The organism is Micromonospora sp. DSM 43699, assembly GCF_055517075.1.
Window position 1 is genome coordinate 1 of record NZ_JBTMMT010000014.1, and the last position, 56,339, is coordinate 56,339.

General features: G+C 71.8%; 55 protein-coding genes and 1 pseudogene (1 of these 56 running past the window's edge). 38 read left to right on the forward strand and 18 right to left on the reverse strand.

All coding sequences use genetic code 11. The annotated features are described in order from the left end of the window. Window positions 1-14: 14 nt before the first annotated feature. Window positions 15-974 (reverse strand): terpene synthase family protein, encoded by a 960-nt coding sequence (locus AC0AIB_RS09970; RefSeq protein WP_465096470.1) that lies wholly within the window; start codon window positions 972-974, stop codon window positions 15-17. 156 nt (window positions 975-1,130) lie between these two features. Between AC0AIB_RS09970 and AC0AIB_RS09975 the strand changes: the two genes are divergently transcribed. Next, on the forward strand, window positions 1,131-1,757 hold the full coding sequence (locus tag AC0AIB_RS09975) for a UbiX family flavin prenyltransferase (RefSeq protein WP_328340946.1): 627 nt from the start codon (window positions 1,131-1,133) through the stop codon (window positions 1,755-1,757). Window positions 1,758-1,920: 163 nt separating this feature from the next. Here the strand turns inward: AC0AIB_RS09975 and AC0AIB_RS09980 are convergent, their stop codons facing one another. Then, window positions 1,921-2,187 (reverse strand): BldC family transcriptional regulator, encoded by a 267-nt coding sequence (locus tag AC0AIB_RS09980; RefSeq protein WP_328340944.1) that lies wholly within the window; start codon window positions 2,185-2,187, stop codon window positions 1,921-1,923. Window positions 2,188-2,455: 268 nt separating this feature from the next. On the opposite strand from AC0AIB_RS09980, the gene AC0AIB_RS09985 reads away from it, so the two are divergent. From AC0AIB_RS09985 to cds1, 3 genes are all read left to right on the forward strand, one after another. Further along, window positions 2,456-2,914 (forward strand): Lrp/AsnC family transcriptional regulator, encoded by a 459-nt coding sequence (locus AC0AIB_RS09985; RefSeq protein ID WP_328340942.1) that lies wholly within the window; start codon window positions 2,456-2,458, stop codon window positions 2,912-2,914. Between the two features lie 118 nt (window positions 2,915-3,032). Next, entirely contained in the window at window positions 3,033-3,860 is an 828-nt protein-coding gene (locus AC0AIB_RS09990; protein ID WP_465096471.1) for an SDR family NAD(P)-dependent oxidoreductase, read from the forward strand. Between the two features lie 22 nt (window positions 3,861-3,882). Continuing rightward, window positions 3,883-4,974 (forward strand): L-cysteine desulfhydrase Cds1, encoded by a 1,092-nt coding sequence (gene cds1, locus AC0AIB_RS09995; protein WP_328340938.1) that lies wholly within the window; start codon window positions 3,883-3,885, stop codon window positions 4,972-4,974. Window positions 4,975-4,983: 9 nt separating this feature from the next. On the opposite strand, the gene AC0AIB_RS10000 is transcribed toward cds1, so the two are convergent. The 6 genes from AC0AIB_RS10000 to AC0AIB_RS10025 all read right to left on the reverse strand — a co-directional run bounded on the left by AC0AIB_RS10000 (window position 4,984) and on the right by AC0AIB_RS10025 (window position 12,150). After that, entirely contained in the window at window positions 4,984-5,280 is a 297-nt protein-coding gene (locus tag AC0AIB_RS10000) for a hypothetical protein (protein WP_328340936.1), read from the reverse strand. Beyond that, window positions 5,273-5,818, reverse strand: a complete 546-nt coding sequence (locus tag AC0AIB_RS10005; protein ID WP_328340934.1) for a DUF6232 family protein — start codon at window positions 5,816-5,818, stop codon at window positions 5,273-5,275. Before AC0AIB_RS10005 ends, AC0AIB_RS10000 begins: the two co-directional genes overlap by 8 nt. A gap of 304 nt (window positions 5,819-6,122) precedes the next feature. Then, window positions 6,123-6,740: a putative glycolipid-binding domain-containing protein gene (locus AC0AIB_RS10010; protein ID WP_465096472.1), complete on the reverse strand. Its 618-nt coding sequence runs from the start codon at window positions 6,738-6,740 to the stop codon at window positions 6,123-6,125. 97 nt (window positions 6,741-6,837) lie between these two features. After that, window positions 6,838-8,724, reverse strand: coding sequence for a DEAD/DEAH box helicase (locus AC0AIB_RS10015; protein ID WP_465096473.1), 1,887 nt, complete (start codon window positions 8,722-8,724; stop codon window positions 6,838-6,840). A 256-nt stretch (window positions 8,725-8,980) separates the two neighbouring features. Continuing rightward, window positions 8,981-10,414: a hypothetical protein gene (locus AC0AIB_RS10020; RefSeq protein ID WP_465096474.1), complete on the reverse strand. Its 1,434-nt coding sequence runs from the start codon at window positions 10,412-10,414 to the stop codon at window positions 8,981-8,983. Between the two features lie 140 nt (window positions 10,415-10,554). Continuing rightward, window positions 10,555-12,150, reverse strand: coding sequence for a C40 family peptidase (locus tag AC0AIB_RS10025; protein ID WP_465096475.1), 1,596 nt, complete (start codon window positions 12,148-12,150; stop codon window positions 10,555-10,557). Window positions 12,151-12,394: 244 nt separating this feature from the next. Between AC0AIB_RS10025 and mqnE the strand changes: the two genes are divergently transcribed. The 3 genes from mqnE to AC0AIB_RS10040 all read left to right on the forward strand — a co-directional run bounded on the left by mqnE (window position 12,395) and on the right by AC0AIB_RS10040 (window position 14,464). After that, window positions 12,395-13,564: an aminofutalosine synthase MqnE gene (gene mqnE / locus AC0AIB_RS10030; protein WP_328340927.1), complete on the forward strand. Its 1,170-nt coding sequence runs from the start codon at window positions 12,395-12,397 to the stop codon at window positions 13,562-13,564. Between the two features lie 23 nt (window positions 13,565-13,587). After that, window positions 13,588-14,028: a hypothetical protein gene (locus AC0AIB_RS10035; protein ID WP_465096476.1), complete on the forward strand. Its 441-nt coding sequence runs from the start codon at window positions 13,588-13,590 to the stop codon at window positions 14,026-14,028. Between the two features lie 163 nt (window positions 14,029-14,191). Continuing rightward, entirely contained in the window at window positions 14,192-14,464 is a 273-nt protein-coding gene (locus tag AC0AIB_RS10040) for a DUF4229 domain-containing protein (RefSeq protein ID WP_328340923.1), read from the forward strand. Between the two features lie 16 nt (window positions 14,465-14,480). Here AC0AIB_RS10040 and AC0AIB_RS10045 read toward each other — a convergent pair whose 3' ends face one another. Beyond that, entirely contained in the window at window positions 14,481-15,839 is a 1,359-nt protein-coding gene (locus AC0AIB_RS10045) for a C39 family peptidase (protein ID WP_328340921.1), read from the reverse strand. Between the two features lie 203 nt (window positions 15,840-16,042). Between AC0AIB_RS10045 and AC0AIB_RS10050 the strand changes: the two are divergent. The 4 genes and pseudogenes from AC0AIB_RS10050 to AC0AIB_RS10065 form a co-directional block, all read left to right on the forward strand. Next, a pseudogene (locus tag AC0AIB_RS10050) lies at window positions 16,043-17,350 on the forward strand (M14 family metallopeptidase); the annotation flags it as partial. Between the two features lie 357 nt (window positions 17,351-17,707). Further along, window positions 17,708-18,643 carry an ABC transporter substrate-binding protein gene (locus AC0AIB_RS10055; RefSeq protein WP_465096477.1) on the forward strand — a complete coding sequence of 312 codons (936 nt, stop codon included), beginning with the start codon at window positions 17,708-17,710 and terminating at the stop codon, window positions 18,641-18,643. A gap of 232 nt (window positions 18,644-18,875) precedes the next feature. Next, window positions 18,876-19,910: a FecCD family ABC transporter permease gene (locus tag AC0AIB_RS10060; protein WP_328348957.1), complete on the forward strand. Its 1,035-nt coding sequence runs from the start codon at window positions 18,876-18,878 to the stop codon at window positions 19,908-19,910. Between the two features lie 55 nt (window positions 19,911-19,965). Continuing rightward, window positions 19,966-20,775 (forward strand): ABC transporter ATP-binding protein, encoded by an 810-nt coding sequence (locus tag AC0AIB_RS10065; RefSeq protein ID WP_465096478.1) that lies wholly within the window; start codon window positions 19,966-19,968, stop codon window positions 20,773-20,775. Here AC0AIB_RS10065 and AC0AIB_RS10070 read toward each other — a convergent pair. The 6 genes from AC0AIB_RS10070 to AC0AIB_RS10095 form a co-directional block, all read right to left on the reverse strand. Then, window positions 20,770-21,552 (reverse strand): VOC family protein, encoded by a 783-nt coding sequence (locus AC0AIB_RS10070; RefSeq protein WP_465096479.1) that lies wholly within the window; start codon window positions 21,550-21,552, stop codon window positions 20,770-20,772. The genes AC0AIB_RS10065 and AC0AIB_RS10070 overlap by 6 nt on opposite strands. Window positions 21,553-21,645: 93 nt before the next feature. Beyond that, window positions 21,646-22,383 (reverse strand): ABC transporter permease, encoded by a 738-nt coding sequence (locus AC0AIB_RS10075; protein ID WP_328340914.1) that lies wholly within the window; start codon window positions 22,381-22,383, stop codon window positions 21,646-21,648. Window positions 22,384-22,395: 12 nt separating this feature from the next. Further along, window positions 22,396-23,289, reverse strand: coding sequence for an ABC transporter ATP-binding protein (locus tag AC0AIB_RS10080; protein WP_328340912.1), 894 nt, complete (start codon window positions 23,287-23,289; stop codon window positions 22,396-22,398). Beyond that, window positions 23,286-23,597: a transcriptional regulator gene (locus AC0AIB_RS10085; RefSeq protein ID WP_328340911.1), complete on the reverse strand. Its 312-nt coding sequence runs from the start codon at window positions 23,595-23,597 to the stop codon at window positions 23,286-23,288. Before AC0AIB_RS10085 ends, AC0AIB_RS10080 begins: the two co-directional genes overlap by 4 nt. Then, a complete protein-coding gene (locus AC0AIB_RS10090; RefSeq protein ID WP_328340909.1) occupies window positions 23,594-24,223 on the reverse strand; it encodes a transporter in 630 nt (209 codons plus the stop codon). The genes AC0AIB_RS10085 and AC0AIB_RS10090 overlap by 4 nt, the downstream gene beginning before the upstream one ends. 133 nt (window positions 24,224-24,356) lie before the next feature. Continuing rightward, on the reverse strand, window positions 24,357-26,318 hold the full coding sequence (locus AC0AIB_RS10095; RefSeq protein WP_328340907.1) for a HelD family protein: 1,962 nt from the start codon (window positions 26,316-26,318) through the stop codon (window positions 24,357-24,359). Between the two features lie 379 nt (window positions 26,319-26,697). On the opposite strand from AC0AIB_RS10095, the gene AC0AIB_RS10100 reads away from it, so the two are divergent. After that, entirely contained in the window at window positions 26,698-27,549 is an 852-nt protein-coding gene (locus AC0AIB_RS10100) for a menaquinone biosynthetic enzyme MqnA/MqnD family protein (protein ID WP_328340906.1), read from the forward strand. Window positions 27,550-27,590: 41 nt separating this feature from the next. On the opposite strand, the gene AC0AIB_RS10105 is transcribed toward AC0AIB_RS10100, so the two are convergent. Both AC0AIB_RS10105 and AC0AIB_RS10110 read right to left on the reverse strand, forming a co-directional pair. Then, the gene (locus AC0AIB_RS10105) at window positions 27,591-28,541 is read right to left on the reverse strand and encodes a serine hydrolase (protein ID WP_328340905.1); all 951 of its coding nucleotides are present in this window, start codon (window positions 28,539-28,541) and stop codon (window positions 27,591-27,593) included. Continuing rightward, window positions 28,541-29,527: a hypothetical protein gene (locus AC0AIB_RS10110; protein WP_328340903.1), complete on the reverse strand. Its 987-nt coding sequence runs from the start codon at window positions 29,525-29,527 to the stop codon at window positions 28,541-28,543. Before AC0AIB_RS10110 ends, AC0AIB_RS10105 begins: the two co-directional genes overlap by 1 nt. 372 nt (window positions 29,528-29,899) lie before the next feature. Between AC0AIB_RS10110 and paaA the strand changes: the two genes are divergently transcribed. The 6 genes from paaA (at window position 29,900) to AC0AIB_RS10140 (ending at window position 34,500) form a co-directional block, all read left to right on the forward strand. Further along, entirely contained in the window at window positions 29,900-30,970 is a 1,071-nt protein-coding gene (gene paaA / locus AC0AIB_RS10115; protein ID WP_328340902.1) for a 1,2-phenylacetyl-CoA epoxidase subunit PaaA, read from the forward strand. After that, window positions 30,967-31,278, forward strand: a complete 312-nt coding sequence (gene paaB / locus AC0AIB_RS10120) for a 1,2-phenylacetyl-CoA epoxidase subunit PaaB (protein ID WP_328340901.1) — start codon at window positions 30,967-30,969, stop codon at window positions 31,276-31,278. Before paaA ends, paaB begins: the two co-directional genes overlap by 4 nt. Then, the gene (paaC, locus tag AC0AIB_RS10125; protein WP_328340899.1) at window positions 31,275-32,000 is read left to right on the forward strand and encodes a 1,2-phenylacetyl-CoA epoxidase subunit PaaC; all 726 of its coding nucleotides are present in this window, start codon (window positions 31,275-31,277) and stop codon (window positions 31,998-32,000) included. Before paaB ends, paaC begins: the two co-directional genes overlap by 4 nt. Before the next feature lie 13 nt (window positions 32,001-32,013). Next, window positions 32,014-32,541, forward strand: a complete 528-nt coding sequence (gene paaD, locus AC0AIB_RS10130) for a 1,2-phenylacetyl-CoA epoxidase subunit PaaD (RefSeq protein WP_328340897.1) — start codon at window positions 32,014-32,016, stop codon at window positions 32,539-32,541. Then, a complete protein-coding gene (locus AC0AIB_RS10135) occupies window positions 32,538-33,737 on the forward strand; it encodes a 2Fe-2S iron-sulfur cluster-binding protein (protein WP_465096480.1) in 1,200 nt (399 codons plus the stop codon). Before paaD ends, AC0AIB_RS10135 begins: the two co-directional genes overlap by 4 nt. Window positions 33,738-33,870: 133 nt before the next feature. Beyond that, the gene (locus AC0AIB_RS10140; protein WP_328340894.1) at window positions 33,871-34,500 is read left to right on the forward strand and encodes a hypothetical protein; all 630 of its coding nucleotides are present in this window, start codon (window positions 33,871-33,873) and stop codon (window positions 34,498-34,500) included. Window positions 34,501-34,687: 187 nt separating this feature from the next. Here AC0AIB_RS10140 and AC0AIB_RS10145 read toward each other — a convergent pair whose 3' ends face one another. Further along, window positions 34,688-35,053, reverse strand: a complete 366-nt coding sequence (locus tag AC0AIB_RS10145; RefSeq protein WP_328340892.1) for a hypothetical protein — start codon at window positions 35,051-35,053, stop codon at window positions 34,688-34,690. Window positions 35,054-35,240: 187 nt separating this feature from the next. Here AC0AIB_RS10145 and AC0AIB_RS10150 point away from each other — a divergent pair, with 187 nt between their 5' ends. The 20 genes from AC0AIB_RS10150 to AC0AIB_RS10245 all read left to right on the forward strand — a co-directional run. Then, complete coding sequence (locus AC0AIB_RS10150; protein WP_465096481.1) at window positions 35,241-36,089, forward strand: helix-turn-helix domain-containing protein; 849 nt, start codon at window positions 35,241-35,243, stop codon at window positions 36,087-36,089. A gap of 7 nt (window positions 36,090-36,096) precedes the next feature. Further along, window positions 36,097-36,297, forward strand: a complete 201-nt coding sequence (locus AC0AIB_RS10155) for a DUF397 domain-containing protein (RefSeq protein WP_465096482.1) — start codon at window positions 36,097-36,099, stop codon at window positions 36,295-36,297. A gap of 501 nt (window positions 36,298-36,798) precedes the next feature. Continuing rightward, window positions 36,799-37,989, forward strand: coding sequence for a cyclic dehypoxanthinyl futalosine synthase (mqnC, locus tag AC0AIB_RS10160; RefSeq protein ID WP_328340886.1), 1,191 nt, complete (start codon window positions 36,799-36,801; stop codon window positions 37,987-37,989). A 557-nt stretch (window positions 37,990-38,546) separates the two neighbouring features. After that, window positions 38,547-39,806 carry an LPXTG cell wall anchor domain-containing protein gene (locus tag AC0AIB_RS10165; RefSeq protein WP_465096483.1) on the forward strand — a complete coding sequence of 420 codons (1,260 nt, stop codon included), beginning with the start codon at window positions 38,547-38,549 and terminating at the stop codon, window positions 39,804-39,806. A 130-nt stretch (window positions 39,807-39,936) separates the two neighbouring features. Next, a complete protein-coding gene (locus tag AC0AIB_RS10170; RefSeq protein WP_465096484.1) occupies window positions 39,937-40,647 on the forward strand; it encodes a demethylmenaquinone methyltransferase in 711 nt (236 codons plus the stop codon). Between the two features lie 68 nt (window positions 40,648-40,715). Then, a complete protein-coding gene (locus AC0AIB_RS10175; protein ID WP_328340880.1) occupies window positions 40,716-40,937 on the forward strand; it encodes a DUF2267 domain-containing protein in 222 nt (73 codons plus the stop codon). 134 nt (window positions 40,938-41,071) lie between these two features. Continuing rightward, a complete protein-coding gene (locus AC0AIB_RS10180; protein WP_328340878.1) occupies window positions 41,072-42,346 on the forward strand; it encodes a geranylgeranyl reductase family protein in 1,275 nt (424 codons plus the stop codon). Between the two features lie 135 nt (window positions 42,347-42,481). Further along, a complete protein-coding gene (locus AC0AIB_RS10185; RefSeq protein ID WP_067300536.1) occupies window positions 42,482-42,847 on the forward strand; it encodes an NADH-quinone oxidoreductase subunit A in 366 nt (121 codons plus the stop codon). Window positions 42,848-42,861: 14 nt separating this feature from the next. Then, on the forward strand, window positions 42,862-43,539 hold the full coding sequence (locus tag AC0AIB_RS10190; protein ID WP_302740008.1) for a NuoB/complex I 20 kDa subunit family protein: 678 nt from the start codon (window positions 42,862-42,864) through the stop codon (window positions 43,537-43,539). After that, window positions 43,536-44,267, forward strand: a complete 732-nt coding sequence (locus tag AC0AIB_RS10195) for an NADH-quinone oxidoreductase subunit C (protein WP_328340874.1) — start codon at window positions 43,536-43,538, stop codon at window positions 44,265-44,267. Before AC0AIB_RS10190 ends, AC0AIB_RS10195 begins: the two co-directional genes overlap by 4 nt. Further along, window positions 44,264-45,589: an NADH-quinone oxidoreductase subunit D gene (locus AC0AIB_RS10200; RefSeq protein ID WP_328340872.1), complete on the forward strand. Its 1,326-nt coding sequence runs from the start codon at window positions 44,264-44,266 to the stop codon at window positions 45,587-45,589. The genes AC0AIB_RS10195 and AC0AIB_RS10200 overlap by 4 nt, the downstream gene beginning before the upstream one ends. Then, entirely contained in the window at window positions 45,586-46,551 is a 966-nt protein-coding gene (gene nuoE, locus AC0AIB_RS10205; RefSeq protein ID WP_328340871.1) for an NADH-quinone oxidoreductase subunit NuoE, read from the forward strand. The genes AC0AIB_RS10200 and nuoE overlap by 4 nt, the downstream gene beginning before the upstream one ends. Continuing rightward, a complete protein-coding gene (gene nuoF / locus AC0AIB_RS10210) occupies window positions 46,548-47,864 on the forward strand; it encodes an NADH-quinone oxidoreductase subunit NuoF (protein ID WP_328340869.1) in 1,317 nt (438 codons plus the stop codon). The genes nuoE and nuoF overlap by 4 nt, the downstream gene beginning before the upstream one ends. A 55-nt stretch (window positions 47,865-47,919) precedes the next feature. Then, on the forward strand, window positions 47,920-50,346 hold the full coding sequence (locus AC0AIB_RS10215; protein ID WP_328340868.1) for an NADH-quinone oxidoreductase subunit G: 2,427 nt from the start codon (window positions 47,920-47,922) through the stop codon (window positions 50,344-50,346). Next, window positions 50,343-51,695, forward strand: a complete 1,353-nt coding sequence (gene nuoH, locus AC0AIB_RS10220) for an NADH-quinone oxidoreductase subunit NuoH (RefSeq protein WP_328340866.1) — start codon at window positions 50,343-50,345, stop codon at window positions 51,693-51,695. The genes AC0AIB_RS10215 and nuoH overlap by 4 nt, the downstream gene beginning before the upstream one ends. Window position 51,696: 1 nt before the next feature. Then, window positions 51,697-52,356, forward strand: a complete 660-nt coding sequence (nuoI, locus tag AC0AIB_RS10225) for an NADH-quinone oxidoreductase subunit NuoI (protein WP_328340864.1) — start codon at window positions 51,697-51,699, stop codon at window positions 52,354-52,356. Beyond that, window positions 52,353-53,123, forward strand: a complete 771-nt coding sequence (locus AC0AIB_RS10230; protein WP_328340862.1) for an NADH-quinone oxidoreductase subunit J — start codon at window positions 52,353-52,355, stop codon at window positions 53,121-53,123. Before nuoI ends, AC0AIB_RS10230 begins: the two co-directional genes overlap by 4 nt. 169 nt (window positions 53,124-53,292) lie before the next feature. Then, window positions 53,293-53,592, forward strand: a complete 300-nt coding sequence (gene nuoK / locus AC0AIB_RS10235) for an NADH-quinone oxidoreductase subunit NuoK (protein WP_091244416.1) — start codon at window positions 53,293-53,295, stop codon at window positions 53,590-53,592. A gap of 12 nt (window positions 53,593-53,604) precedes the next feature. Next, window positions 53,605-55,563 carry an NADH-quinone oxidoreductase subunit L gene (gene nuoL / locus AC0AIB_RS10240; RefSeq protein WP_328340860.1) on the forward strand — a complete coding sequence of 653 codons (1,959 nt, stop codon included), beginning with the start codon at window positions 53,605-53,607 and terminating at the stop codon, window positions 55,561-55,563. Between the two features lie 64 nt (window positions 55,564-55,627). After that, on the forward strand, window positions 55,628-56,339 hold the beginning of the coding sequence (locus AC0AIB_RS10245; protein ID WP_204925776.1) for an NADH-quinone oxidoreductase subunit M. It continues 821 nt past the right edge of the window; only the first 712 of its 1,533 coding nucleotides appear in the window; it begins with the start codon at window positions 55,628-55,630; its stop codon lies beyond the right edge, outside the window.

Consider the following 56,339-nt stretch of genomic DNA (forward strand, 5'->3'; position numbering starts at 1 on the left):
GGTTGGGGAGGGCGTCAGGGGTGGGTGGGGTAGCGGGCGCTTTCGAGGGTCCAGTCGATGGTGCCGCGGACGGCGTTCGCGATGCCGGCGAGGTGGGCGGCGACGGCATCGTCCAGGGCGGGGCCGAACGACGGGACCGTCGCGCGTCGCCTCTCGAAGGCGGCCATGGTGTCCTGCCACCGCTCGGCGACCAGCTCCACCGCCTGCGCCACCGGCACGTTCCGTTCGGCGGCCAGCGCCAGCACCAGGTTGTGCCCGCCGGCGGTGGCCCGGTCCCGCTCCACCGAGGCGAGGTCGTTGTACCAGGAGAGCAGGTCGTTGCCGAGTGCGCCGATCTGACGCAGCAGCGGATGGTGGTAGACCGCCTCGGGCAGCGTCCGCCCCCCGACGAACTCGATAAGCGGGTACGACACGTACGCCGCCGAGGTGGCCCGGCGCAGTTCGACGTACTCGGTCACCCCGGGTGCCCGTCCGTTCTCCTTCGCCACCGCCTCCCGCCAGGTGCCGTCCAGGTGGTCGGCGACCGCGTCGGTGAACCGTAGCCGCCAGCGTGCCGGCATCCGGCGTCGGGGCGCCCGCCACGCCTCCACCAGTAGCCGTCGCAGCGGCCCGCCGAACCCCGGGTGCCGTCGTCGAGGGCCGTCGTGCAGCAGGGTCAGCGTCCCCGTCCGCAAGGCCCGGATCTGCTCCGGGGGGAGCCGGTCCGGCCCGTCACAGGCGTCGTCCACCAGGAAGAACCAGGTGAACAGGGCGGTCACGGTACGCAGGTCCGGCTCGTCGGCGTCCGGGTAGAGGCGGCCGGCATACCTGGCGAAGCCGGCCCGGTCGAGCCGGCCCAGTGCCTCGGCGTCCAACGGGAACCCCCACCGGGGCAGCCGGTCCAGCAACCACTCCTGCACCCCGTCGGCGTACGGCGAGAGCCGGGGTGGGATCGGGCACGTCGACCGTAACGCCCAGAGGACCTCGCCGACCATACCGATGCCTCCCCCCGTACGGTGTGGATCAGTAGACCGCAGCATCCCAGGTCGCCCACGGACGCGTCGCCCGGGTCCGGTCGGTGCAGCCGGGCGGGGGCGGGGATTCCCGGGGGTGGGCGTCGACAGTCGGGGCAGACCAGGCAGGCTGGTTGTATGCGTGAACCATGGGTGGTCGGGGTCTCCGGGGCGTCCGGCACCCCGTACGCGGCGGCCGTCGTCCGGGGGTTGCTCGACGCCGGGCAGCCGGTGGACCTGATCGTGTCCCGGGCCGCCCGGCTGACCGTCCTCGACGAGACCGGTCGGCCGTTCCGGGACGGCCACTGGGCCGAGGACCTCGCCGGTTGGCTGGGCCGGGATCTCACCGACGACGACGTACGGCACTGGCCCGCCGGGGACATCGCCGCCGGTCCGAGCAGCGGCTCCTACCGGGTACGAGGAATGGCGGTGGTGCCGGCCAGCACTGCGGCCTGCGCCGGCATCGCCATCGGCCTGTCGAAGGACCTGCTGCAACGCGCCGCCGAGGTCAACCTCAAGGAACGACGCCCGGTGGTGCTGGTGCCCCGGGAGACCCCGGTGACCCGTAGCCACCTGGAACACCTGATCGCGCTGCACGACGCCGGCGCGGTGGTGCTGCCGGCCAGCCCCGGCTTCTACGGCGCGGGTGCGTCCGCCACCGCAGCGCAACTTGTCGACTTCGTCGCCGGCAAGGTGCTGGACGCCCTGGGCGTGCCGCACACGCTGTTCCGCCGCTGGTCGGGCCAGTTGGCCGCCGACCGCTGACCCGTCGTCGATCTGGGTGCCGCACACAACAAGCCGCCTACCGGCACCTGACGCGGGTGGCCGCCCGGTGGCGGGGCCGGACGATCCCCGCCGGAACCCGTCAACCGCCCAGTCGGAGGCGGGCCGGACCTTTCGGCCGGCCCGCGCGCCCGTATCGCACCATTCAGTACATCCCGGCATTGGCCGGACCCGGCCCGGTCGAGGCGGTAGGGCCCGCATTGCGCGGTTTGCCCATGTCATCCGCCTCGTCCAACATGCCCTCCCCTTCCAGCAGGGCCCGCACCTCGGATTCCCGAAACCGGCGATGCCCGCCTGGAGTCCGGATGCTGCCTATCCGGCCGGCCGCCGCCCACCGCGTCACAGTCTTCGGGTCCACCCGAAACAGTGCGGCGACCTCACCCGGTGTCAGCAGGCGATCTCCAGTGTCCACAGCCCCCTCCTCGCGTCGACGAAGCCCTCGGCTGAACACACTGCCCCCGGCCGGTGCGAGCCCAGAGCCGTCATGAGGGACGTATGGCAATTACAGCACCAGCGACCTGGCCTGTCCGCCAAACGCGAAAAACGCACGGAGTGAGAAGTTAGTAAATGGTACCGGCGCGGCACTCCCTTGACCGTCGGTCTGCGAACTGTCACCTGCTGTCATGTTCAACGGATGCCCGGCGCGGGACGTTACGCCCCAACGGATAGGCTCACCCTCCGTGGACACGATCGACCGGAGCCTCGTCGAACTGCTGCGCGGTAACGCCCGCCTGTCGTACGCCGAGCTGGCCCGGCAGGTCGGTCTCTCCGCGCCGGCCGTGCACGAACGGGTCGGCAAGCTGGAGTCCAGCGGCGTCATCCGGGCATACCGCGCCGAGGTCGAGCCAGAGGCGATCGGGCTCGGGGTGACCGCGCTGATCGGCATCGTCGAGGACTCCGGCGGGGACACCGACGACGTGCTGGAGACGTTCCGGCAGATGCCCGAGATCGAATCCTGCTACTTCATGGCCGGCGTCGAGTCCTTCCTGCTCAAGGCGCGGGTGGGCACCATCGCCGAGCTGGAGCAGCTGATCGTCCGGCTGAGCCGTACCCCCGGGGTGGCCTCCACCCGCACCGGCATCGCGCTGTCGACCAAGTGGGAGAACCGGCCCCAGCCGATCGAGCCGCCGACCTCCTGACCGGCCGCCGTGCCGCACCGCGGACCGACCGGCCGCCGTGCCGCCCCATGGACGGGCCCCGACGCCGTCGGGCGGGCCGGGGCTGGTGCGGAAGGGACGACGGCGATACCTTGCGCCGATGACGACGCCTGCGCCCACCACCGCCGTGGTGACCGGGGCGGCGGGCGGGCTCGGCCGGGCCGTCGCCGCCGCGTTGCACGCCGACGGCTGGACCGTACTCCTGACCGACCTGGATGCCGACGCGGTCGCGCTCGCCGCCGGACCGCTCGGCGGATGGTCCCGGGCGCTCGACGTCCGCGACGGGGCGGCCTGCGCCGAGGTGGCCGCCGAAGCGGCCGGTCGGGGCGGGCTCGGACTCTGGGTGAACAACGCCGGCATCCTGGTCACCGGGCCGTCCTGGACGCAGGATCCGGCCACCCGACGGCGGGTGCTGGAGGTGAACACGCTCGGCGCGATGACTGGCACCCTCGCCGCCCTCGACGTGATGCGCGCCCAGGGGCACGGGCACGTGCTCAACGTCGTCTCCCTGGCCGGGCTGGTCGCCGCCCCCGGCGAGACCGTCTACGCGGCCAGCAAGCACGCGCTGCTCGCGTTCAGCATCGGCACCCTCGCCGACCTGCGGACGGCCGGGCTGCGCGACGTACACATCTCCTGTCTCTGCCCGGACGGCATCTGGACGCCGATGCTGCACGACCGGCTGGACGACCCGGACGCGGCGGCCTCTTTCACCGGCACCCTGCTGCGCCCGGAACGGGTCGCGGCGCGGGTCGCCCGGCTGGCCCGGCGCCCCCGCCCGGTGGTCAGCCTGCCGCGCTGGCGGGGCGCCCAGGTACGTCTGCTGGACACCTTTCCCCGGTTGGCGCTGGCGCTGGTCCCGGTGGTCCGGGCGGTCGGCCGGGCCGGGCAGCGCCGGCAGCGCCGCCGGGTCGGCCCGAACCCGAGCTGACCTCGCTTGTAACGTTGCCGACGTGACTCATCTGGACCGGTGCGACGAGGCCAGCCGGGTGTGGGTGACCGAGGCCATCGCCTCGGTGGAGGCCGACGCCAACCGGTCCGCCGACACCCACCTGCTGCCGTTCCCACTGCCCCGGCAGTGGGGGATCGACCTCTATCTCAAGGACGAGTCGGTGCACCCCACCGGGTCGCTCAAGCACCGGCTGGCCCGTTCGCTCTTCCTCTACGGGCTCTGCAACGGCTGGATCGGACCGGCGACCACGGTGATCGAGGCGTCCTCCGGCTCGACGGCGGTCTCCGAGGCGTACTTCGCCCGGATGCTCGGGCTGCCGTTCGTCGCGGTGATGCCCGCCTCCACCTCCCCCGAGAAGATCGCCCAGATCGAGTTCCACGGCGGGCGCTGCCACCTGGTCGAGGATCCGGCCAAGGTGGTGATCGAGGCGCGCTGGCTCGCCGAGGACAGCGGTGGGCACTTCATGGACCAGTTCACCTATGCCGAGCGGGCCACCGACTGGCGGGGCAACAACAACATCGCCGAGTCGATCTACGCACAGCTCGCCCTGGAGCGGCACCCGGTGCCGGCCTGGATCGTGGTGGGCGCGGGCACCGGCGGCACCAGCGCCACCATCGGCCGGTACGCCCGCTTCCAGCGGCTGCCCACCAAGCTCTGCGTGGTGGACCCGGAGAACTCCGCGTTCTACCCGGCCTGGCAGGCCGCCGACTGGTCGGCGTGCACCGGCCGGGGGTCCAGGATCGAGGGGATCGGCCGGCCCACCGTCGAGGCGTCCTTCCTCCCCTCGGTGGTGGACCGGATGACCCAGGTGCCCGACGCCGCCTCGCTGGCCGCCATGCGGGCCGGCTCGGCGGTGCTCGGCCGGCGGGTCGGCGGCTCTACCGGCACCAACCTGTGGGGTGCGTTCGGGCTGATCGGGGAGCTGCTCGCGCAGGGCCGGACCGGCTCGGTGGTCACCCTGATCTGCGACGCCGGAGAGCGTTACGCCGACACCTACTACGACGATGCCTGGGTGGCCGGGCAGGGCCTCGACCTCGCCCCGCACCTGGCCACCATCGAACGTTTCCTCACCACCGGCAGCTGGCCGGCCTGACCGGTGCCGTCAGGTCAGCGACTGCACGATGAATTCCACGGCCGTACCCGTGGCCAGGGTCTTCATCGCAGGGCCGAGTCCCTTGCGTACCGCCTCGTGCAGACCGGTGAGGCGGCTCTTCTCCTGCCTGACGGTCTCGGCGGCCACCACGGGGTCGACGACGTTTCCCTGAGCGTCGGCAGCTCCCTTCTGCTGTAGCAGGGAGATGAGCGAACTCAGCTCGTCGGCGGCATCCCGACCGACGATCTTGCCGATCTGGAGATATCCGCCGTGCATGTTGATCTGGTCGCCGTAATGGTCACCCACCGCGCACCACCTTTCCGATCTGGATGCCGTTGCTCTTCATGTTGATCTCGTCGCCGAAGACCAGTTTCCGATTGTCGATGTTCTGGATGATCTCCCGAATCGGCGGATTCTCGATGGCCTCGGCGATGAGACCCACCAGCCCGTCGATCATCACGCCGTCGGTGCTCACGAGGGCGGCGCTCGGCGCACCAGTGGTCTCCAGCACGAGGGCGTACTGGGTGGCCCGGGTGGCGATGCGGAACGCCGTCCAGCCACTGTGCGCGGCGAGGGCCAGGAAGACCAGCGCGGCGACGACGGCGACCCCGCTCGGCGCGTCGGCCTGGGCGCCGCAACAGAGCGCTACCGTCAGGCCGAACAGCCAGAAGACGGTTCTGGTGATGGCCCGGGTGACCCCCGCCCGGTCGGGTGTGGAGACCAGTGACTGCACGCGGGCGATATTGCGGAGCTGGTAGATGTCGCTACCGACCCACAGTGTGGCGCGGTTGATACGGAGCTGGGTGGTGCCGCCATGGTCGGCCACGTCGGTACCTCTCTTCACGACCTGTCGGTTTATGTGCCGCCGTGCCGACGCCGACGCTATTCCGCGCCGGAATACGGCTGGCGACACTGGATGCGACGCAAATGGTAGTGGAGTGAGAGTCCCGTGAGCGAGACCTGTCGGTATTGGGACAGGATTGGCGAAGGTGCTACTTCCACATAGCTTTCCGGGGCCGGAAAACGGCTCTTCGGAACTGTCGGCCCAACTGTTCGGGCGACCACCGGCAGGCGTCCGTTCGACATTGCGGGCGGCGCGTACGACGGGCGGCGGCGTCACCCCTGTTCGGGGCGACGGACGGTCGGACTCAGGCGGGCGACCGCTCCGCGAGGCCCGGATAGCGGATCACGAAGCCGTCGTCGTCCACTGTCAGTTCGGCCCGGAAGGTGTCGCTGGCGAAGCCGACCCGCCCCGACCCCAGCGCGGTGTAGACCTGCTCGCCGGCCACCACCTCCAGGCTCGGCACCAGCACCCACGCCACGGTGATCCGGTGCTCGACGCTGGACGTGGCTCCGGCCAACCCCAACCGGCGGATCGGCAGGCTGTTGAACAGCACCGAGCCGCCCAGGTCGACGTCGAGGGCGTCGTGCAGCCGGTCGGTGTCCTCGATGCCGGGCAGCCCTGCCGGTGGACGACCGGCCGCTCGGAGCACCGCGTCCAGGTCGCCCTGCTCGCCGGTCGTCGCCCGCCAACCGTCCGCCCCGCGTTCCAGCCGTACGGTCCGTGACCAGCCGGCCCCCTCGACCTCCACGGCGAGCGACGTGGTGACTCCGTCCGCGTCGGTCACCAACCGGTAACGGCAGGTGTAGGGGATCGGGTCGACCGCCAGTTGGGTGCCGTGCGCGGCGACACCGGACCCGTCGTCGAGGACGGCGTGCTCGGCCCCGGCGGTGTCCGTCCGGCTCCAGAAGAGTGACCTCGGCATGGTTCGGACGTTACGCCAGCCGGTTGCCGCCGGCAGCGCCATGCGGAAACGCCGCCCCGGAGCGTGGGCTCCGGGGCGGCGTCGACGATTCGTCGGATCAGTGGGTACGCGCCGGCGGCCGGCCGCCGAAACCCTGCCGGTCGTCGCGCGGTCGGTCGTCGCGAACCCGCCCCTCGGTGCGGAACCCGCCCTGCCGGTCGCCGCCACGGGGGTCACCGCTGCCGAACCGGCGCTCCCCGGAAGGCTGGTCGCTCCGGCCGCCGAACCGCTGCTCGCCCCGGTCTCCGAAGCGCCGATCGGTGCGGTCGCCGTAACCCCGCTCGGTCCGGGTGCGGTCGCCGTAACCCCGCTCGCCGCCGGGTCGTTCGCCGTAACCCCGCTCGCTGGCCCGGTCACCGTAGCTGCGCTCGCCGCCGGGGCGGGCGCTGTAACCGCGGTCGCCGGCGGGACGGTCGCCGTAACCCCGCTCGCCGCCGGGGCGGGCGCTGTAGCCGCGCTCGCCGGTGGGACGGTCGCGGTAACCGCGCTCGCCGGTGGGTTGGCGATCCCCGGTCGGTCGGTCGCCACCGTAGCTCCGGTCCCCGCCGTAGCCCCGGGAGTCCCGGTTGCCGCCGTAACCCCGGCTGTCCCGGTTGCCGCCGTAGCCCCTGGAGTCCCGGTCGCCGAAGCGGCGCGGCCGGTCGCCGTGCCGGCGCGCGTCGGGCTCCTCGCGTACCGGGACCGGGACGCCGCTGGGCTCGCGGGCACCGGTCAGTTCGGTAAGCACCGCGTCGCCGACCCGGACCCGCGTCTCGGCCGGCGCCACGCCGGCCTTCTCCATCATCGCCAGCGTGGTCCGCCGCTGCTTGGGCAGCACCAGTGTGGCCACCGCGCCGGACTCGCCGGCCCGAGCGGTACGGCCCGCCCGGTGCAGGTAGTCCTTCGGGTCCTTCGGCGGGTCGATGTGCAGCACCAGGGAGACCCCGTCGACGTGGATGCCCCGGGCCGCCACGTCGGTGGCGACCAGCACGTTCATCCGTCCCTCCTTGAACTCGGCGAGGGTCTTGGTGCGCATCCGCTGGGTCTTGCCGCCGTGCAGCCCACCGGCCCGCACACCCACCGCGCCGAGCTGTTCCACCAGCCGGTCCACGCCGAGCTGGGTACGGGCGAAGAGCATGGTCCGGCCGGGGCGGGCCGCGATCGACGCCGCCACGGCGAACTTGTCGTGTGGCGGGATCAGCAGCAGGTGGTGGTCCATGGTGGACACCGAGGCGGTCGACGGGGCGGTGGAGTGCGTCACCGGGTCGGTCATGAACCGCCTGACCAGGGTGTCGACGTCGCCGTCCAGGGTGGCCGAGAAGAGCAGCCGCTGGGCGTTCGCCGGGGTCTTGGCGAGCAGTTCGGTGACCTCGGGGAGGAAGCCCATGTCGGCCATCTGGTCGGCCTCGTCGAGGACGGTCACCTCGACGTCGTCCAGGACGCAGACGCCCCGGTTGATCAGGTCACCGAGTCGGCCCGGGGTGGCTACGACGATCTCGACACCCCGACGCAGCGCGTCGATCTGCCGGTCGTACGGCACGCCGCCGACGGCGGTCTTGAGGAAGATCCCGACGGCTTTGCCCAGCGGCAGCAGCGCGTCGTTGACCTGCATCGCCAGCTCGCGGGTGGGCACCAGGACCAGGGCGCGCGGGTGCAGCGGCCGGGCCCGGTTGCGCTCGGCCAGCCGGGCGATGACCGCCAGGCCGAAGGCCAGGGTCTTGCCGGAGCCGGTCTGGCCCCGACCGAGCACGTCCCGGCCGGCGATGGCGTCGGGCAGGGTGGCCCGCTGGATCTCGAACGGGGCGGTGATGCCCTGCCGGGCGAGGGTGTCGACCAACTGCCGGGGCAGCCCCAGGTCGGCGAAGCCGACGACGGGGGCGGTCGGGGCCGGTTCGGTGCCGGTGACGTCACCGGTCGGGAGGTCGTGGGCGGACGGAATGGTGCCGGGGTCAACAGAGGTGGTCAAGAAATGCCTTTCGAGCGGGGCGCATCTTCGCGATGGCCCGCCGCAGCATGAGGTACGCCGCCGAATCGCCCGCAAGATCGCCCAGGGGCACGCCACGCGCGCCAGGTCAGTGATCCCGACAAGTGTACGGCGATCCGGCGGTGCCGCCAGTGCATCCCGAGGCGGTAGTGGGCGGACTCACCTCGGCTCGGTCGTCCTCACCCGCCCGGCAGGCCCGCCCAGCAGGACATCCGTCGAGCGCAGCCTCGGCCCGATCTCACTTGGACAGCATGCCGCCGACCAGCCCGTCCATCACGTCGCCGGCGAGCAGGACGACCAGCACGCTGATCGCCACCAGCAACCCCAGCGAGGCGGCCAGCACGATCACCACCCGGGTGGTCCTGGTCCGCGAGGTCGGCGTGTCGGACCAGCCCTGGGCCAGGATGTGCCCGGTCAGCGAGCCGGAGTTCTCCACCGGATTGGCGGCCGGGAAGGCGATCGTGGAGTGCCCCGGCCCGTCGGTGCCGCCGCCGAAGCCGACGCTTGCGAGGTCCTGGCCGCCACGATAGGACGTACCGGTGGCCGTCCGGCGCGGACCGGGTGCGGCCGGGGACCGGCCGGGCGGTGCGGAAGCCGACACCACCGGTAGCACCGACGTGGCGTCCCCGGCTGACGGGTCGGGGACGACCGGTGCCCGGAACGTGGGCACGGCCGCACCGGCACCCCCCGCACCGGCTGGCCCCACCGAGGCCGCAGGCGTCGGGGCCGGACCCGCCGAGCCGGGCGCGGTGGCGGTGCTGCCGGGCGCGGTGGCGGCCCCGCCGGGCGTGGGGACGGTGCTGCCGGGAGTGGGGATGGTGCTGCCGGGCGTGGGGACGGCCCCGCCGGGCGGGGTGGCGGTGGCGGGGGCGCTGGCCCGGAAGGTGGGCGTCGGGTTCGGCCGGTCGGGCATGGCCGGTGGCGGCGGGAACGGAGGCGCCGGCATCGGGCCGGGCGACGGCGGAGGCGGAGGCACCGCCGGACCCGGGGGCGGCACCGGCGGCCCGGGTACGGGTGGGACCGGCCCGGGTGGGACCGGGACGGGACCGGGCAGCGGCGGAACCGGCGCGGGAAACGGACCGGGCGCCGGCGGCTCGGGAGTGAACGGCGACGGGCTCGGGGCCGGCCCGGGAGCGGGTTTCGGCGGCGGTGGCGGTTCCGGGGTGGGCTCCGGTGCCGGGGTCGGCGGGGTGGGCGGCCGGACCGGCTCCGGGGGCAGTGCTGGCTCCGGGGGCAGTGCCGGCTCCGGCGGCTCCGGAGCGACCGGGGTCGACCGGTACACCCCACCGGCCGCATCGCCGGCTCGCGTCCCCGCTCCTGCCGCCGCGCCTTCGGCCTCGGCGGCGGAGATCCGGCTGAGCCCGGGGACGGAGACGCTGGCTCGTGCCGTGCCGCCGTCCGGTCCGCCGCGCTGTCCGGGAACGACGGCCGGGGCGGCGGGTGCGTCGTCGGGGCCGGCGGAGGCCACCGGGGCGCCGGCTCGGTAGGTGGTCGCGACGGCCGGCTCGGCGGACGGTTCACCACCCTCGGGCGGTGCGGTCACGGTGCTCACGCTGGCCGTGGCGCGGGCTGGCCGGTCGGCAGCTCCGGTGGGCCGGCCCGGGGCGTCGGCGGCCGGGTCGGGCACGGGCCCCTGGTCGACCCGCTCCACCGGAACCTCTTGCTCACCCATGATCACCCTCCGCGCACCCTCGCACCCGCGTCCCGCGTCCCGTGACCGGTGACCGGCTGTGCCTCGTGTCACCGTGCCACATCTCGCCCCGTCGGCACAGCCGGAGTACCGACCGGGGCCGACGCGCCGGGGACGGTCGGTCAGCTCCCGGTGCTCGCCGAGGCGGTCGCCGATGCCGAGGCGGACGCCGACCGGCTGCTCTCCGGGGTGCCGGTGCTGGTGGCCGTGGTCGGGGTGGCGCTGCTGGTCTGCGGGGTCGGGGTGCCGGAACCGGAGACGCTCGGCGTCGGGCCCGCGCTCTTGGTCGGCGTGGGCGTCGGGGTCGGCGTCGTGGAGCTGGACGTCGGGGTCGGGGTCGGGGTCGGGGGCTTCGTCGGTACCGTGGTCGACCCGCCGGTCGGCCGAGGCGTCGGCGTGGTGGGCTTCGGGGACGCGGTGGTCGGCTTCGGCGAGGGCGTGGTGGGCTTCGGGGTCGGCGTCGGGATCTGGGTGACCGGGGAGCCGGGGGTGGTCACCGCGCCGACGACCCGGGTGGAGGCGTAGAGGCCGGACCAGCGGACCTGGGAGATCTTGACCACGTCCCCGCTGCGCGGCGCCTGCACCATCCGCCCGCCACCGATGTACATCGCGACGTGGTGGATGGTCGTCCAGCTGCTGCCCGAGGCGAAGAAGAGCAGGTCGCCGGGGAGCAGGGCACCCTGGGAGACCGTCCGGCCGCGGGTGGCGTAGTACTGGTCGCGGGCGACCCGGGGCAGGTCGTAGTACCCGGCGGACCGGTAGGCGGCCCACATCAGGCCGGAGCAGTCGAACCGGTCCGGGCCCTCGGCCGCCCAGAGATAGGGGTCACCGAGCTGCGCCAGCGCGTACCGCACGGCGGCGAGCGCCTGCGGGCTGGCGTTCAGGCCGCTGCTGCTCTGCCCCTCGACGTACGCCGCGCCCAGCTTCTGCTCGGCGGCCTCCTGCTGCTTCTCCAGCGCGATGAGCTGGGTCTGGTTGTTGGCCCGCAGCTTGATCAGCGTGGCGTCGTTGTCGCGCAGCGCCTTCTGTACCGCGGCGAACTGCTCCTCGGCCCGCCGGACCCGGTCCTCGGCGGCGGTGACCGCCTGGGCCGCGACCTGCTCGGCGGTGCGGGCCCGGGACAGTTCACCGGCCGCCGCGGTGGTCTCGTCGTCGGCCTGCTCACCCCGGGAGACCCGCTGCAGGACGCTCAACCCGCGCAGGTCGCGGGCGAGTTCGCCGGGCGGCAGGGCGGCGGCGGCCTTGAAGGCGTTGGCGGCGACGGCGTTGGCCTGCTGCTCGGCCACGGTCAGCGCGCCCCGGGCCCGGGTCAGCTCACCCTGCACGCCGGTGAGTTGGAGCCGCGCGTCGTCGCGCTGCTTCTGCAACTGGAGGAGCTGGTCGGCGAGCTGACCGTTCTGCGCGGTCAGGGCGTCGATCTGGGACAGCAGCGGACTGGTCGGGAGCCCGCCGACCGGCAGGGTCGGATAGCCGGGCTGACCGAGGGTCGGGTAGCCGGGGGCCGCCGCGCCGGGCAACTGCAATCCGCCCGCCGCCACCGGCCGGGTACCGGTGTCCGGGACGGTGTTGGGCAGCGGCGGCTCGGCGTAGGCCGGGGTGGTCAGGACCATCGCGGCGACCGCGCCGAGCAGGGCCGACCAGAGCGCCGGACGTAGCACCGGGGAGATCAGCGGGCTTCTGCGTCGTTGCTGCCGTCGCCCGTGCCCGCTGTCGACCATTCCGCTCCCTGATGTCGCGTGATGGCGCCGCGCGGGGTGGGCGCGGCGACCGGGACGCCACCGGTCGTGCGTTGCGCCCCATCCTGTCTTACCGCACCGGGACAACGATGTCGATGCGCAGACGGCTTGGAGAAGCCTGGGAGTACGGGTGAAGTACGTCGCTGCCGGTGCCCGTCCTGCCGACCCGTCGGTGGTCCGACGTAGGCTCGATCGGGACCGCAGGTGGAAGGGACGTGGCTTTTCGATGGACGCCGGACTCAAGCGTGAGCTCGAAGCGAAGGTGTACGCGGGGGAGCGACTGACCCGCTCGGACGGGATCGCCCTCTATGAGAGCGACGACCTGACCTGGCTGGGCCGGCTGGCCCACCACCGGCGTACGGAGTTGAACGGCGAACGGGTGATGTTCAACGTCAACCGGCACCTCAACCTGACGAACGTCTGTTCCGCCTCGTGTGCGTACTGCTCCTTCCAGCGCAAGCCGGGCGAGAAGGACGCGTACACGATGCGCATCGACGAGGCGGTCCGCAAGGCCAAGGAGATGGAGGACGAGCAGCTCACCGAGCTGCACATCGTCAACGGCCTGCACCCCACGCTGCCCTGGCGCTACTACCCGAAGGTGCTGCGGGAGCTGAAGGCGGCGCTGCCGAACGTCAAGCTCAAGTGCTTCACCGCGACCGAGGTGCAGTGGTTCGAGAAGATCAGCGGCCTGTCGGCCGACGAGATCCTCGACGAGCTGATGGACGCCGGCCTGGAGTCGCTGACCGGCGGCGGCGCGGAGATCTTCGACTGGGAGGTCCGCCAGCACATCGTCGACCATGCCTGCCACTGGGAGGACTGGTCGCGGATCCACGCGCTGGCCCACGCCAAGGGCATGAAGACCCCGGCGACGATGCTCTACGGCCACATCGAGGAGCCCCGGCACCGGGTCGACCACGTGCTGCGGCTGCGCGAGCTGCAGGACCAGACCGGCGGTTTCGCCGTCTTCATCCCGCTGCGCTACCAGCACGACTTCGTCGACTCGGCGGACGGCAAGATCCGTAACCGGATCCAGGCGCGCACCACGATGGCCTCGCCGGCCGAGTCGTTGAAGACGTTCGCGGTCTCCCGGCTGCTGTTCGACAACGTCCCGCACGTGAAGAACTTCTGGGTGATGCACGGGCTGTCGGTGGCCCAGCTGTCGCTCAACTTCGGCGTGGACGACCTGGACGGTTCGGTCGTCGAATACAAGATCACCCACGACGCCGACTCGTACGGCACCCCGAACACGATGCACCGGGACGACCTGCTGCACCTGATCTGGGACGCCGGTTTCCAGCCGGTCGAGCGGGACACCCGCTACAACGTGGTGCGCGAGTACGACCGGGCGCCTTCGCCGGCGCAGCGGCGTGCCGAGCCCCAGCAGGTCTGGGCCTGACCCGACCGTATGCTCGGCACACCATGACCGGACAGCAGCCGACCGCGCCGCAGCACAGCGGTTTTCCCCGCCGGGACGCCGAGGGGCGCATTGTGACCCTGGGTGACCTGCTCGGGGTGAGCGTGGCCGGCTGGCTGATCGGCCTGCTGGCGCTTGTGCTCTTCGACTGGGCGTTCGCGGTGGCCGGCGCGGGCGACTTCGGCCGTACCAATGGCTGGCTCGCGGTGATCCTGCCGGCCTGGCTGTTCTGGGACGACTTCCGGGCCTGGGACTTCGGCGCGGCCCGGGTGGTCGCGGCGTTGTCCGCCGCGGTGGTCGCGGTGCTCGCCGGGCTGCTGGTGGCGGGCCTCGCCGCAGGGCTGGCACCGCTGTTCACCGGCGGGCTGGCCGCGCTCGCGTTCACCATCGGGTACGCGGCGCTCTGGTTCCAGGGCGTGCACTGGCTGGCCCGACGCACGGGCTGAACCACAGGCGTCGGGGCCCCGGCGCAGAAGCAAGAGGTGGGAAGCATGAGCGCGAGGAGTGAGCCGGGTTTGCGAGCCCCGCAGTCGCGAAGTGAGGTGGGCCCATGAGCGTGAGGAGTGAGCCGGGTTTGCGAGCCCCGCAGTCGCGAAGTGAGGTTGGCGCATGAGCGCGGCGGTCAAGTACACGTTGGCCCGGATCGGGCTGTTCCTGGTGGTCGTGGCGGCGCTGTGGCCGGTCGGGATGAACCTCTTCCTGAAGCTGATGGTGGCGTTGATCTTCTCCGCCGCCGCGTCGTTCTTCCTGCTCCGGGGCTGGCGGGACCAGATGGCCGAGGAGGTGGCCGCCGCCGCCGAGCGGCGACGCGCGGAGAAGGAACGGCTGCGCTCCGCCCTGGCCGGCGACGACCACCCCGCCGGGGGCGACCCGCGCCCCTGACCCCCGCCCCGCAGGATCACCAGTTGGTGGAGCCCGGGACGACCGGCCACGGGCGGTCGGTCGGCTTGATCAGGTAGGCGATGCCGCCCGGACCGCCGGCCACCGAGCCGTCGGCCCGGTGGCGCTTGGTCCGCAGCCAGATCTGCTCGAACTGGTCCCGCCGGTAGACGTTGCGCACCTCGGCGTTGGACGCCGACGCCGGGTCGTTGACGATCACGTCACCGTCGGCGGTGAAGCCGACGATCACGAACAGGTGCCCGGAGGTGCCGTAGTTCGACCCGTCCAGCTCGGTGTCGAGGAAGGACTGCGAGGTGATCACGGGGATGCCGGCCCGGACGAACCGTTCCACCTCGTCGAGCGAGTGCAGCCGGGTCACCCGGGCCTCGATGCCGGGGAAGCTTGCCGCGTACGCGGTGTTGAACGGCCAGTTGCCCGCGCCTTCGTACTCGTTGTCCCAGGTCATCCGGGCGGCGTGGACGACCTGCGGGTCGGGGTGGTCGGGGTCGATCCAGGCCAGGTCGGCGGCCGACGGCAGCCTGCCGTAGTACTCCAGCACCATCGTGGTGGACGTCGGGCTGCACCAGACCTGCCCGCCGCCGCCCCACTCCGGGTAGCTGCCCCGGTGGATCATCTGGGAGCGGGCCGGCACCGGCAACTCGGTGCCCCAGGCGATGCCGCCCCGGCTGGGGGTGACGGTGAACCGGTCCGGCACCTGCGAACTCATCGCGCCGAGCATCCGGACCCGGGGTGAGGCGGCCTGGCCGGGCGCGCGGTAGAGGGTGAGCCGCAGTCGGTACGACCGCAGCAGCACTCCGGCGGCGGCGTCGTCGATGGCGAAGGTGTCGGTCCAGACGCTGGACCAGGGGTCGCCCTGACCGTCCAGGGTGGCCCGGGCGATGTCCTCGTCACCGTCGGCCCAGCGGGCCATCACGTACCACGGGGTGTGGTCGCCTGTGGTGTAGGTGCCCTGGAGTTCGACCTGGAGCCAGGTGCCGGCGGGGGTGTCGGCGTTCCAGGAGGCGACGAGTTCGGTGGCGTCGAAGCCGATCGGGGTGCGCGGCGAGGTCCAGGTGGCGTACTCCCAGGTGCGGGTGGTGCCGGTGTGCGGGTCGGTGAACTCGGTGCTGCCGGCGGGACGGCCGATGGTGAGGCCGCCGCGGTGGCCGGGTACGGCGTACGTGCCCCGGTGGGTGCCGGCCCGCCAGTCGGGGTGCCGGGACCACTCCTGGAAGGTGATCTGCTCGTCGTGTCCGCCGGCGGGCGTGCGGTCCGCGGCGGGTGACGGGCCACCGGCGCGGACGGGAGCGGTGCTGGCGAGCAGGGTGAGGGTGGCGACGCCGACGAGGGCGACCGCGCGCAGGGCTCTGCTGGACATGGCAACTCCGCAGGGTGGGGAATCGTTGCCGTTCACTGTCCCGCGCGGCAGGAAATTTCGCCAGGTCGTGGTAGAAGGAAAATCCTTGCCGGGATGACGATCCGATCGGGATGGTCAGAGATAGTCACAGATATTGATATGACCAGGTGACTCCTGGTGGAGTGGGCGCACAGCGGGATACCCGTACCCCGAGGAGGACGTCCATGGCCTTCCGCACCTCCCCCTTCCGGCGTCGGCTGGTGCTCGCCGTCGTCGCCGGCCTCGGCCTCACCGCCGTCGCCACCGGGCCGGTCTCCGCGCGCCCGGCCCCGGAACCCGAGCCCGCCGCCGCCGAATACCGGGTGCTCGGCCCCCGTACCCTGGCCGACCGTAACGCCGTCGCCCGCACCGGCGCGGCCATCGACTCCGCCGAGCACGGCGTGCTGTACGTCTCGGCCACCCGGTCCGAGGCCGCCGCGATCACCCGGCTCGGCTTCCGGCTGGAGAAGGAGGCCACGCCGGCCCCCGCCGAGGGGGCGGGCACCTACGCCTTCCCGCCGGCCGACTCGAACTACCACGACTATGCCGAGCTGACCGCCGTGGTCAACCAGGTGGTCGCGGACCACCCGGCCATCGCCCGCAAGATCAGCATCGGTAGGTCGTACGAGGGCCGCGACCTGATGGCGGTCAAGATCTCCGACAACGTCGGCACCGACGAGGCCGAACCGGAGATCCTGTTCAACTCCCAGCAGCACGCCCGCGAGCACCTGACCGTCGAGATGGCGATCTACCTGCTCAACCTCTTCACCGACAGCTACGGCACCGACTCCCGGATCACCGGCATCGTCAACTCCCGGGAGATCTGGATCGTCCCCACGGTCAACCCGGACGGCAGCGAGTACGACATCGCCACCGGCTCCTACCGCTCCTGGCGTAAGAACCGGCAGCCCAACAGCGGCGCCGCGGCGGTCGGCACCGACCTGAACCGGAACTGGGGCTACAACTGGGGCTGCTGCGGTGGCTCGTCCGGCACCCCGTCGTCGACCACCTACCGGGGGCCGTCGGCCTTCTCCGCGCCGGAGACCAAGGCGCTGCGGGACTTCGTCAACAGCCGGGTCGTCGGCGGGGTGCAGCAGATCAAGGCCAACATCGACTGGCACACCTACTCGCAGCTGGTGCTCTGGCCGTTCGGCTACACCACCGCGAACACCCCCAGCGGGATGACGGCCGACCAGTACAACACCTTCGCCACCCTCGGGCAGCAGATGGCGGCCACCAACGGGTACACCCCCGAGCAGTCAAGCGACCTCTACATCACCGACGGCGACAGCCTCGACTGGATGTGGGCGACACACAAGATCTGGGCGTACACCTTCGAGATGTATCCCGGATCGTCCGGTGCCGGCGGCGGCTTCTACCCGCCCGACGAAGTGATCCCGGCGCAGACCTCCCGGAACAAGGAGGCGGTGCTGCTCCTGTCGGAGTACGCCGACTGCCCCTACCGGGTGATCAACAAGCAGAGCACGTACTGCTGAACCCTCTGACGTGACTCCGGGTGGGGTCCCGTAAGCCCCCGACGGGACCCCACCCACCCCTCCCGACCAGACGATCTTCGCTGGTCGTGCGCTACCGTGGCACCCGATCGATCCGCAGCGAAGCCGGTGCGAAACCGGCGCTGTCCCGCAACTGAGATGCCCCACCGTGGTTCCCGGCCCTGCCGGGGCCACCCCGACGCCCGGCCTGAGCGGCCGGCGTCGTCGCGTGTGGGGACGAGCCAGGTCGCCTGCGGTCGGTCGCGACACGCGCTCTCGAGGAAGGGCGCCTCGCGGACGGGTACGCCAGCGGCCCTGTCGGCGAAGCACCACGCTCCTCGACCGACAGGAGGCCAGATGTCCCGACGTACCCCCCGGCTGTTCGCCGCGACCCTCGCGGTGGCCGCCCTCGCCCTCGGCGCGTGCGCCGAGAAGACCTCCGACACCCCCGCCACCGGCGGCAGCTCCGGCACCGCCGCCTTCCCGGCGACGGTCGGCAACCTCACCCTGGACGAGCGGCCCGAGAAGATCGTCTCGCTGTCGCCCACCGCGACCGAGATGCTCTTCGCCATCGGCGCCGGCAAGCAGGTGGCCGCCGTCGACGACCAGTCGAACTTCCCTGCCGACGCGCCCAAGAGCGAGCTGTCCGGCTTCCAGCCCAACGCCGAGGCGATCGCCGGCAAGAACCCCGACCTGGTGGTGCTCGCCAACGACACCAACAAGATCGTCGCCCAGCTCACCGCGCTCAAGGTCCCGGTGCTGCTCACCCCGGCCGCGACCACCCTCGACGACACCTACCGGCAGCTCACCGACCTGGGCACGCTCACCGGCCACCCGACCGAGGCGGCCGACGTCACCGCCCGGATGAAGGACGAGATCGGCAAGCTCACCAAGGACCTGCCGCAGCGGTCGACCAAGCTGACCTATTACCACGAGCTGGGGCCGGAGCTGTACAGCGCGACCAGCAAGACCTTCATCGGCTCGATCTACGCGATGGCCGGCCTGGAGAACATCGCCGACGCCTCCGACGCCGACGGCAAGAACGGCGGTTACCCGCAGCTCTCCCAGGAGGTCATCGTCAAGGCGAACCCGGACTTCGTCTTCCTGGCCGACGTCAAGTGCTGCCAGCAGAGCGCCGACACGGTCAAGGCGCGCAGCGGCTGGGCCGGCGTCACCGCCGTCAAGAACAACCAGGTCGTCGCCCTCGACGACGACGTCGCCTCGCGCTGGGGGCCGCGCGTGGTCGACCTGCTCCGCTCGATCGTCGACGCCACCGCCAAGGTGCCGGCGTGACGGTCCACCACCGGTGACCGTGCGCTCCACCGACCCCGGGCCGGCCGGGACGCCCGACGCGTCCCGGCCGCCCGGCGTACCCGAGCCCGGTCCGGTAGCCGGCGCATCCCCGGCCGGGTCCGGGCCGACCGGGTCCGGGCCGACCGGGCCGGCGTCCGCCCCGGGTCGACGGTCCGCCGCCGGGTCGGCCCGCACCCCGAAGGCTCCCGCCGGTACGCCCCGACCGGCCGGGCTGCGCAAGCGCTGGCTCGCCGCCGGGGTACTCGCCGTGCTGGTGGCCCTGGTCGCCGGGGTGTCCCTCGGCCCGGTCGGCCTGCCGCCCGGCAGCGTCGCCGCCGAACTGCTCAACCTGCTGCCCGGGGTACGCCTGGACAGCGGGCTGACCGAACGCGAGATCGCCATCGTCACCGAGCTGCGGCTGCCCCGGGTGGTGCTCGGCCTGCTCGTCGGTGGTCTGCTCGCCCTGGCCGGCGGCTGCTACCAGGGCGTGTTCCGCAACCCGCTGGCCGACCCGTACCTGCTGGGGGTGGCGGCCGGCGCGGGGCTCGCGGTGACCGCGGTGATCACGCTGGGGGGTGCCGGGGCGGGTGGGGCGCTGACCGGGATGCCTGTCACCATCCCGCTCGCCGCGTTCGTCGGCTCGCTCGGGGCGGTCGCCCTGACCTACCTGCTCGGGGCGGCGGGTGGGCGGGACCGCTCCCCGGCCACCCTGATCCTGGCCGGGGTGGCGGTGTCGGCGTTCCTCGCCGCCGGGCAGACGTACCTGCTGCAACGGCACTCCGACAGCATCCAGCAGGTCTACTCCTGGCTGCTCGGCCGGCTGGGCACCGCCGGCTGGGGCGACGTCCGGCTGATCCTGCCCTATTTCGTGCTGACCGCCGTGGTGGTGCTGCTGCACCGCCGCGAACTCGACGTGCTCTCCGTCGGCGACGACGAGGCGGCCAGCCTCGGCCTGCACCCGCAGCGCTCCCGCTACCTGCTGATCGCCGCCGCCTCGCTCGGCACCGCCGCCGCCGTCTCCGCGTCCGGGCTGATCGGTTTCGTCGGGATCATCGTGCCGCACACCGTACGGTTGCTGGCCGGGTCGAGCTACCGGGTGATCCTCCCGCTGTCGATGCTCTTCGGCGCGGCGTTCCTGGCGCTCACCGACGTGGTCGCCCGCACCGCAGCCGCCCCCGCCGAGATCCCGATCGGCGTGGTGACCGCCCTGCTCGGCGGCCCGTTCTTCGTCCTGGTCCTACGCACCGCCCGCCGGGTGTTCCCGTGAGCGCGAGGAGTGAGCCGGTGTTGCGAGCCCCGCAGTCGCGAACAGAGATAAGCCCGTGAGCGCGAGGAGTGAGCCGGTTCTGCCGGCGGTGGAGGTGCGGGGGCTGCACGTGCGGTTGGGCGGGGAGGTGGTCCTGGCCGGGGTCGACCTTACGGTCGCCCCGGGTGAGTGGGTCACCGTGATCGGGCCGAACGGCGCCGGCAAGTCGACCCTGCTGCGTGCCGTCGGCGGCCTGCTGCCCGCCCCGGGCGCGGTCTCGCTGTTCGGTACGCCGTCCGGCGCGCTGCGTCGTCGGGACCGGGCCCGGGTGGTGGCGACGGTGGCACAGTCCCCGGTGGTGCCGGCGGGCATGTCGGTGTTCGACTACGTCCTGCTGGGGCGGACCCCGTACATCGCGCCGCTGGGTCGGGAGTCGACCGCCGACCTGGCCGCCGTGCACGACGTACTCGACCGGTTGGATCTGACCGGGTTCCACCGGCGGGAGCTGGCCACCCTCTCCGGCGGTGAGCGGCAGCGGGTCTTCCTGGCCCGCGCGCTCGCCCAGGGTGCCACCCTGCTGCTGCTGGACGAGCCGACCAGCGCGCTGGACATCGGTCACCAGCAGGAGGTGCTGGAGCTGGTCGACCAGCTCCGCCGGGCACACGGCCTCACCGTGCTGGCCACCATGCACGACCTCTCGGTCGCCGGCGAGTACGCCGACCGGATGGTGCTGCTCGCCGACGGCCGGGTCGTCGCGGTGGGGTCACCCGACCGGGTGCTCACCGAGGAGTTGCTGTCCCGCCACTACCGCGCCCGGGTCCGGGTGATCCCCGGCGACCACGGCCCCCTGGTGGTCCCCACCCGCCCGGGGGCACCGCGATCATGAGGGGTCGACGTCGCCGCGCCCGGCTTCCGTCTGGAGCAGGGAGAAAATGGCGCCCTGCGGGTCGCGGAGGGTGGTGAGGCGGCCCAGCAGGGTGTCCCGGGGCGGGGTGTGGATGGTGCCGCCGAGGATGGTGGCGCGGGCGGCGGCGGCGTCCACGTCGGCCACCGCGAAGAACACCGACCAGTACGCCGGCCGCGCGCCACCGTCACCGGTCGTCGGCAGCATTCCGGCCACGATCCGTGCCCCGCACCGCCAGCCGGTGTAGCCGTACCCGGCGGTGGGTTGTTCCTCCGGGTGCCAGCCGAAGACCAGCTCGTAGAAGACCTCCGCGCCCTCCGGGTCCGGGCTGACCAGCTCGTTCCAGCACATCGCCCCGGGGGCGTCGAGCAACTCCGCCCCGGGCATCCGCATCGGTTGCCAGACGCTGAACACCGCGCCGGCCGGGTCGGCGAAGACCGCCATCCGGCCGGCGTCGAGGACGTCGAACGGGGCGACGAGCACCTGCCCGCCGGCCGCCTCGACCCGGGTGGTGACCAGGTCGGCGTCGTCGGTCGCCATGTACGTCGACCAGACCGGCACCTGGTCCGGACCGGCCGGTGGGCCGGCGCCGGCCACCGCCCGGCCGTCCTTGCGGAAGGTGGTGTAGCCGGCCGCCTCGGGTTCCGGCGCGATCCGGCCGGTCCAGCCGAACAGCTCCGGGTAGAACCGTCGGGCGGCGTCCAGGTCGGGGGTCGCCAGGTCGGTCCAGCAGGGCGTGCCCGCGGCGACGGTGCTCATTGTCGGCCCCTCTCGGCTGCGGGGGCGTGCCGGTGGACGCCCTGCCGGCATCGTGGCACCGGTCGGCGGTCACCGGGCCGAACCGGCGAAAGGTCAACTGAACCGGCGACCCTCGTCCCGCCGGTAGGCCCAGCCGGAGACCCCGGCGAGCAGCACGATCCAGACGCCGAGCATGGTCAGGGCGAGCGGGTCGGGTCGCCAGTCGCCGACCGCCGTCCACATCAGCTCGACCGCGCCCCGGGTGGGCAGGAACGGGGCGATCACCTTGATGAAGCCGGGTGCGTCGTCCGGGCCGGAGAGCAGGCCGCCGCCGAAAGCCAGCGGGAAGAAGACGACCTGCGCGACCACGATCGCCGCCTTGCTCGGCAACGAGTAGCCGATGGCGAGGCCGAGCAGGGTGAACGGCACCGACACCACGGCCACGGTGACCGTGCCGAGCAGCAGCCCGGCCGGGGTGACCCGGGCGGCGGTGGCGACCGCCGCGATGATCACGACGGGCAGCATCGACAGGTACGTCAGCACCAGCCCGGCCAGGATCCGTCCGGCAAGTCGGGGCCCCGGGCCGGCCGGCAGGGTCCGGGTGTACGGGTTCCACGGCTGGTCGCGGTCCTCGGCGACGCCGACGCCGTACTGGAAGATGTTGGCGCTCATCACCGCGAAGGTGACCATCGCGGCGGTGGCGTAGGTGGCGCCGGTCGGGTCGTCCCCGGCGAACGGGACGACGAAGAAGAGCATCGCGGCGGCGGGAAAGAAGGCGCTACCGACCACGGCGACCGGGATGCGGATGATCTCCAGTAGCTGGTAGCGGGCGTGGACCAGGGCGAGCGGCACGGCGTCGACTCCTCAGGCGGTGGGTCGGCCGCCGACGGCGGCACTGGTGGCGGTGATGGCGAGGAACGCCTCCTCCAGCGAGGTGGGGCGGACCTCCAGCTCGCGGAACGTCACCCTGGCGGTGACCAGGTCGCGGACCAGTTGGTCGGCGTCGGTGGTGAGCAGGTGGGTACGCCCCTCGGTGTGCTCGGTGGCGACCACACCGGGCAGCGCCGGCAGGTCGTCGGCGACCAGGCTGACCCGGCGGACGCCGACGATGCCCCGGATCGCGTCGACGGTGTCGTCGGCGAGCACCCGCCCCTGCCCGATCACCACCACCCGCTGCGCCAACGCCTCCACCTCTTCGAGGTAGTGGCTGCTCAGCAGGACCGTCCCGCCGTCGGCGTGGAACGACCGGATCGCCTCCCACAGGGTGCGCCGGGCCTCGACGTCCAGCCCGGTGGTGGGTTCGTCGAGGACGACCAGCCGGGGCCGGCCGACGAAGGCCAGCGCGACGGCGAGCCGACGCCGCTGACCGCCGGAGAGCCCACCGGTCTGCCGTCTGACCTGGTCGGCGAGGCCGAACCGGTCGAGCAGCTCGGCCCGGGGCACCGGGTCGGGGAAGTGCGCGGCGACGAAGTCGACCACCTCGCCGACCCGGAGCGTGCCGGGCAGGCCGGTCTCCTGCGGGGTGACCCCGAGCTGCCGCCGGGACGCCGGCCGGCGTGGGTCGCCGCCGAAGAGTTCGACCCGGCCGGCGGTCGGTCGGCGCAGCCCGACCAGCATGTTGATCAGGGTGCTCTTGCCGGCGCCGTTCGGCCCGAGCAGGCCGACCAGTTCACCGGCAGAGACGGTCAGGTCGACCCGGTCGAGGGCGAGGACGTCGCCGTACCGGCGGGTGGCCTGGTCGGCGTGGGCGAGGATCATCGGTTCTCCCGGGGGTCGGCGGGGTCGAGCAGGGCACGGATGTTCTCGGTGTACTCCTCGAACGCCCGCCGGCCGCGCCGGCTGAGCCGGACCAGGGTGGTCGGGGTACGTCCGCGGTGGGTCTTGTCGATCTCGACGTAGCCGGCGTCCTCCAGCTTGCGCAGGTGGACGGAGAGGTTGCCGGCGGTCATCGCGAGCAGTTCCTGGAGGCGGGGGAAGGTGATCCGGTCGCCGGCGGCGAGGGTGGCCAGGGTGACCACCACCCGCAGCCGGGCCTGGGCGTGGATGACCGGGTCCAGTTCGCTCATCCGTGCCGCCGCCGGGCGAGCGCGCCGGCCACCAGCAAGCCACCACCGCCGCCCACCGAGACCACCAGGGCGTGCCAGCCGGGGCCGGCGAGCACCCCGACGATGTTGACCGCGGTGAGCCAGACGCCGAGGCGGAACAGGGTGCGGTCGAGCCAGATCGCGCCCCCGGCCATGTGCAGCGCGCCGGTCAGCGCCACCGACAGCGCCGACCAGAGCAGCCCGGCGAGGTCGGGCGGCAGACTGTCGGTGACCCGGCCGAGGATCAGCGACAGGCTCAGGAAGCCGAGCCCCCAGGACGCGCCGTACCAGCTGCCGCGCCGGGCCGACTCGCCGGCGACGTGCCGGTAGGCGCGGGCGCTGCCCACCCCGAAGACCACCGTGGCGGCGACGAGTAGCACGAAGAGCACGGTCGGCGGCAGCCAGGCGGGCATGTCGACGAGGGTCCGGCCGTCGGGGGAGAAGCGCAGGAAGTAGACCCCGAAGCCGATCAGCCAGGCGAACCCCCAGGGCCAGTAGTGCAGCCGGGGATCGGGTTCCAGCCGTCGGGCGGTGCTGGCCCGCTGTTCGCGGATCAGCCGCATCGCGTCGGCGGCGTCGAGCGGGGCGACGTCGTCTTCCGGGTTCATGCAAACTACTTTAAAACACAAAGTCGAGCCGCCGGTGGTCCGGGTCGGCCACCGGACAGCCGGACTGCCCACCCCGGTGCGGCCGACGGCACGGCAGCGCCGCCCACCGGCCCGGTCGGTGCCCGGCCGGAGGTCAGGCCACCGGCGGCTCGGCCAGCGGGCCGGGCAGCGGCGCGGTGTGCAGCACCGACAACCCGGACACGGCCCGGGTCAACGCCACGTAGAGACGGTGCAGCCCACGCGGTTCGGCGGCCACGATCGCAGCCGGCTCGACGACCACCACGTGGTCGTACTCCAGGCCCTTGACCAGGGTGGCGGGGACCACCGTGACCCGCGCCGGGGCCGCCGGGTCGTCGGCGGTCGCGGTCGGCACCCCGGCGGCGGCGAGCGCCGCGCGCAGCCCGTCCACCGCGTCGTCGGCGGCGATCACCCCGACCGAGCCGTCGTGCCCGAGCGCCGCGCACACCTCGGCCACCGTCGCCGCCGCCAGATCGGCCACGGCACGCACGTCGAGCGCGCCGTCGTGGCGCAACGACACCGCCGGGGGTACGTCGACAGCCAGCGCCGGCAGCAGCCGGTTGGCGAACGCGACCACCACGGCCGGCACCCGGAAGCCGACGCTCAGCGGCACCACCACCGCGTCCGGCTTGCCCAGGTGGGCCAGGGACACCCGCCAGTCGGTGGCCGCCCACGGGGCGGTGCCCTGGGCCAGGTCACCGAGCAGGGTGATCGACCCGTGCTCGCTGCGACGGGCGATGGCCCGGCACTGCATCGGCGAGAGGTCCTGCGCCTCGTCGACGACCACGTGCCCGAAACCGGCGGGCCGCTCGATCAGCCCGGCCGCCTCGTCGATCAGCACCGTGTCGGCGGCGGTCCACCGGGTCGCCTTCGGCGTCCGGCCCAGCTTCGTGCCGGGCAGCAGGGCCTGCTCCGCGTCGGTGAGCAGGCCGTCGGCGGCGGCGGACAGGACTGCCGGGTCGCCGAGCACCGAGTGGACCAGCCCTTCCGGGGTCAGCGCCGGCCAGGCCGCGTCGAGGAAGGCGGTGACCGGGCGGGCCTTCCCCATCCGGCGCAGCCAGGCGTCGCCCGGCGACTCGGCCCGGCGGGCCTCGGCCTGGCGTTGCAGCAACCCGACCACCCGGGCCCGGACCCGCTCCCGCCCGGTCCCGTACGGCAGGCCCTCCCGGCGGGTCTCCTCGATCACCCGGTGCAGCGGGTCCAGGCCGATCCGCCAGCGGAACGAGCCGTCCGACACCATGATCGGTTCGGTGGGGGCGGTGATCAGGTGGTCCGCCGCGCGCCGCAGCACCTCGGCCATCCGGGGGTCGTGCTTGAGGGCGGCGACCGCCGGATCGTCGACCGCCCGCACGGGCACCCGGGCGACCAGGTCCTCCACTGTGGCCTGGGCCACCTCGACCTCGCCGAGGGCGGGCAGCACCGCCGCGATGTAGGACAGGAACGCCCGGTTCGGGCCGACGATCAGCACCCCGGCCCGGCGCAACCGCTCCCGGTGCAGATAGAGCAGGTACGCGGCCCGGTGCAGCCCGACCGCCGTCTTGCCGGTGCCCGGTGCGCCCTGGACGCAGATCGAGTCGGCCAGGTCGGCCCGGACCAGCTCGTCCTGCTCGGGCTGGATGGTGGCGACGATGTCCCGCATCGGCCCGACCCGGGGGCGTTCGATCTCGGCGGTGAGGATCCGGCTGGTGGTCCCCAGCTCCTCGCCCCGGTCCAGGCGCTCGTCCTCGAAACTGGTAAGCGCCCCGGCACTGAACCCGAACCGCCGTCGTACGGCGACACCCTGCGGGTCGCGGGCGCTGGCCCGGTAGAACGCCCGGGACACCGGGGCCCGCCAGTCCAGCACCAGCGGCTCGCCCCGTTCGTCGGTGACGTGCCGCCGGCCGACGTGGTACGCCCGCTCGGCGTGCTCCGGGTCGGCGGGGCCGAAGTCGAGGCGGCCGAAGAAGAGCGCGGTGGCCGGGTCGTCGGCCAACTCGGCGACCCGCCGGGCCAGGTGCCGGCCGAGCTGCTCGGCGGTGTACGAGTCCCCGGCGACCTTGTCCCCGGTGGCGAAGAGCGACTGGGCACGTTCCCGCATCCGCCGCAGGGCGAGCCGGGAGGTCTCCAGGTGGGCCTGCTCGGCGCCCAGCTCCGCTTCGAGGCGTTTTGGTCCGGGACGTGTCGGTTCGGGGTGTGCTGGTTCAGGGCCCGCTGGTTCGGGGTGTGCTCTGCCGCGTTCTTCGGTTGCGGGCACGGTGATCCTCTTTGGCGGTCTCGATCGGCTCGCCCGCGTATCCAGGGAGGGCCCTGGCGCGTGGGGACGTCCGCTGCGGTGGCTACCTCACCACGGCCGTCGAGCGGTCAATCAGACTACGCCCCGCCCGCCCTCCCGCTCCATCCGCTTTCCGGGTGCGGGGTTGGCCACTCCCCGGGGCTCCCGGTGAGCCGGTACGGACCGACGGCGATACGGTCGGGGCATGGCTGAGCGCGTGGCACGCCCCCGGGTCGGGCACATCCAGTTCCTCAACTGCCTGCCGATCTACTGGGGGCTGATGCGCTCCGGCGCGCTGCTCGACGTCGACCTGCACAAGGACTCGCCGGACCGGCTCAGCGCCGCACTTGTCGCCGGTGACCTGGACATCGGCCCGATCTCCCAGGTGGAATACCTGCGGCACGCCGACGAACTGCTGCTCCTGCCGGACCTGGCGGTGGGCAGCGACGGGCCGGTGCTCTCGGTCAACGTGGTCTCCACCAGGCCGCTGGCCGAGCTGGACGGCGGGCGGGTCGCCCTCGGCTCCACCTCGCGGACCGGGGTCCTGCTGGCGCAGCTCCTGCTCGCCGACCGGTACGGCGTCCGCCCGGAGTACTTCCGCTGCCCGCCGGATCTGACCCAGATGCTGCTGGAGGCCGACGCGGGGGTGCTGATCGGCGACGTGGCGCTGCGCGCCCTCTACGAGGCGCCCCGGCGGGGGCTGGAAGTGACCGACCTGGGTCAGGCGTGGCGGGAGTGGACCGGCCTGCCGATGGTCTTCGCCGTCTGGGCGGTCCGCCGGGACTTCGCCGCCGCCCATCCGGGCCTGGTCAAGGAGGTGCACGAGGCGTTCCTGCGCTCCCGTGACCTGTGCCTGGCCGAGCTGGACCAGGTGGCCGAGGCGGCGGCCCGCTGGGAGCCGTTCGACGCGGCGACCCTGGCCACCTACTTCCGTACCCTCGACTTCTCGCTGGGTGCGCGGCAGGTCGCCGGCCTGCGCGAGTTCGCCCGCCGCGCGGCGGCGACCGGCGAGGCCCCGGCCCTGCCCGAAGGTGGCCCGGAGTTCTTCGCCGGCTGACTCCCCTGCCGGCCCCGGCGACCGGCCCGGCCCGGCTCCGGTCAGGTGGCGGGCTGGAGCAGGGCTTCGGTGATCTTCTGGCAGTTCTTCATGCCGTACTCGTAGCCCATGTTGATCGGGTAGCGGACCATCACGCCCATCGTCCAGGTGTCGCCGATGGCCAGGCAGTTGATGTGCATCTCCTGCTCGCGGGTCCGGTCGATCCAGCCGTTCTTGATGGCGATCTTCTTCTGCTCGGCGGCCGGGAACGCCTTGCGGATGCCGAAGTCACCGGCGCCGCGCACCAGCTTCATCTCGTTGAGCAGCCACTTGGTCCAGGTGGGGCCGGCGGCGCGGCCGTCGGCGATGCAGTTGCCGAGTCGGGCGGTGTCGCGGGGGGAGAGGTTGGTGCGGCTCCAGCCGCCGTCAGCGGCCACGCTGCTGTCGGTGAGCTTGCAGATCGAGATCAGCCGCTTGATCGACGCGGACCGGCCGACGGTGTTGTAGAACTGCTCGGCCCGGGTGTTGTCGCTGTCCCGGATGATCCGGGTGGCGTCGGCGAGCTTGGCGTCGCTCGGGGTCTGCCCGGCGTCGGCGGCCCGGCGCAGGTAGTCGGCGACGATCCACGACTTGATCAGCGAGGCGGTGGTGCTGGTCTCGGCCATGTTGTCCGAGCCGATGATCTTGCCGGTCCGACGGTCCAGCACGCTCCAGGCGTACCAACCCTTGATGTCGAGGTCGAGGTCCCGGTCCGCGAAGGGCAGCGGCGTCAGCGACCGGGTGGCGGACGGCACCGGGGTCGGGCGACTGCGGCGGTCGGCCGCCGAGTCGGTGGAGCGGGCGGCGGTGGACGGGTCACCCCACTGGGAGGCGGCGGTGGATTCCATCGGTGACCCGGGGATCAGCCGCAGCGAGACCAGCACCAGACCGGTCAGGACCGCCGCGACGGCGACGAGCTTCACCGGTTGCTGGTCTCGTCCGGCGGGGCGGCCGGATCGTCGGCTGCGCGCCATCAGAGTTTCCCGACCGGCTGCTGCGGCACCTTGAGCGCCGCGCCGGGCTGCGGGGTGACCAGTTGGGTGGCGACGCTGGCGCAGACCTTCGCACCGTACGTCAGCCGCTGTTTGACCGGGTAGCGCATCATCACGGCGAGGCTCCACTTGTCGGTGACGGCGAGGCAGCTGACGTGCCAGTTGCTGTCATAGCTGAGGGCGGTCCAGCCGTTCTTCATGGCGACCGGGCCCTGCGATTTGATCTCGGCGGGCAGGCCGTCGACGATCCCCCACTTGCCGCCGCCCGAGCGGGCCTGCTGCGTGGTCACGCTGCCCCGGACCTGGGCCATCTCGTTGAGCACCCACTTGGTCCACTTGGGGCCGGCGGCCTTGCCGTCGGCGATGCAGTCACCGAGCCGGACGGCGTCGCGGGGGGACATCCGGGTGAAGCTCCACCAGCCCTCGTAGCCGGGGACGTTGCCGCGCTTGGTGTCGGTGAGACCGCAGATCTGGATCGCCCGCTTGAGTACCGGGCCGGGCTGTCCGCCGGCCGGCACCCGGTACGACCCACCGGCCGCCGCGTAGACCCGGTTGGCCGCGTCGTCGTTGCTGTCCCGGATGGCCAGGCTGGCGTTCTTCTTCATCGCCGCCGGCGGTTCCCGGTCGCCGAGCTGGCGCAGGTAGTCGGCGACGATCCAGGCCTTGAACATCGACTCGGTGGAGCTGGTCGAGGCCGGATTCTTCGAGCCGGAGAGCTGGCCGGTCTCGCGGTCCATCAGGGCCCAGCCGAAGAACGCACCCTTGAAGTCCACCGCGACCGGAGCGGCGGCCAGGGTGGGGGCCGGGGGTGCGGTGGGCGCGGGGGCGGGCACCTTCTCCGCCGTGCCGCCGCCGACGCCGCCGGCCGTGTCGTCGCCGGCGAGCTTGGCGTACGCGGCCGGCACCAGCATGCCGGTGCCGAGTAGCACCGCCAGGATGGCGAGCGCCAGGATCACGCGAGATCGCATGAGTGGGCGAACTCCAGATGTCAGGGCCGGGGGGACCGGCTGTTTCCGAGGGTGTCGGCTCGATCACCGAGGCCGGGGGATGGTGGCCTCTGTCTCAGGTGGTGATCGTCGGCAGCCGATCGGTGGTGACCGGGGAAGTCTACGTCCGGACAGCGGACTCGCCAGAACCCGACGCTCGGCAATCCGCCGGTAAGTCGAGATAAAGGCACAATATGCGGTGATTGAGGGGATTCACTTTTGATCAGTGACCCAATTCATAGTCAATCGCCCGCCCCGGCGTTGACCGAGAGCATCCGCCTGGTAACGGAGGGGGCCGCTTAAATCCTGTTACACCCTCTGGTGTCATCGGAGGCGAGCTGTAACACTTGTGGCATGTATGGCAACGACTTCGCCCCGGAACAGGACGCGCCCGGCGGTGGCCTGCTCGGTCAGGTCGAGGCCGCCGAGGTGGCGCTGCGCGAGGCGGCGACCCGCTCCCGGGAGGGCGCTACCGCGCCCGGTGAGGACCCGGGGGCATACTTCGCCGAGGTCATCGACGCCGATCAGAAGATCGAACCGCGCGACTGGATGCCCGACGCCTACCGCCGGACCCTGGTCCGGCAGATCGCCCAGCACGCCCACTCCGAGATCATCGGCATGCAGCCGGAGGGGAACTGGATCAGCCGGGCCCCCTCGCTCAAGCGCAAGGCCATCCTGCTGGCCAAGGTGCAGGACGAGGCCGGCCACGGCCTCTACCTCTACGCCGCCGCCGAGACCCTGGGCGTCAGCCGGGACGAGCTGGTCGACCTGCTGCTCGACGGCCGGCAGAAATACAGCTCGATCTTCAACTACCCCACCCTCACCTGGGCCGACGTCGGCGCGATCGGCTGGCTGGTGGACGGCGCGGCGATCGTCAACCAGGTCCCGCTCTGCCGCTGCTCCTACGGGCCGTACGCGCGGGCGATGATCCGGGTCTGCAAGGAGGAGTCGTTCCACCAGCGGCAGGGCTACGAGATCCTGCACACCCTCGCGCACGGCACCGAGGGCCAGCGAGCGATGGCGCAGGACGCGCTGGACCGCTGGTGGTACCCGTCGCTGGCGATGTTCGGCCCGCCCGACGGTGACTCCACCCACTCCGCCCAGTCGATGGCCTGGAAGATCAAGCGGTTCTCCAACGACGAACTGCGGCAGCGCTTCGTCGACATGTGCGTGCAGCAGGCGGAGAGCCTCGGCCTCACCATCCCCGACCCCGACCTGCGCTGGAACGACGAGCGGCAGGCGTACGACTTCACCCAGCCGGACTACGCCGAGCTGATGCGGGTGATCAAGGGCGAGGGGCCGTGCAACAGGCAGCGGATGGAACACCGCCGCCGCGCCCACGCCGACGGAGCATGGGTACGCGAGGCCGCCACGGCGTACGCCGCGAAGCGGGTTGCGGCGCAGAGAGAGAAGGTGGCCGCGTGAGCGAGCAGAGCACACCGCCCGGAGTGCCGGCGACCTCGCCGCTGTGGGAGGTCTTCGTCCGGGCCCGACGTGGGTTGTCGCACACCCACGTCGGCAGCCTGCACGCCCCCGACGCCGAGCTGGCCCTGCGCAACGCCCGTGACCTCTACACCCGTCGACAGGAGGGGGTGTCGATCTGGGTGGTGCCGGCCGGCGCGATCACCGCGTCCAGCCCCGACGAGAAGGACGCCTTCTTCGACCCGGCCGCCGACAAGGTGTACCGCCATCCCACCTTCTACGAGGTGCCGGACGGGGTGGCCCACCTGTGAACGGCCCCTTCGACTTCGCCCTCGCCCTCGGCGACGACGCGCTGGTGGCCGCCCAGCGGCTCGGCGAGTGGGCCACCCGCGCCCCCGAGATGGAGGAGGACATCGCGCTTGCCAACATCGCCCTCGACCAGCTCGGCGCGGCCCGCCTGCTGCTGTCGTACGCGGGGGAGCTGGAGGGCGCGGGCCGGGACGAGGACGCGTTGGCGTTCCTGCGCGACGACCGGGAGTTCCGCAACTGTCTCCTGGTCGAGCTGCCCAACGGCGACTTCGCGATGACCATGGTGAAGCTGCTGCTGCTCTCGGCCTACCAGCTGCCGCTCTACACCGCGCTGGCCGGGTGCGCAGACGAGCGGCTCGCCGCGATCGGCGCGAAGGCCCGCAAGGAGTCGGCCTACCACCTGGACCACTCCGCGCTGTGGGTGAAGCGGCTCGGCGACGGCACCGACGAGTCGCACCGTCGCGCCCAGGCCGCGGTGGACGAGCTCTGGCCGTACCATCACGAGCTGTTCACGGCGGACCCGGCGGCGCCTGTCGACCCGGCCACCCTGCGGGCCGACTTCGACGCCGTGGTCTCCCCGGTGCTGGCCGAGGCCACCCTGACCCGGCCGGCGACCGGCTGGACGCCGGGCGGTGGCCGGGACGGCGTACACACCGAGCACCTGTCCTTCCTGCTGGCCGAGATGCAGGTGCTGCACCGCGCCCACCCCGGGGCGCAGTGGTGAGCGGGGCGGGCCGGTGACCGACCCCAGGGCGGCCGTGGCGGCGGTGGTGGATCCGGAGATCCGGGTGATCACCATCGACGAGCTGGGCATCCTGCGGGCGGTCGACGAGGACGGGGAGACCGGCCGGGTGGTCGTCACGATCACCCCCACCTACACCGGCTGCCCGGCGATGGACGTGATCCGCGCCGACATCCGCCGGGCCCTGGCCGTCGCCGGGTATCCCGACGCCGAGGTCCGTACCGTCTTCAGCCCCGCCTGGAGCACCGACTGGATCTCCGCAGAGGGCCGGGTGAAACTCGCCGCCGCCGGCATCGCCCCGCCGCCCCCGGTCGGCGGCGGCCCTGCCCCGGTCGGCCCGGCTGGCGGCGGGTCTGCTCCGGGCCGTCCGCCCGGCGTGGTGCCGTTGACGTTGGCGGTGCGCTGCCCGCGCTGCGGATCGCCGGAGACCGAGCAGGTCAGCCGGTTCGGCTCCACCGCGTGCAAGGCGCTCTGGCGCTGCCGTTCCTGCTCCGAACCCTTCGACCACCTGAAGGCGCTGTGACTGTCACCATCACCCGCCCCGCCCGTCGCCGGCCGGCCTTCCACCCGCTGCCGGTCACCGCCGTCGACCGGCTCACCGACGATGCGGTGGCGATCACCTTCGCGGTGCCCGAGGAGTTGCGGGCGACGTTCGCGTTCTCCGCCGGCCAACACCTGACCGTCCGCCTGCCGGCCGGGGCAGCGGGTGCGGCCGGGACGACCGGTGCGACCACCGCCGGGCCGGCCGGTGCCGTGGCCGATCCGACAGGCGGCCCGGCTGCGGGCGTCGCTGCCGGCGCGGACGTGCGGCGGTCGTACTCGATCTGCTCGACGCCGGACGACCTGGCCCGGCACGGCCGGTTGCGGATCGGGGTACGGGAGGTTCCCGGCGGCGCGTTCTCCAGCTACGCCTGCGGCGCGCTGCGGCACGGCGACACCGTCGACGTGCTGCCCCCGCTGGGGCACTTCACCACCGCGTTCGCGCCGGAGCGGGTGCGGCACTACGGCGCGGTGGCCGCCGGTTCCGGCATCACCCCGGTGCTCGCGCTGGTCGCGACCGCCCTGGCCGTCGAGCCGGCCAGCACCTTCACCCTGGTGTACGGCAACCGCACGGCGAACACGGTGATGTTCGCCGAGGAGTTGGCCGACCTGAAGGACCGTTACCCGACCCGGCTGCACCTGGTGCACGTGCTCTCCCGGGAGCAGGGCGAGTCGCCGTTGCTGTCCGGCCGGATCGACGCCGACCGGCTGGGCCGGCTGCTGGACACCATCGTGCCGGGCGACACGATCGAGGAGTGGTTCCTCTGCGGCCCGTACCAGTTGGTGCTGGACGCGAAGGCGGTGCTGACCGGGCGGGGTCTGCCGGAGTCGGCGGTGCACACCGAGCTGTTCCACGTCGACGCCCCACCGGAGCCGGTACGCCGCAGCGGCGAGTCGACAGGCGGCGCGGAGGTGACGATCGTGCTGGACGGCCGGTCGTCGCGGTTCACCATGGGCCCCGGCGAGCGGGTGCTGGACGCGGCGCTGAAGGTGCGCGGCGAACTGCCGTACGCCTGCAAGGGCGGGGTCTGCTCGACCTGCCGGGCGAGGGTCGTCTCCGGTGCGGTGACGATGGCCCGCAACTACGCGCTGGAGCCGGACGAGGTGGCCGCCGGGTACGTGCTGACCTGCCAGTCCACCCCCGTCACCGACACCCTCACCGTCGACTACGACGGGTAGGCGGGCTTTTCGATCCCGGGTGTGGCGGCCAGACGGCCCGAGGGGCGTTTCGTCGGGGCGTTCGCCCACGCGACGGCGACTGGCCTGTGGTTGTTACGGTCACGCCAGCAGCGCCGGCCGGGGTAGGAGCACCATGGAAAAGAGATTCGTCGTCACATTGGTCGTCGTACTGGCGGGCATGGCGGTCATCGGTGCGGTCGGCGGTAACTACCTGGCCGTCCGGAACAACAGCGCGGCGACGGACCGCACCGTGGATGCCGGCAGCACCGTGGACGCCGGCCGGCAGCCGGGCGGCCCCGAGGCCAGCGGGGGAGCCACCCCGGCTGAGCCGTCGGCGCAGCCGTCGTCCGGCGTTCCCACGGACCCGTCCGGCTCGTCGGGGGACGGGCCATCGCGGACGTACCGGCTCAACCAGGTTCTCTACGACCAGTCGTCGATGACTGTCACCGTGGTCAGTGCCGAGGTCACCGGGAGCAAGCTGCGGCTGAACCTGCGGTACCGCAACAGCTCGGTGAGCCCGTGGACGCTGAACTGCCCGACCGTCGCCGAGGACCGCGAGTTGGTGCAGCTCACCCTGGCCGGCGGCAAGACCGTGCGCCCGGAGAGCACCTACTGCTCCACCACCCGGCCCGGTGAGTCGTTCGACCTCGCACCCGGCCGCGAGCTGACCAGTTGGGCAGTGTTCCCGGTGGTGCCGCAGGCCGGCTCGCCCTTCGAGCTGTCCTGGTACGACTTCCCCGCCAGCGGCCTCACCCTGCGCTGACCCGCCCCGACCAACGACACCCTGTCAGCGTCGGTAGGGGTCGGTGATCCTCCGGGGCTGGAGCGCGGGGGCGGCGTCGCCGCGAGATGCAGGGCGCTGACCACGCGCTCGGGAAGCCCCGCCCGGCGTGTCCGGTCGTCGAGCAGTTCCTACAGACGGCCGGTAGGCATGGTGGCGTGTGGGGTGGTCAGTCGCCCTCGCGTAGGTGTGCGGTCCAGTAGGTGAGGTCGGAGTGGTGCTCGGTGAGGGCGACCCCCTCGCCGCAGGCTTCCTCGATCAGCTTGACCGCATCGTCCAGGTGCCCCGGACTGCCGTCCCAGTCCTCGTCGCGGAACAGGTGCAGCCCGACCTCGCCCCGGTCGTCGCCGAGCGCCTGCGCCGCGTCGGGTGACACCAGCACCACCGTGTAGCGGGCGGCCTCCCGCTCGGCCTCGCTCGGCGGCTCCGGCTCGTCCCGCCTGCGCCGCCGGAAGCGTTCGACCACGGACGGGATGGGACCGGGCGAGTCGTCCGGGTCGTATGGCCGTAACCAGGTGGGCTGGGGAATCTGCATGGCGGCCTCCAAGTTCTGCACGCTCGATAGCAACGTTGCTGCTCATGCTTGCGTGGGATCGGGCGAGAGTCAATACTCAACGTCACGACTCGTGTCGCCGCAGTGATGAGGCGGTGTGCTGACTCGGCTATGTGCTGCCGCCGAGATCACCGATCGGGCGGGTCGCGGTGCGATCGGGAGGATCGGCATGGCCAAGGCGAGTCAGCCCACGGTGGTCGGCCGTGGGCTCGGTGGAGAACTGCGTGAGTTGCGGGACTCTCGTCGCCTGCCGCAACGGCGGGTGGCCATCCGGCTCGGCTGGCAACCGTCCAAACTCTCGCGGATCGAGAACGGCATCCAGGGCGTCTCGGCCGCCGACGTCGCGTCCCTGCTGGTGATCTACGGGGTCACCGGGGACGCCCGCAAGCGGCTGCTCGGGATGGCCGAGCGGTCGGCTGAGGTCGGCTGGTGGGAGGCGATCGGCGGGCTCTCCGAGGAGTCGCGCACCCTGATCCGGCTGGAATCCGAGGCGACCGGCATCGTCAACTGGCAGCCGTTGCTGGTGCCCGGCCTGTTGCAGACCGCGGACTACGCCCAGGCGGTGATGGTCGGCTGCGGGGTGCCGGCCGACGAGGCGCAGGGGCGGGTGGCCGCCCGGCTCGGCCGGCAGGCGATCCTGACCCGGCCAGCCCCGCCGACCCTGCACGTGCTGCTCGACGAGATGGTGTTGCGCCGGGCGCTCGGCGGGCCTCGGGTGATGGGCCGGCAACTGCGGCACCTGGTGGAGGCGGCCGACCGGCCGGGCCTGACCCTGCGGGTGGTGCCGTTGGCCGTCGGCGGGCACACCGGGCTGGACGGGTCGTTCGCGCTCTTCGACTTTCCGCGCAACCGTTCGGTGGTCTTCCTCGACCACAAGCTGACCGGGCTGTTCCTGGAGGAGGCCCCGCAGGTGGGGCACTTCCGGCGGGAGGCGGATAGGCTGGCCGAGGTGGCGCTCAGCCCCGTCGATTCGGTGGAACTCGTTGCGCGGTATGCAACGGAGCACGAGCGAGAGTGAGCCTCGGATGATCAGCCCTGAGTTGTCCGGCGTGACCTGGCGCAAGTCGACCCGCAGCGGCTCGAACGCCGACTGCGTCGAGGTGGCCGAGTCGGCTCGGGTGGTCGGCGTACGCGACTCGAAGGACCCCGCGGGGCCGGTGCTGGCCTTCGACCGGCGGTCCTGGGCCGCCTTCGTCGCCGACCCGCCGGTGCGTTCCGGGTTCTGACGCCGCTACAGGCGGCTGGGGGGCGGGGGTGCTCGATCACATTGCTGTTTCGCGCATCTTCGTCGGCGTGTCTTCTCCCTTTTTGCAATTTGATCTTGAGTTCTGGGTCGGGGTAGGGCGGCGGTGTCGGCGGGCTGCTTGCCGGGTTTTCTCGTAGTTTTATCTGAACCTTCCTGGGAAGGGTTTGCCAAAACTGAGTGGGAAACTCGCGCTCGCTCGCATTCTCGCTGGGATCGCCGGTGCGGAGGCCATCGAAGGTGGCGATCTCGATCAGACCCCTCTCTGAGTCGCGCCCGGGTCCCTCGGTCACCTACGGGCCCGGTGCGGGACTGTTGGCCGCCGGCCGCCGGCCGGAGTCGACGAAAACTCGCTGCGCTGAGGCGGGGGCGAGCGTCGGTCGGTGCCCGAATGCTCCGCCCGCAATGAGTGTTTCGTGCAGAATTGCGGGTCCAGCGGACGGGGCCTGAGGAGGGCGCGCCGCGTCGGCGTACGCTCGGTGGCGTGACGGCGAACCGGGAGATCGACGACATCCTGCAGCGGGGCGCGGACGGCGGGCGGATCACGCCCGAGGAGGCGCTGCTGCTCTACACCGAGGCGCCCTTCCATGCGTTGGGCGAGGCGGCGGACGCGGTACGCCGGCGGCGCTACCCGGACAACGTCGTCACCTACCTGATCGACCGCAACATCAACTACACCAACGTCTGCGTGACGGCGTGCAAGTTCTGCGCGTTCTACCGCGCGCCCAAGCACGCCGAGGGGTGGACCCACCCGACCGAGGAGATCCTGCGTCGCTGCGGCGAGGCGGTCGAGCTGGGGGCCACCCAGGTCATGCTCCAGGGCGGCCACCACCCGGACTACGGGGTGGAGTACTACGAGGAGCTGTTCTCCTCGGTCAAGAAGGCGTACCCGCAGCTGGTCATCCACTCCATCGGGCCCAGCGAGATCCTGCACATGGCGAAGGTCTCCCAGGTGAGCCTGGACGAGGCCATCGCCCGGATCAAGGCGGCCGGGCTGGACTCGATCGCCGGGGCCGGTGCCGAGATGCTGCCGGACCGGCCACGGAAGGCGATCGCCCCGCTGAAGGAGTCCGGCGCGCGCTGGCTGGAGGTCATGGAGCTGGCCCACCGGCAGGGCCTGGAGTCGACCGCGACGATGATGATGGGCACCGGCGAGACCAACGTCGAGCGGATCGAACACCTGCGGATGATCCGCGACGTGCAGGATCGCACCCAGGGCTTCCGGGCGTTCATCCCGTGGACGTACCAGCCGGAGAACAACCACCTGAAGGGTCGCACCCAGGCCACCACCCTGGAATACCTGCGGCTGGTGGCGGTGGCCCGGCTCTTCTTCGAGACCGTGCCGCACCTGCAGGCGTCCTGGCTGACCACCGGCAAGGACGTCGGTCAGCTCTCCCTGCACATGGGGGTGGACGACCTCGGTTCGATCATGCTGGAGGAGAACGTGATCTCCTCGGCGGGCGCCCGGCACCGGTCCAACCTGCACGAGCTGATCGGCATGATCCGCTCGGCCGACCGGATTCCGGCCCAGCGGGACACCCTCTACCGCCGGCTGGCGGTGCACCACACCCCGGCCGACGACCCGACCGACGACCGGGTGGTCTCGCACTTCTCCTCGATCGCCATGCCCGGCGGCGGAGCCGGCCGGCCCCTGCCGCTCGTCGAGGCCCGCTGAGCCACCGGCCCTGCCCGGTGGCGAGCCCGGTAGGCCGCCGGGTCGCCGCCGGCAAGGCGGCCGAGGGTGGGCCGCCCCTGCAGTCACGCAGGGTTACGGATCGGGTCGTCGGCGTGACTGGCTGAACGGGTTCGGGTGTCGGCCCGGGGGATATTCGTGGTCGCCGTTCGGCCGAGGTCACGGGGGATCAGCCACCACAAGACGCGGCATTTTGGGCGGGGTGCGCCATGCTGGGCGGATACCCAGGTCGTGGCGCTCCGGCGCGGGGGTTGGCGCGGCCCGGCGGTGCCCGCTAACGTGCGCCCGACGTACCTTCGTCTCCCCCGCGGGAGGCCCGGACGAGCTTGGCGTCGTCCTCCATCGGTCCGGGAGGGCCGTTCATATAAAACGGGGGCGGGATGGGTGACCATCCCGCCCCCGCTCTTCGTCCGTTCGGACCCGTCTTGGACAAAATCGCACGTCACAGCTGGCGTACCGGCGTCGATCTCGGATAACGTCCGCTCGGCTTGACACATCAGCCCCACCTTTCCCAGCAGTCCCTACCCCCCGGGGGATCGATGACTCTGTTCCACCGCTCGGCCCTGGCCCGCGTCGGTGCCGTGGTCCTGCTCGCCGTGGGTGGCCTGGCCACCGTGGCCGCCCCGGCCAACGCCGCCGACCAGGCGAAACTCGACCTTGTCCCACTCAGCTACCAGCTGGCGCTCGGGGTCAAGGAGGCCAAGGCCAAGCCGTTCAAGTTCTCCGTACAGAACCTCCGTGGCACGGTCGACGCCAAGGACGTGAAGGTCACCGTCGAGACCGCGGGCCTCAGGCCGAACAAGGTCGGGGTGCTCGTGCCGGACGGCTGTGCCGTCGCCGGCACCGCCTTCACCTGCTCGCTGTCCGACCTGGGTGGCACCACCGACGACATCGTCGGCGGCACCACCGAGGAGTTCGGCATTCCGCTCTTCGGCACCGACACGCGCGGCAAGGGGGGCGTGCTGAAGGTGACCGTGAGCGCGCCCAACGCCATCTCGGACTCGGTCGACCACGACATCATGGTCGTCAAGCCCGGCTACGACCTGACCACCTGGGTGCAGGACGTCTACGCCGACGTGGTGGTCGACGGCGACGAGGCCGGCGAGAGCGGACTGACCGGCGTCAAGCCGGGCGGGACCGCCCCGCTGGACTGGGCGGTCTACAACGGCGGCAGCCGCCGGGCCACCGGCATCTTCTACGGCATCGCCCTGCCGGCCGGTGCCAGCTTCGTCGAGGTGCCGGAGGGTTGCGTCACGCAGGACCTGGGTGGCGTGGTGGCGTACTGCGAGGACCCCGGCGCGGTGCTGCGGCCGGGCGAGTTCTACACCGCCGACGTACGGGTGAAGGTCGACGCGGGCGTCACCGAGAAGGTGCTCACGCCAGGCGTCATCTTCGCCGCCGGGCTGGACGGTGCCGTCGGTGAGCCGGAGGAGGAGCCGCAGGTCGCCAGCAAGGCGCAGCGGAAGACCTTCACCGAGACCGACGACGGCGACAACACCTCGCTGTTCGACGTGTTCGTCGACCTGACCGCCGGTCCGAGCCCGACGCCGAGCCCGAGCCCGACCGGCGAGCCCAGCCCGTCGACGAGCGCCAGCCCCACGGTCAGCGCCAGTCCGACGACCGGTGGCGGCACCGGCGGTGGCGACGACGACGGCGGTCTGCCGGTGACCGGCGCGCAGGCCACCCTGATCGGTGGCATCGGTGTCGCCGTGCTGCTCGCGGGCGGGGCGCTGCTGATGCTCGCCCGTCGGCGTCGGCTCGTGCTGGTGACCCCGGGCGACGAGAAGCCGCAGAGCTGAACGGCGGCGGTCGGCGCACGACTGAGCGGTAGGACGTAGAGCGGGCGGGGTGGTCATCCACCCCGCCCGCCGCACGTCCGGGGAGAGACCCAGCGCCGGGCGGGTGGGCGGTGGCTGGCAGAGTGGAGGGGTGAGCCGTACCCCGCAGGGCCAGCGCGCCGGCCTGGACAAGTCTCCGCACGAGGTCGCCGCGATGTTCGACGGGGTGGCCGCCCGTTACGACCTGACGAACACGGTGCTGTCCTTCGGGCAGGACCGCTCGTGGCGGCGGGCCACCCGGGCGGCGCTCGGGCTGCTCCCGGGGGAGCGGGTGCTGGACGTGGGTGCCGGCACCGGCGTGTCGACGCAGGAGCTGGCCCGCTCCGGGGCGTACGCGGTGGGGGCGGATCTGTCGCAGGGGATGCTGCAGGCCGGCCGGCGGGTCCGGCCGGAGGTGCCGTTACTGGCCGGGGACGCGTTACGGCTCCCCTTCGCCGACGCCTCCTTCGACGCGGTGACGATCTCCTTCGCCCTGCGCAACGTCAACGACACCGATGCGGCGCTGCGGGAACTGGCCCGGGTGACCCGGCCGGGCGGCCGGCTGGTGGTCTGCGAGTTCAGCACCCCGGTGCAGCCGGCCTTCCGTACCGTCTATCTGTCGTATCTGATGCGGTCGTTGCCGGCGGTGGCCCGGACGGTGTCCAGCAACCCCGACGCGTACGTCTATCTGGCCGAGTCGATCCGGGCCTGGCCGGACCAGGCGGCGCTGGCGGCCCGCATCGGCGCGGCCGGGTGGGGCCGGGTGGGGTGGCGCAACCTGACCGGCGGTGTGGTGGCCCTGCACCGGGCCGTTCGCGGGTGACCCTGCGTGAATGGCAACTTTTCGCTCATGTCTAATTTCGGCGTAGTTTGACCCGTAAGCTCCCCTGCATGACGGGAGCAGCGCCGAGCGACCCACCGGCCACCACCGACGACGACGCCGCCGAGCTGGTCGCCCAGCTCAGGGAGCTGGCGGGCGCGGACCCGACAGAGGTCCGGCAGGTGGTTGCCGAGGTGCTGGGCGCGCTCGACCGGGCGGCAGGCGGAGCGCTACGTGACCAACTGCCGGCGGCGATCCGGGCCGCCGCCGGGCTCGACACCGCCCGGAACTGAGCCCGAACCGACCCCCGACCCGCATGTTTCCAAAAAGTTAGGTACCCCTCACCCGGCAGCGGGGTAACCACGGTCATAGACTCCAACCCGATCGGCTTGTGAAGCATTTCACGAGCGTGCGGGAGGAGGCGCAGATGACTTCGGTGGAGAACGACGCCGACGTGATCGTGGTGGGCGCTGGTCCCGGTGGATCGGCGACGGCGTACCACCTGGCGCGGCACGGCGTACGCGTGCTGCTGCTGGAGAAGACCGAGTTCCCCCGCGAGAAGGTGTGCGGGGACGGGCTCACCCCCCGGGCGACCCGGCAGCTCATCCGGATGGGCGTGGACACCTCGCCCGAGGCCGGCTGGCTGCACAACAAGGGCCTACGGGTGATCGGCGGCGGGGTACGCCTCGAACTGGACTGGCCCGACCTGGCCAGCTTCCCCAACTACGGCCTGGTCCGCACCCGGCTGGACTTCGACGACCTGCTCGCCCAGCGGGCGGTCTCGGCCGGCGCGGAGCTGCGTACCAACGTCAACGTGATCGGCCCGGTGCTCGACGGCGACGACCGGGTGGTCGGCGTGACCGCCGAGGTCGGCCCGGACCGGGCGCCAGCCACTTTCCACGCCCCGCTGGTGGTCGCCGCCGACGGCGTCTCCGGCCGGTTCCCGCTCGCCCTCGGCCTGGCCAAGCGGGAGGACCGGCCGATCGGGGTGGCCGTCCGCCGCTACTACCGCTCGCCGGCCAAGCACGACGACGACTACCTGGAGTCCTGGCTGGAGCTGCGCAGCAAGGACAACGACGCGCTGCTGCCCGGCTACGGCTGGATCTTCGGCCTCGGTGACGGCCGGGTCAACGTCGGCCTCGGGGTGCTCAACTCCTCCTCCGCGTTCGGCAAGACCAACTACCGGCGGCTGCTCACCGACTGGCTGGCCAACACCCCGGCGGACTGGGGGATGACCGACGAGGCGAACGCCGACGGCCCGATCCTCGGCGCGGCGCTGCCGATGGGCTTCAACCGGGTGCCGCACTACACCCGGGGGGTCCTGCTGGTCGGCGACTCCGGCGGCATGGTCAACCCGTTCAACGGCGAGGGCATCGCGTACGCGATGGAGTCCGGCGAACTGGCCGCCGAGGTCATCGTCCAGGCGCTGGCCCGACCGGCCGGCCCGGAGCGGGAGCGGGCGCTCACCGCGTACCCGCAGGAGCTGAAGGCCCGGTTCGGCGGCTATTACCGGCTCGGCGGGATCTTCGTCAAGCTGATCGGCCGGCCCGAGGTGATGCGGATGGCGACCAGGCACGGCATGCCGCACCCGATGCTGATGCGCTTCGTGCTCAAGCTGCTGGCCAACCTGACCGACCCGCGCGGCGGGGACGCGATGGACCGGGTCATCAACGCGATGACCAAGGCGGCTCCGGCCGTGTGAGCGCGACCGGGCCAGGGCCAACGACGGCCCCGGCACGGGCAGGGATCGACCCCCGCTGACGGCAGTCACGGGGGATGTGAATAGTGTGAATTTCGTCAAGCACCTGGGGCAGGGGAAGGACGAGCAGGAGAAAAGATGTCGCTCTCGCCTTACGCACCGATCATCGGGCTGTTCGCCCTCGCCGCGGCGTTCTCGCTGTTCTCCGTGGCCGCCGCCCGCTTCGCCGGTCCCCGGCGCTACAACAAGGCCAAGCTCGAGGCATACGAGTGTGGGATCGAGCCTAGCCCGCAGCCGGTGGGCGGCGGACGGTTCCCGATCAAGTTCTACCTGACGGCGATGCTCTTCATCGTCTTCGACATCGAGATCATCTTCCTCTACCCCTGGGCGGTCTCCTTCGACGCCCTGCCGATCTTCGGCTTCGTGGAGATGGTCCTGTTCATCGTCGCGGTCTTCGTCGCGTACGCCTATGTGTGGCGTCGCGGCGGCCTGGACTGGGACTGAGGGAGGAACGTCAGATGGGCATCGAGGAGAAACTCCCCGCCGGCGTCCTGCTCACCTCCGTGGAGAAGCTGGTCAACTGGTCGCGGAAGTCGTCCGTCTGGGGCGCCACCTTCGGCCTGGCCTGCTGCGCCATCGAGATGATGGCGGCCGGTGGCCCGCACTACGACATGGGCCGCTGGGGCATGGAGGTCTTCCGGGCCTCGCCGCGCCAGGCCGACCTGATGATCGTGGCCGGCCGGGTGAGTCAGAAGATGGCCCCCGTGCTGCGCCAGATCTACGACCAGATGGCCGAGCCCCGCTGGGTGCTCTCCATGGGTGTCTGCGCCAGCAGCGGCGGCATGTTCAACAACTACGCCATCGTCCAGGGCGTCGACCACGTGGTCCCGGTCGACATGTACCTGCCGGGCTGCCCGCCCCGCCCCGAGATGCTCATCGACGCGATCCTCAAGCTCCGCGAGAAGATCATGTACGAGCCGCTGGGCCCGAACGGCCGCAAGATGCAGGCGGCCCGCCTGGAGCGCGGTGACGTGCCCGTGGTGCCGTACGGCTCGATGCCGTCGTCGTACCGCAACGACAAGGCCCGTCGCGCCGAGTGGACGAAGGCGGTCCGCGAGGGGCGCGAGGAGCAGCTGCGGATCGAGAACTGGATGAACGCCCAGAACCACCTCCAATCGCAGGGGGGCCCGAAGTGACCGACCACCGCACCAACGATGGCGGGGTGCCGGTGCCGGTCACCCCGGCCGGTGCGACAAGCGGCGCTCCCGCCGAACTGCCGCCGTCCAGCCCCGCCGGGCGCGGCATGTTCGGCATGCAGGGCACCGGCGACGTCTCCGGCTACGGCGGCCTGGTCCGCCAGCGCACCCCGATCGAGGAGGCCCCCCGGCCCTACGGGGGCTACTTCGACGAGGTACGCGACGCGCTGGAGGAGGCGTACCCGCACTTCGGCGACGCGATCGAGAAGGTCGTCGTCGACCGGGGCGAGCTGACCCTGCACGTGCGCCCGGAGCGGATCGCCGAGGTCTGCCAGGTGATGCGGGACGATCTGGCGCTGCGCTTCGAGCTGTGCTCCTCGGTGTCCGGGGTGGACTACCTCGGTGCCGACGAGCGCCGGCTGCACGTCGTCTACCTGCTCACCTCGATGACCTACCGGCGTCGGGTCCGGCTGGAGGCGGCCGTCTCCGTCGAGAGCCCGCACCTGCCCAGCGTGACCGCCGTCTACCCGACTGCCGACTGGCAGGAGCGCGAGGCGTACGACATGTTCGGTGTCGTCTTCGACGGCCACCCCAACCTGACCCGGATCCTGATGCCGGACGACTGGGAGGGCCACCCGCAGCGCAAGGACTACCCGCTCGGCGGCGTCCCGGTGGAGTACAAGGGCGCCGAGATCCCGCCGCCGGACCGCAGGAGGTCGTACCAGTGACCACGTCCAACTACGCGACCGAGCGGGAGACCACCGAGGGTCGGGTCTTCACCGTCACCGGTGGGGACTGGGACCAGGTCGTCTCCGGCACCGACCCGATCAACGACGAGCGGATCGTCGTGAACATGGGTCCGCAGCACCCGTCCACGCACGGCGTGCTGCGGCTGATCCTGGAGCTGGAGGGCGAGACGGTCCGCGAGGCCCGTTCGGTCGTCGGCTACCTGCACACCGGCATCGAGAAGAACCTCGAGTACCGCAACTGGGTGCAGGGCTCGACCTTCGTGACCCGGATGGACTACCTCGCCCCGATCTTCAACGAGACGGCGTACAGCCTCGCGGTGGAGAAGCTGCTCGGCATCACCGACGACATCACCGAGCGGGCCACCACGATCCGGGTCCTGATGATGGAGCTGAACCGGATCTCCTCGCACCTGGTGTGGCTGGCTACCACCGGCATGGAGCTGGGCGCGATCTCGATCATGCTGTACGGCTTCCGCGAGCGGGAGTACATCCTCGACATCTTCGAGACCATCACCGGCCTGCGGATGAACCACGCCTACGTCCGGCCGGGCGGGGTGGCCCAGGACGTGCCGGACGCGGCGATCGTCAAGATCCGCGACTTCCTCAAGATGATGCCGAAGAAGCTCAAGGAGTACGAGGACCTCCTCTCCGGCCAGCCGATCTGGACCGAGCGCACCCAGGGCGTCGCGGTGCTCGACACGACCGCCTGTCTCGCGCTCGGCGTGACCGGTCCGGTGCTGCGCTCCGCCGGCCTCGGCTGGGACCTGCGCAAGACCATGCCGTACTGCGGCTACGAGAGCTACGAGTTCGACGTGCCGACCCACCCGGACGGCGACGTCTGGGGCCGCTACCTGGTCCGGCTGGCCGAGATCCGGGAGTCGCTCAAGCTGGTCGAGCAGGCGCTGGACCGGCTGCAGCCGGGCCCGGTGATGGTCGCCGACCGCAAGATCGCCTGGCCGGCGCAGCTGGCCATCGGCGTGGACGGCATGGGCAACTCGCTGGAGCACGTCGCCAAGATCATGGGTCAGTCGATGGAGTCGCTGATCCACCACTTCAAGCTGGTCACCGAGGGCTTCCGGGTCCCGCCGGGCCAGGTGTACGTCGGCATCGAGTCGCCCCGGGGCGAGCTGGGCGTGCACGCGGTCTCCGACGGTGGCACCCGGCCCTACCGGGTGCACTACCGGGAGCCGAGTTTCGTCAACCTCCAGGCCCTCCCGGCGATGGCCGAGGGCGGCCTGATCGCCGACGTGATCGCCGGTGGCGCCTCGCTGGACCCCGTGATGGGTGGTTGTGACCGATGACGACGTTTACTGAAGAGACCCGGACCCGGGCTCGGGAGATCATCGCCCGGTACCCGGCCGACCGGTCCCGCTCGGCGCTGCTGCCGCTGCTGCACCTGGTGCAGGCCGAGGAGGGCTACGTCTCCCCGGCCGGGGTGACGTTCTGCGCCGAGGTGCTGGGGCTGAACAAGGCCCAGGTCGGCGCGGTGGCCACCTTCTACACCATGTACAAGCGCCGGCCCACAGGTGACTACCTGGTCAGCGTCTGCACCAACACGATGTGCAACGTGCTCGGCGGCCAGGAGGTCTACGACACCCTGGTCGAGCACCTGGGCGTCGGGCACGACGAGACGACCGCCGACGGGAAGATCACCCTGGAGCACGCCGAGTGCCTGGCGGCCTGCGACTACGGCCCGGTGATGACGGTCAACTACGACTTCTTCGACGGCGTCGACCCGCAGGGCGCGGTCGGCGTGGTGGACGAGCTGCGCGCCGGGGGCCGGCCGATGCCGACCCGGGGTGCCCGGCTCTGCACGCTCAAGGAGATGGCGGTGCAGCTCGCCGGGTTCGCCGACGAGCGTGACGGCGCGGTCGCCGACGGCGGGCCGGGCGAGGCCACCCTGCGCGGCCTGCGGCTGGCCGAGCAGCACGGCATCTCGGCGCCGGGTTACGACCCGAAGACCCCGATCCGCAGCAAGGCCGAGGCCGACCGGGCCGCTGCCGAGGCGAAGGCGAAGGCCGAAGCCGCCAAGGCCCCGACCGCCCCCGGCGTCAAGGTCCCGACCGACGGCGCACCGCCGGCACCCCGTGACGCGCAGGCGGCGCAGGCGGCCGGGGTGGCCGCGAACGCTCCCGCCGGTGACGGCAAGCCCGCCGGCGACGAGGCCGGCGCGCAGCAGCGCAACCTCAAGGAAGCCGAGGCGGAAACGGGCGCTGCCGGCGCGGGCTCCGCCGTCGCGAGCGAGACGGGGGCCCAGAAGTGACCACTCCCCGGCCGGAGACCCTGGCCAAGCTGACTCCCGTGCTCACCCGGCGCTGGATCTCGCCGGACGCCTGGCGGATCGGCACCTACGAGAAGCTCGACGGCTACGCCGCGCTGCGCAAGGCCCTCAAGGCCCACCCGGACGACCTGATCCAGCTGATCAAGGACTCCGGGCTGCGCGGGCGGGGTGGCGCGGGCTTCCCCACCGGCCTGAAGTGGGGTTTCATCCCACAGGGCGACGGCAAGCCGCATTACCTGGTGGTCAACGCCGACGAGGGCGAGCCGGGCACCTGCAAGGACCTGCCGCTGATGACCCACGACCCGCACGCGCTGGTCGAGGGCGTCATCATCGCCTCGTACGCGATCCGGGCCAACCGGGCCTACATCTACATCCGCGGCGAGGCGGTGCACGCCGCCCGCCGGCTGCGCAACGCGGTGGCCGAGGCACAGGCCAAGGGTTACCTCGGGCGCAACATCCTCGGCACCGGGTTCGACCTGGAGCTGGTGGTGCACTCGGGTGCCGGGGCGTACATCTGCGGCGAGGAGACGGCGCTGCTGGACTCGCTGGAGGGGTTCCGGGGTCAGCCCCGGCTCCGCCCGCCGTTCCCGGCCACCCACGGCCTGTACGCCAGCCCGACGGTGGTCAACAACGTCGGCACCATCGCCAGCGTGCCGTACATCGTGCTGGGCGGCGCGGACTGGTGGAAGACCATGGGCACGGAGAAGTCGTCCGGGCCGATGATCTACTCGCTCTCCGGTCGGATCGTCAACCCGGGCCAGTTCGAGTGCGGGCTGGGTGTCACCCTGCGCGAGCTGATCGAGCTGGCCGGCGGCATGCAGCCCGGTCACCAGCTCAGGTTCTGGACGCCCGGGGGATCGTCCACCCCGCTGCTCACCGCCGAACACCTGGACGTGCCGCTGGACTTCGAGGGGGTGGCGGCGGCCGGCTCGATCCTGGGCACCACGGCCACCCAGATCTTCTCCGACCAGGACTGCCCGGTCTACGCGACCTACCGGTGGCTGGAGTTCTACCACCACGAGTCGTGCGGCAAGTGCACCCCGTGCCGCGAGGGCAACTACTGGATGGTGCGGGTCTACCGGCGCATCCTGGCCGGTCAGGGCACCCACGAGGACCTGGACACCCTGCTCGACACCTGCGACAACATCCTCGGCCGCTCGTTCTGCGGTCTGGGCGACGGTGCGACCAGCTCGGTGACCTCGTCGTTGCAGTACTTCAAGCAGGACTACCTCGACTACATCGAGGGGCGTACCGCGCCGAAGCTCTCCGACAAGCAGCTGGTTGGAGCTCACTGATGAGCGCGAGGAACGAGCTTGCGAGTCCCGCAGTCGCGAATGAAAGGCGACTCTGATGACCGACGTAGCCAAGCAGACCGAGACCGTGACGCTCACCATCGACGGCGTCGAGGTCACCGCCCCCAAGGGGGCGCTGCTGATCCGGGTCGCCGAGCAGTTGGGCACCGAGATCCCGCGGTTCTGCGACCACCCGCTGCTGGCCCCGGCCGGCGCCTGCCGGCAGTGCCTGGTCGAGGTGGAGGGGCAGCGCAAGCCGGTCGCCTCGTGCACCCAGACCGTCGCCGAGGGCATGGTGGTCCGCACCCAGCTCAGCTCCCCGGTCGCCAAGAAGGCGCAGGAGGGGGTGATGGAGCTGCTGCTGCTCAACCACCCGCTGGACTGCCCGATGTGCGACAAGGGTGGTGAGTGCCCGCTCCAGAACCAGGCGATGTCCACCGGCCGCACCGACTCCCGCTTCCACGAGCACAAGCGGGAGTACGTCAAGCCGATGGAGATCAGCACCCAGGTGCTGCTGGACCGGGAGCGCTGCGTGCTCTGCCAGCGCTGCACCAGGTTCTCCGAAGAGATCGCCGGCGACAAGTTCATCGACCTGATGGGCCGGTCGTCCGCCGAAGAGATCAACATCTACCGGGACGACGCGTACGGCGCGGAGGGCGACGAGGGCGACGTCCCGTTCAACTCGTACTTCTCCGGCAACACCGTGCAGATCTGCCCGGTCGGCGCGCTCACCGGGGCGCAGTACCGGTTCCGGGCCCGCCCGTTCGACCTGGTCTCCAGCCCGAGCGTCTGCGAGCACTGCTCGGCCGGCTGCGCCCAGCGCACCGACTGGCGGCGGGGCAAGGTGCTGCGTCGGCTCGCCGGCGACGACCCGCAGGTCAACGAGGAGTGGAACTGCGACAAGGGGCGGTGGGGCTTCCAGTACACCCGCGCCTTCGACCGGTTGAGCACCCCGCTGGTCCGCGACGAGGAGTCCGGTGAGCTGCGCGAGGCGTCCTGGAGCGAGGCGCTGACCCGGGCCGCCGACGGGCTGCGGGCCGCCCGCGACGAGGGTCGCGGCACGGCGGTGCTGACCGGTGGCCGGCTGACCGTCGAGGACGCCTACGCGTACGCGAAGTTCGCCCGGGTCGCCCTGAACACCAACGACATCGACTTCCGGGCCCGGCCGGTCTCCCGCGAGGAGGCCGACTTCCTGGCCAGCACCGTCGCCGGGGTCACCGACGTGACCTACGCCGACGTGGAGAAGGCGTCCACGGTGGTGCTTGTCGGCCTGGAGCCGGAGGAGGAGTGCCCGATCCTCTTCCTGCGGCTGCGCAAGGCGTACCTGAAGAAGAAGCTGACGGTGTACGCGATCGCCCCGTTCGCCACCCGTGGCCTGGAGAAGCTCGGGGCCAAGCTGGCCCGGGTGGTGCCGGGCGAGGAGGCGAGCGTGCTCGCCGAGCACGACACGGTGGCCGAGGCGCTGAGCGCCGAGGGCGCGATCCTGTTCGTCGGCGAGCGGCTGGCCGGCGTGCCCGGTGGCCTCTCCGCCGCCGCGGACGTCGCCCGGCGTACCGGTGCGAAGCTGGCCTGGGTGCCGCGTCGCGCGGGCGACCGGGGTGCGGTCGACGCGGGCTGCCTGCCCAACCTGCTGCCCGGCGGGCGTCCGGTGACCGAGCCGTCGGCCCGCGCCGAGTTGGGCGAGGCGTGGGACATCCCGGCCGGGGTGATCCCCAGCCAGGCCGGTCGGGACACCGACCAGATCCTGGCCGCCGCCGCGGGCGGCCAGCTCGGCGCCCTGGTGGTGGCCGGGGTGGACCCGGCCGACCTGGCCGACCCGAGGCTGGCCGAGCAGGCCCTCGACGCGGTGCCCTTCCTGGTCAGCCTGGAGCTGCGTAACTCGGCGGTGGCCCGTCGGGCGGACGTGGTGCTCCCGGTCGCCCCGGTGGTGGAGAAGGCCGGCAGCTTCCTGGACTGGGAGGGCCGGCTGCGCACCTTCGAGGCGGTGCTGCACACCGCCGCGATGACCGACGGCCGGGTGCTGGACGCGATCGCCGCGCAGCTCGACGTGCGGCTCGGCACCGGCGACGTGACGAGCGTCCGCCGGGAGTTGGGCGCGCTGCCGCCGACCCGGGCCGACCGGCCGGTCACCCCCTCGGTCGCCCCGGGGTCCGTGCCCCAGCCGGGTGCGGGCGAGGCGGTGCTCGCCACCTGGCACCAGCTGATCGACCTGGGCAGCCTCACCGACGGCGACGAGCACCTCGCCGGCACCGGCCGTCCGCCGGTGGTCCGGCTGGGCAAGGGCACCGCCGAGACGCTCGGCGTGGCCGACGGTGACCCGGTCACGGTCGGCACCGACCGGGGTGCGGTCACCCTGCCGGCGGCCATCACCGAGATGCCCGACGGCGTGGTCTGGCTGCCGACCAACTCGCCCGGTTCGACCGTCCGGCGCAGCCTCGGCACCGCGTCCGGCACGGTGGTCCGGATCTCCGGAGGTGCACAGTGAACACCCTCCTCCTGGCGCAGGACCCGACGCTTGCCGACTTCGGTCGGGACCCGTGGTGGCTGGTCCTCATCAAGATCGTCTTCGCCTTCGTCTTCGGTCTGCTCGCCACCCTGCTCGGCGTCTGGTTCGAGCGCCGGGTCGTCGGCTACATGCAGGTCCGGCCCGGCCCCAACCAGGTCGGCCCGTTCGGCCTGCTGCAGACCCTCGCCGACGGCCTCAAGATGGCCTTCAAGGAGGACATCCTCCCGAAGTCCGCCGACAAGGTGGTCTACTTCTTCGCGCCGGTCATCTCGGTGGTCTGTGCGGTCACCGCGCTGTCGGTGATCCCGTTCGGCCCGATGGTGAGCATCTTCGGCCACCAGACGCCGTTGCAGGTCACCGACGTGCCGGTGGCGGTGCTGGTGCTGCTGGCCTGCTCGTCGCTGGCCGTCTACGGCATCGTGCTCGGCGGCTGGGCCTCCGGCTCGACCTACCCGCTGCTCGGCGGGCTGCGCTCCAGCGCCCAGATGATCTCCTATGAGGTCGCCATGGGGCTGAGCATCGTCGCGGTGTTCATGACCGCCGGCACCATGTCCACCAGCGGGATCGTCGCCGCCCAGGGGGACGCCACCCGGCTCACCATCGCCGGCGTCGAGATCCCCGCCCCGGGCTGGTACGCGATCCTGCTGCTGCCCAGCTTCATCATCTTCTTCATCGCCACCGTCGGGGAGACCAACCGGGCGCCGTTCGACCTGCCCGAGGCGGAGTCGGAGCTGGTCGCCGGCTTCATGACCGAGTACAGCTCGCTGAAGTTCGCGCTCTTCATGCTCTCCGAGTACGTCGCCATGGTGACCATGTCCGCGGTCACCACGACGCTGTTCCTAGGTGGCTGGCGGGCCCCCTGGCCGATCACGCTGTGGGCGGACGCCAACACCGGTTGGTGGCCGATGCTCTGGTTCTTCGGCAAGGTGCTGCTGCTGGTCTTCGTCTTCGTCTGGCTCCGGGGCACCCTGCCCCGGCTGCGCTACGACCAGTTCATGCGCTTCGGCTGGAAGGTGCTGCTCCCGATCAACCTGGTCTGGATCCTGGTCCTGGCCGGGCTGCGCTCCATCGAGGACTGGCAGTCGCGGGACCGGCTGCTCGCCACCGCCGTCGGCGCGGGCGTGCTGCTGCTGGCGACGCTGCTCTGGCCGAGCCGCAAGCCGACCCCGAAGCCGACCCCGCAGGAACAGGCCGACAGCCGGCCGTACGGCAGCTTCCCGCTGCCCCCGCTGGATCTACAGGTACCGCCGAGCCCGCGCACCAAGCGCGTGGTCGCCGAGCGGGAGCCGGCCAACATCGCCACCGGCTCCGACTCCAAGGAGGTGTGACGTGGGCGCGATCACCGGAACGTTCAAGGGCTTCGGAGTCACCTTCTCGCACATGTTCAGGAAGGTCGTCACCACCGACTACCCGTTCAAGCCGCCGGTCTCGGCGCCGCGCTACCACGGGCGGCACATCCTCAACCGGCACCCGGACGGCCTGGAGAAGTGCATCGGCTGCGAGCTGTGCGCCTGGGCCTGCCCGGCGGATGCGATCTTCGTCGAGGGCGGCGACAACACCGACGAGCAGCGCTTCTCGCCGGGCGAGCGGTACGCCAGCGTCTACCAGATCAACTACGCCCGGTGCATCTTCTGCGGGCTCTGCATCGAGGCCTGCCCGACCCGTTCGCTGACCATGAGCAACGAGTACGAGCTGGCCCGGGACAACCGGCAGGACCTGATCTTCACCAAGGAGCAGTTGCTCGCTCCGCTGCTCGAAGGCATGGAGCAGCCGCCGCACCCGATGCGGCTCGGTGACAGCGAGAAGGACTACTACGTCGGCGCGCTGACCAACCCGGGCACCTCGGCCGGGGCCGAGCAGTCCCCGATGGGGCCCGGCGGCTACCGGGTCGAGGAGCACCCCGGGGTGACCTTTCCGGGTGCCGAGCAGGCGGCCCAGCGGGCCGGTGCGGCCGATGGCACGGCAGCGGGCAAGGGAGCCGGAGCATGAACACGTCCACGGTGCTCGCCGCGGCGGGCCAGGTGACCGGGGGTGAGGAGGTCACCTTCTGGATCCTCGCCCCGTTGGCGCTGATCGGCGCGATCGGCATGGTCTGGGCGCGCAACGCCGTGCACTCGGCGCTCTTCCTGGTGCTCACCATGCTCTGCCTCGGCGTGTTCTACGTCCTGCAGGCCGGGCCGTTCATCGGCATGGTGCAGATCATCGTCTACACCGGCGCGATCATGATGCTGTTCCTGTTCGTACTGATGCTTGTCGGTCGGGACGCCTCCGACTCGCTGATCGAGACGCTGCGCGGTCAGCGGATCGCCGCGGTGGTGCTCGGGCTCGGCTTCGCCGGGCTGGTCGGCACCGGCCTCTACCGGGCCCTGAACGGGGTCGCCGCGGTCGGTCTGGAGCAGGCCAACGCGGAGGGCAACGTGCAGGGCATCGCCCGGCTGCTCTTCACCAAGTACGTCCTCGCCTTCGAGCTGACCTCCGCGCTGCTGATCACGGCGGCGATCGGCGCGATGGTGCTGGCCCACGTCGAGCGGCGCAAGGAAGACAAGATGGACCAGGTCGCCACCATGAAGGCCCGGTTCCGCCCCGGCAACTACCCGGGCCCGAAGCCCGGCCCGGGTGTCTTCGCCACCTCCTCCTCGGTGGCCACCCCGGCCCGGCTGCCCGACGGCCGGCTGACCGACCGCAGCACCCCGGCGATCCTGCCCCAGCGCGAGCTGACCGCCGAGGAAACCACCCTGAAGGGGACGGAACGGTGAGCGCGAGGAGTGCAGCGAAGCGGAGCCCCGCAGTCGCGAACGGAGTGGTTTCGGTGAGCGCGAGGAGTGCAGCGAAGCGGAGCCCCGCAGTCGCGAACGGAGTGGTTTCGGTGAGCGCGAGGAGTGCAGCGAAGCGGAGCCCCGCAGTCGCGAACGAAAGGCCGGTCCGGTGAGCCCTGACTACTACCTGATCCTGGCGGCGGTGCTGTTCACCATCGGCGCGGTCGGGGTGCTGGTACGGCGCAACGCGATCGTGCTGTTCATGTGCGTCGAGCTGATGCTCAACGCGGCCAACCTGACGCTGGTCACCTTCAGCCGGATCAACGGTGACCTCAACGGACAGATCATGGCGTTCTTCGTGATGGTGGTGGCGGCGGCCGAGGTCGTGGTCGGGCTCGCGATCATCATGTCGATCTTCCGGACCCGACGCTCCGCGAGCGTCGACGACGCCAACCTGCTGAAGTACTAAAGGGGCCCTGCGGTGGATGAGATTCTGACGTACGCCCAGGCAGAGCCGGCGGGTGCCGTCACCTACGCGGCGGCGGACGGCCTGCTGAGCAGCGTCTGGCTGCTGGTGGCGATCCCGTTGGTCAGCGCGGCGATCCTGCTGCTGCTCGGCCGGCGGGCCGACCGCTGGGGGCACTGGCTGGGCGTGGCCGCGATCGGTGCCGCGTTCGTGCTGGGGCTCACCTCGTTCTTCCAGCTGCGCGGGCTGGAGAACAAGTCCGTCGAGCTGAGCCTCTGGGACTTCATCACGGTCGGCAACCTGCGGGTGGACTTCGGTCTGCTCTTCGACCCGCTGGCCGCGGTCTTCGTCCTGCTGATCACCGGGGTGGGCTTCCTGATCCACCTCTACGCGGTGGAGTACATGGCGCACGACGAGGGCCGGCGACGGTTCTTCGCGTACTTCAACCTCTTCGTCGCCGCGATGCTGCTGCTGGTGCTCGGCAACAACTACGTGATGCTCTACTTCGGCTGGGAGGGCGTCGGTCTGGCGTCGTACCTGCTGATCTCCTTCTGGTACGGGCGGCCGAGCGCGGCCACCGCCGGCAAGAAGGCGTTCCTGATGAACCGGGTCGGCGACGCCGGCCTGGCGATCGGCATCTTCATCCTGTTCGCCACCCTCGGCACCACCCAGTACGACGAGGTCTTCACCGGCGTCGGCGGGCTGGCCAGCGGCACGGTGCTGGTGCTGGGCCTGCTGCTGCTGCTCGGGGCGGCCGGCAAGTCCGGTCAGTTCCCGCTCCAGGCGTGGTTGCCGGACGCGATGGAGGGCCCGACGCCGGTGTCGGCGCTGATCCACGCGGCCACCATGGTCACCGCGGGCGTCTACCTGATCGCCCGGTCCAACCCGATCTTCTCGGCCAACGAGACCCTCCAGCTCGTGGTGGTGAGCGTCGGCGCGCTGACCCTGCTGATGGGCTGCATCATCGGCGCGGCCAAGGACGACATCAAGCGGGTGCTGGCCTGGTCGACCGTCAGCCAGATCGGTTACATGTTCCTCGGTGTCGGCCTCGGCGGCGCGGCGTACGCGCTGGCCATCGTGCACCTGCTGGCGCACGGCTTCTTCAAGGCCAACATGTTCCTCGGTGCCGGCTCGGTCATGCACGGCATGAACGACCAGGTGGACATCCGCCGTTTCGGCGGGCTGTCGAAGTACATGAAGATCACCTGGATCACCTTCATGATGGGCTGGCTCGCCATCATCGGCATGTTCCCGTTCTCCGGCTTCTTCTCCAAGGAGCCGATCATCGTGGCCGCGTTCGAGCGGGAGGGCTGGACGGCCTGGCTGTTCGGCGGGGCGGCGCTGCTCGGCGCGGGGTTGACCGCGTTCTACATGACCCGGCTGTTCGTGCTGACCTTCCACGGCCCGAAGCGGTGGACCGAGGACATCGCGCACCCGCACGAGTCGCCGAAGCTGATGACCATCCCGCTGATCCTGCTGGCGGTCGGCTCGGTCGGCGCCGGGTTCCTGCTCGCCACCTCCGTACCGGACTGGCTGACCGCCACCGCCGGGCTGGGCGGCGAGCACACGGAGCACGCCGCGGTGCTGCCGCACTGGCTGCTCACCACGCTGTCGCTTGTGGTGACGGTGCTCGGTGCCGGGCTGGCCTGGGCGCTGTTCCGCAACGGCACTGCCCTCGCGCCGCAGCCGGCCGGGGTGGTCGTCACCGCGGCCCGGCGCAACCTCTACACGGACGCCTTCAACGAGGTGGTCTTCGAGAAGCCGGGCATCTTCCTCACCCGGGCGCTTGTCTTCCTGGACAACCGGGGCGTCGACGGGCTGGTCAACGGCCTGGCCGCCGGGATCGGGGGCGGTTCGGGCCGGCTCCGGCGGTGGCAGACCGGCTTCGTCCGGTCGTATGCGACCTCGATCCTGACCGGCGCGCTGCTCGTGGTGGCGGCGTTCCTGGCAGTGCAGGCGGGGTGGCTGGCGTGATCGACCTCAATGCGACCGCCCCCGCCGGCGGACCCCGCATCCACGACGGAGGTAAGGCCGCATAATGTCCAACTTCCCGTTCCTCTCGGTGCTGACCGTGGCGCCGCTGGTCGGCGCCCTGGTCGTGGCCTTCCTGCCGCGTCGCCGGCCCGACCTGGCCAAGCAGGTGGCGTTCGGCTGGTCGCTGCTGGTGCTGGCGCTCTCGGTGGTGATGTGGGTTTCGTTCCAGGCCGACGGCGACCGGCTCCAGTTCCGTGAGTCGTACCCGTGGATCCCCACCTGGGACGTCAACTTCACCTTCGCCGTCGACGGCATCGCGCTGGTCATGCTGATGCTGATCGCGGTGCTGGTGCCGCTGGTGATCCTGGCGTCCTGGCACGACGCCGACGCGTCGAAGCGCTCGGTGCCTGCCTACTTCGCCCTGCTGCTCGTCCTCGAATCCACGATGATCGGCGTCTTCGCCGCCGCCGACGTCTTCCTGTTCTACGTGTTCTTCGAGGTCATGCTGGTGCCGATGTACTTCCTGATCGGCAGCTACGGCGGCCACCAGCGGCAGTACGCGGCGGTGAAGTTCTTCCTCTACTCCCTGGTCGGCGGCCTGTTCATGCTGGCCGCGGTGATCGGCCTGTGGGTGGTCGGCGGGAAGACCTTCGACTGGCAGACGCTGACCCAGGTGGACATCTCCACCGGCACCGAGCGTTGGCTGTTCCTCGGCTTCTTCCTCGCCTTCGCGATCAAGGCGCCGTTCTTCCCGTTCCACACCTGGCTGCCGGACG

What these genes read in the sequence shown, in the direction of transcription:
- AC0AIB_RS09970 (WP_465096470.1), bottom strand. Translation starts at nt 974, where the DNA reads ATGGTCGGCGAGGTCCTCTGGGCGTTACGGTCGACGTGCCCGATCCCA.
- AC0AIB_RS09975 (WP_328340946.1), top strand. Translation starts at nt 1,131, where the DNA reads ATGCGTGAACCATGGGTGGTCGGGGTCTCCGGGGCGTCCGGCACCCCG.
- AC0AIB_RS09990 (WP_465096471.1), top strand. Translation starts at nt 3,033, where the DNA reads ATGACGACGCCTGCGCCCACCACCGCCGTGGTGACCGGGGCGGCGGGC.
- AC0AIB_RS10010 (WP_465096472.1), bottom strand. Translation starts at nt 6,740, where the DNA reads ATGCCGAGGTCACTCTTCTGGAGCCGGACGGACACCGCCGGGGCCGAG.
- AC0AIB_RS10020 (WP_465096474.1), bottom strand. Translation starts at nt 10,414, where the DNA reads ATGGGTGAGCAAGAGGTTCCGGTGGAGCGGGTCGACCAGGGGCCCGTG.
- AC0AIB_RS10025 (WP_465096475.1), bottom strand. Translation starts at nt 12,150, where the DNA reads ATGGTCGACAGCGGGCACGGGCGACGGCAGCAACGACGCAGAAGCCCG.
- mqnE (WP_328340927.1), top strand. Translation starts at nt 12,395, where the DNA reads ATGGACGCCGGACTCAAGCGTGAGCTCGAAGCGAAGGTGTACGCGGGG.
- AC0AIB_RS10035 (WP_465096476.1), top strand. Translation starts at nt 13,588, where the DNA reads ATGACCGGACAGCAGCCGACCGCGCCGCAGCACAGCGGTTTTCCCCGC.
- AC0AIB_RS10040 (WP_328340923.1), top strand. Translation starts at nt 14,192, where the DNA reads ATGAGCGCGGCGGTCAAGTACACGTTGGCCCGGATCGGGCTGTTCCTG.
- AC0AIB_RS10045 (WP_328340921.1), bottom strand. Translation starts at nt 15,839, where the DNA reads ATGTCCAGCAGAGCCCTGCGCGCGGTCGCCCTCGTCGGCGTCGCCACC.
- AC0AIB_RS10055 (WP_465096477.1), top strand. Translation starts at nt 17,708, where the DNA reads ATGTCCCGACGTACCCCCCGGCTGTTCGCCGCGACCCTCGCGGTGGCC.
- AC0AIB_RS10070 (WP_465096479.1), bottom strand. Translation starts at nt 21,552, where the DNA reads ATGAGCACCGTCGCCGCGGGCACGCCCTGCTGGACCGACCTGGCGACC.
- AC0AIB_RS10080 (WP_328340912.1), bottom strand. Translation starts at nt 23,289, where the DNA reads ATGATCCTCGCCCACGCCGACCAGGCCACCCGCCGGTACGGCGACGTC.
- AC0AIB_RS10085 (WP_328340911.1), bottom strand. Translation starts at nt 23,597, where the DNA reads ATGAGCGAACTGGACCCGGTCATCCACGCCCAGGCCCGGCTGCGGGTG.
- AC0AIB_RS10090 (WP_328340909.1), bottom strand. Translation starts at nt 24,223, where the DNA reads ATGAACCCGGAAGACGACGTCGCCCCGCTCGACGCCGCCGACGCGATG.
- AC0AIB_RS10095 (WP_328340907.1), bottom strand. Translation starts at nt 26,318, where the DNA reads ATGCGGGAACGTGCCCAGTCGCTCTTCGCCACCGGGGACAAGGTCGCC.
- AC0AIB_RS10100 (WP_328340906.1), top strand. Translation starts at nt 26,698, where the DNA reads ATGGCTGAGCGCGTGGCACGCCCCCGGGTCGGGCACATCCAGTTCCTC.
- AC0AIB_RS10105 (WP_328340905.1), bottom strand. Translation starts at nt 28,541, where the DNA reads ATGGCGCGCAGCCGACGATCCGGCCGCCCCGCCGGACGAGACCAGCAA.
- AC0AIB_RS10110 (WP_328340903.1), bottom strand. Translation starts at nt 29,527, where the DNA reads ATGCGATCTCGCGTGATCCTGGCGCTCGCCATCCTGGCGGTGCTACTC.
- paaA (WP_328340902.1), top strand. Translation starts at nt 29,900, where the DNA reads ATGTATGGCAACGACTTCGCCCCGGAACAGGACGCGCCCGGCGGTGGC.
- AC0AIB_RS10140 (WP_328340894.1), top strand. Translation starts at nt 33,871, where the DNA reads ATGGAAAAGAGATTCGTCGTCACATTGGTCGTCGTACTGGCGGGCATG.
- AC0AIB_RS10145 (WP_328340892.1), bottom strand. Translation starts at nt 35,053, where the DNA reads ATGCAGATTCCCCAGCCCACCTGGTTACGGCCATACGACCCGGACGAC.
- AC0AIB_RS10150 (WP_465096481.1), top strand. Translation starts at nt 35,241, where the DNA reads ATGGCCAAGGCGAGTCAGCCCACGGTGGTCGGCCGTGGGCTCGGTGGA.
- AC0AIB_RS10155 (WP_465096482.1), top strand. Translation starts at nt 36,097, where the DNA reads ATGATCAGCCCTGAGTTGTCCGGCGTGACCTGGCGCAAGTCGACCCGC.
- AC0AIB_RS10165 (WP_465096483.1), top strand. Translation starts at nt 38,547, where the DNA reads ATGACTCTGTTCCACCGCTCGGCCCTGGCCCGCGTCGGTGCCGTGGTC.
- AC0AIB_RS10175 (WP_328340880.1), top strand. Translation starts at nt 40,716, where the DNA reads ATGACGGGAGCAGCGCCGAGCGACCCACCGGCCACCACCGACGACGAC.
- AC0AIB_RS10180 (WP_328340878.1), top strand. Translation starts at nt 41,072, where the DNA reads ATGACTTCGGTGGAGAACGACGCCGACGTGATCGTGGTGGGCGCTGGT.
- AC0AIB_RS10185 (WP_067300536.1), top strand. Translation starts at nt 42,482, where the DNA reads ATGTCGCTCTCGCCTTACGCACCGATCATCGGGCTGTTCGCCCTCGCC.
- AC0AIB_RS10190 (WP_302740008.1), top strand. Translation starts at nt 42,862, where the DNA reads ATGGGCATCGAGGAGAAACTCCCCGCCGGCGTCCTGCTCACCTCCGTG.
- nuoE (WP_328340871.1), top strand. Translation starts at nt 45,586, where the DNA reads ATGACGACGTTTACTGAAGAGACCCGGACCCGGGCTCGGGAGATCATC.
- AC0AIB_RS10215 (WP_328340868.1), top strand. Translation starts at nt 47,920, where the DNA reads ATGACCGACGTAGCCAAGCAGACCGAGACCGTGACGCTCACCATCGAC.
- AC0AIB_RS10230 (WP_328340862.1), top strand. Translation starts at nt 52,353, where the DNA reads ATGAACACGTCCACGGTGCTCGCCGCGGCGGGCCAGGTGACCGGGGGT.